The organism is Fictibacillus nanhaiensis (assembly GCF_036213205.1).
Lineage (GTDB): Bacteria > Bacillota > Bacilli > Bacillales > Fictibacillaceae > Fictibacillus > Fictibacillus nanhaiensis_E.
Map to the genome: position 1 here is coordinate 1 of NZ_JARMFC010000019.1, position 57,671 is coordinate 57,671.

The window sequence follows — 57,671 nt, forward strand, 5'->3', positions numbered from 1 at the left end:
TCTCAGGATTTATGATCGATGCCGAGAATTTATGATCGGTTCCGAGAATTTATGATCGATGCCGAGGATTTATGATCGATGCCGAGGATTTATGATCGATTCTCAGGATTTATGATCGGTTCCGAGAATTTATGATCGATTCTCAGGATTTATGATCGATGCCGAGAATTTATGATCGATTCGGAGGATTTATGATCGACTCCAGAGAAATTTCTCATCACCTTAAGGGTCACTTTTTATTCGATACTCTCACCTACTTCTGAAACACCATCAAAGAACACCATCAAAGACGTAATCATCCATCCTGTGGTACACTTTGTTTGGTTTTGATTACCATAAAAAGGATGGTACATATTTATGATTAAAGCAAATCGCTATTTTCATTTTTTATGGAGCGGACAGACGCTCGGAAATTTAGGAGATATTCTATATATTATTTGTCTCATTACACTTGTTTATAATGAAACAGGATCTGTCTTACATATGGCTTTTATTCCATTTGCGAAGACGATGTCGTTGCTCGTTTCAGGTTTTATTGCACCTCTATTCATCGAAAAGTACAACCGAATGAGTTTGTTGATCAATACGCTGCTACTTAAAACAGGATTGTTATTTTGTTTATGTCTATTGAGTTTATATGGAATACATAAAGCCATTACTTTTACACTTTTATATGTGTTAATAGTGGTTATCTCTCTGCTCGAAGGTCTCGGAAATCCTGCACGAAGATCAATGGTACCTGACCTCGTAGAAAGTTCTGAGCTTGTTAAAGCAAACAGTTTTATTAGTATTGCAAACCAGACCTCTATGCTCCTATCCTGGCCGCTCGGAAGTGTGCTTTTAGTAGTATGGGGTGAACAAAACATGCTATGGGTTACTTTCTTCATATTTGTAGCTGCAACTTTACTTACAACACAATTAAAGGTTAACGAAAAAGAAAACGTTCAATCACATGAATCAAAGTGGCACGCAATGAAAGAAGGATGGCAACTGATTTTTCAATCGAAAAAGCTTACCACTTTAACGGTTATGGATGTGCTTGAAACCTTCGGTCATGGGGTGTGGATTGCCGCGATTCTTTATGTTTATGTTGAAACGGCGATTGGAAAAGGAGAAGCATGGTGGGGTTACATCAATGCGTCTTTCTTTGCAGGAATGATGGTAGCGGGTCTCGTAGTATATCGGTTTTCTAAAAAAATGGAATCACAGCTGGGATTTGTCATTATGGCATCTACTGTTTGTTTGATGTTACTTAACGTTTGGTTCGGTTTGACATCATCAGCGTGGATTGCCTTATTTGTGTCATTCGTGTTTGGGTTTCCGCAAATGGCGAGAGATGTTTCGCAAAATACGTTAATTCAAGAATCCTATCGAGATAAACAGCTAGCAAAAGTTTACGCATCTCATGGAACCCTCGTGTATGGGACATTTGGAATAGCAACATTACTACTTGGTTGGTTTGCAGAAGAATTTGGAGTCCGGGAGACATATGTGTTAGTAAGTTTTCTGTTCCTCCTTTCCTTCTTGATTGCATTCCTAAATCGGAAAGTCCTACATTCTAACCAGAAAAAAGACACTTTAAAACACAAAGTTATATAAATAACCTATCAATTCTATCTAATAAGTTGGGAAAACTGCTTGTATTTTACTAAAAAGAAAGCACATGTTCTCCTTCAATTTTCCCAATACAAAGCAAGTTGGCATCCTGTTACAATAATTATACACCCTCTTCCCAGCAAGACGGGTAGAAAAGTAACAGGAATGGGTGAATACCATTGAAAAAGAAAGTGCTTGTCTATTTGTATCCACAGTTTAGAGAAGTTGAAGTAATGACGACTTTATCTATAATCGGTAAAAAATATGAAGTGCTGCCTTTCTCGCTGTTGCCAGGAACTGTTACAAGTGAATGTGGTTTACTGATGCAGCCTACGATAAAGATGAAGAATATTAGTCCAATCGATTATGAGATGCTTATTATTCCAGGAGGAAAGCAAGCATTCACACAAGGAAATCCAAGGCTTTTACATCTATTGCAAGTTTTCAACAGAGAGAATATAAAGATTGCAGCTATTGGGAACGGGGCAGTTATTTTAGGACGAGCCGGCATATTAAACGGCAGGTCATATACTGTTTCTCTACGTGAAGATGAATTTGCTAAAACAAACAGCTGGTTAAATGGTACTTACCAGTCTAAACAGATTGTGGAAGATAAAAATTTGTTAACAGCAAAAAGCCATGCTTATATTGATTTTGGTTTAACGATCGGGGACCGTTTGCAATGTTTTGACGGCCTTGAAGAATATAATTTTTATAAAGGTACTAGTTCCTTTTAACGGAACGATTAATTTTTGCTCCCCCTTATCGCTTTCTGGCTATTAGCCAGAAAGCGTTTTTTAATGGAAAAAATCACTAAAATAAATCATGATAATAATTAAAAGTTTAGTGCTTGACAAAAGTAAGTAATAGAATTATGATGTAAAAGAATCGACTTACTAAAGAGAAGTTAATCACTAAATACAACAGATATAAAAGGAGAGAAAAAAATGAAAGTACTTTACATTAACTCTAACCCAAAACCAATGGATCAATCGTTTGGACTTCGTTTAGGACGTCACTTTTTAAATGAACTTTCTAACCAAAATGTAAATGTTGAGATCGAAACGGTAAATCTTTATGAAGAGAACATTCCGTTCATCGATGCAGATGTTCTAGATGCTTGGGGGAAATTAGCTGCTGGCTTAGAGCTTTCTCCATCACAAGTCGAAAAAACAAGCCGAATGGGAGAAATTTTAGAACAGTTCCTTTCAGCAGACATGTATGTATTCAACACACCAATGTGGAACTTGAGCTATCCTCCAATGCTTAAGGCGTATATCGATAATGTAGTAATGGCAGGTAAGACGTTTAAATATACGGAAAACGGACCAGCTGGATTATTAGGTGGAAAGACTGCTGTGCACGTTCAATCTCGTGGCGGTGTGTATTCTGAAGGTCCTGCTCAAGCTTTTGAGTTTACGAACGGATATCTTCAAGGCGTGATGGCATTCATCGGAATTACTGATTATCATCATGTATTTACAGAAGGGATGGCAGCAGCACCAGATCGTGCAGAAGAAATTTTGGCTGATGCAAGAGAAAGAGCTACAGAATTAGCTAAGGAATTAGTCTTAGCGAAACGCAATGCATAACTTTTGACTTCAACTGATAACCCACTATAATTGGTGGAATAGTAACGAGGTGTCAACGAAACGTGGCACCTCGTTATTTGTAGAGAACTTTAGAGAAATGTGGGATAAGGAGTGGAGAAAATGAACGAAACATTTAAAGTTATGGAAGAACGATCTTCTGTACGTTTGTATGAAAAAGATAAAGAAATCCCGAACGAAACACTTTACCAAATCCTTGAGATGGCAGGAAAAGCACCATCAGCATGGAATCTTCAGCACTGGCGATTTATTGTAGTAACGTCTCAAGAACAAAAAGAAAAACTTTTCCCAATTGCTTATAATCAAAAGCATGTGTTGGATGCATCTGCTGTAGTTGTAGTCTTAGGAGATACAGAAGCAGATAAAGTAGCTGCGGAAGTATTTGAAAAAGCTCCAGAAGAAGCAAGAAATATGTTATTGAAAAATATAAACTCAGCCTATTCACAAGGTCGTGCGATTGGTGAGAGAGAAGCACTCAAAAATGCATCACTTGGTGCGATGCAGCTCATGCTTGCAGCTAAAGCAGTTGGAGTTGATTCATGTCCGATGACAGGGTTTGACCATGCTGCGATTGTGCCTGCACTCGGAATCCCAGAACGATTTATTCCAGTTATGATGATTACATTAGGATATGCCGACGGTCCTGCAAAACCTACAGAGCGCTTTGATGTCAATCGAATAGTAATGCATGATAAGTTTGAAGAAAAATAAATATAAATTTAAGCAGTTGTGCCTACTATCGGCATAGCTGCTTTTTTCATAGCATTAACTCGATTAGTGCTAAATTATTTAATGGGAAAATGTGCTATCATACAAGTAAAATCAGTTTTGATAAGGAGTTTGTATGAACACATTAACCATTTCAATCCTAATAACCCTCGTTATCATTATCTTCGTCGTTATTATTTTTGCAGCCGCCATTACGAAAGGGTATTCCTATAAACATACAATCGACCAGTTAGAAGACAATCCATATCTGAAAAGTGAAACGAAAGAAAAAGAAACAAAAGAGGGTAAAGAGCGTTCATAAGAAAGGATGTACAAGGATGAAGTTTGTCATTGAACCTAAACCACCGTTTGATTTTCAAAAGATGATGCAGCGACTCACAGTTACAGGAAAAACTCATGTATTAAAACTCAATGAAGAATTTACATCATACGAAAAAATAATCAAAATTGAAGAGGTTTCTTGCTATGTAAATGTAACATCGAGTGGAACCGTTAAAAGCCCCTCTCTTAACTGTAAGGCTATTCCTTTAAATGGTCACGTTTCTGAAGAAGTTGTGAAGAAAAAAATTCAGCAACTGTTTTCAACAGAAGTCGATCTTTCACCTCTTTATGAACACTTCTCTAAACATAAGGAATTGGTTCATGTGCTACAACGCTTTGAAGGATTAAAACTTCTTACAGACACTGATCTGTTTGAATCCATTGTAAAAATTATTATTGGCCAGCAAGTGAATTTAACCTTTGCTGGAACCTTGACCGAACGACTTATTGAGCTTGCTGGTGAAAAAGTGGAGGTAGAAGGAAGTATATTTCAAGTCTTTCCAGCTCCAAATTCTGTTTCGAACCTCAAATATGAGGACCTTCGCGAGCTTCAATTCAGTCAGAGAAAAGCCGAATATATCATTGATCTGGCAAAGCTTATTTCAGAAGGTACTCTTGATTTAGAAAGCTTATGGGAGATGTCAGATGAAGAAGTGCTGCAAACTCTGTTGCCTATAAGAGGAATAGGAAAATGGACGATTGAATGTCTTTTAATATTTGGAATGGGAAGAACGGATGTACTGCCTGCTGCAGATATTGGTTTAAGAAATGCTATCTGTGGAGTTTGGAAGTTAGCTGAGCAACCATCAGAAGAAGAGGTGAGGGTGCTTGCTATGGACTGGACACCATGGCGTACATATATCACATATTATCTATGGGAGAGTTTGAACCAGACTCCTGCTGTTGTTGATCATACTTAATAAAAAGGTGAGGGCATTCAAGCCCCACCTTTTTGATTTATAATTCTTTCCCTAAAAACTCCGCAATCGCCTTCATGCCATATATACCTGCTTCTGCTTCAGCATCACGATTGTAGTTCGTATTTGTGTTTACATCATAAGTAAATACGTTTCCACTCTTATCCGTAATGATCTCGATGCCGGCAAACGCAATACCATTTGCGTCTAAGAACGCCTCATAATTTTCTTGTAGAGGAAGTACAAAGTCTTTAAGAATCTTAAACTTTGGTGTTGGATTCTCTGGTTGATCTGTGATCGGACAGAACTGATCACCAATCTGGCAAGCATCAGCAGGACAAAGTTCGAATCCATCAGAAGTATCTACTTGAACGGCATATAAAAACTTGCCGCCAATAAATTCGCATCGGACGATAAATGGTTCTGGTGCTTCGATATAATCTTGCAAAAGTGTGATTCCGTCAATGGATTCATCAAAATTCTCCGATTGTACATAGGTTTCAAGAGCAGCCTGTGTTTGGAACAATTGAACGCCAAGGCCTTTCCCCGCACGATTGTGCTTTGTGATGAAAGGACCGTTAAATCGTGTTGCAGCAAGTAACAGCTCATCTTTTCCGTACGCAGCAATCGTCCGTGGAACAGGGATATTAAAAGCTTTTAGTGCACTATATTGGTTCACTTTACTGATCTCGAGCTGAAGCGCTCTAGAGTCGTTAAACACTTTACGACCATAGCTCTCAAGCCAGGATAGTACCGCGGATGTATATTCAGGTGCATATCTATGCCCTCTCGTATGAGAAGATGCGCTCATTCGGTTATAAAATATACCTTGTGGGGGAGCTTCTGTCAGATCAATGTGACCTTTTGCCATATGCCAATCTTCATAAAGGAGACCAAGCTCATCAAAGCGTTGAAATAACGGGGCAGTCCATTCGCTATTTTCATGGATAACATATATTTTCATTGTCATAATATCCTCCTAATATGCCAGAAATCCGACTATTTATATATTATTAGTCTATATTAGATGAGGTTGTATGAACAGAAAAAAGAAGCCACTTATCTTGGCTTCTTAAAGTGCTCTGATTTTTCGAATTTTTTTAATACATTTACATAATGATGGTATTCATCATCATGAATGATTTCTTCACCGTAACGTACTTTTTCGTAAGCCTCTAATACGGAATCCGCCTCTTCTCCTGACAAATCTAGTCTCAAAAACCAGTTCGGAGCAGATTCACCAGGTTGCCTTCCGAATCCCTTCTTGTCCATTACTTTTTCAAAGTGCAAAAATCTTTTTCTTGTTCTGTCTTTGGACTGAAGCCATCTTTTTTTGCCCATCAACTGGCGGTTTGCATAAGAATTATCGAGAACTGAGATGTTTCCGTCAAACACTAAGCTGGACTGATTGTTGAATGCATTCCTCTTTTTCCAAAGAAAGAGCATGACGATGATGATAAGAATCGCAATGGTCGTGTATAGAAGCATTGGAGATTCCGCTAGCGTTTCAGGACGCTGCTCTAATACGTCTGTCTTACCGGTATCCCCATTTCCGCTTTTCTCCATTTTAAACAATTGTCTAAGCATTTGAATTAAAGGGGGAAGAAGGGAGATTAACTTCCAGAGTGGAACCGCCAAAATGTAATACAGAATAAAGAACACACCGTCTAATACCCAATAAAGTAGTTGTTTTAAAGGTCCTAAGACAGCGAGAATCACTCCGCTTAACCCAACTAGTGTTAAAGGAACAGTGAAATCCTTCATTACGATACGAATAGAATCATTCTTAAAATAATGCAGAGTCATTTTAACGAGCAGCATAAGCAAGAATTGAATCCACACAGCTCCATACATTACTGTATAGCCATCTTTGAAAAAGAGGGAAAGAAGTAATGTTAACACGGCACTAATACCAAAGATCAATTCAAGATCTGTCTTCAATGGATCGCTCCAATTTTCTGCGCTTCTCCACATAAGTACGATTGCTATAACTATAGATAATAGGAGAGAAGAAGTCATATACCAAAACAACAGTGTTGATAAAATTACAACAGTAAAGAGTGTGATCTTACTTAAGTTAGGTTTATAAAGGTATAAGCCTCCGCTAATCGCGATAATTGGAATGAGATTTGAAGTGAACCATACGAATTCAAGCCAAGTTGAACCTCCTGAAAAGATGGTCAGTATTATAAAAACAAGCATGGCGTCAAAGCTTAAGTTCATTCCATAAAGAGTAAATTGCTGATTTTTCTTTAACATGATGCGACCTCCGCTGAAAGGTATGGCATCAGAATGGCAAGTTCTTCATCATGTTCGACATAAAAGGTTCTTCCCCCTGATCTAGACCATTTCTTTATTAAAATTTGAGAATTCGGATCGGTGGGTATATGACCTAAAAAGATGACAAACGGACTCGTACCAACAAAATTACGATCCATCTTATTCCACATCAACTGAGGTTTTACGATGACATTTGAACGATCAATCCTTGCCAAACCTTCAAGGATGCTGCTTAAGTGAACCGCTCCGCTACCGGTTGGTACATGATACATTCCCATCGGGCCAGGGACTTTAAAGTTAATGTATACTTCAAACGGTATTCCTTTTTCAGCAGCAAATTGACACATGTAAGCCAAATAGCTGATCTCGTTTTCCATATCCTCAGAAGATTTCATCTCTTGATGGTCAGGGAGGATCGTATAAACAAAAGTCCAGTGATACACAACTGTCTTTTCAAATACTTTCGTTTGAAGTGATCCTGAGCGTGCTGTGGCTTTCCAATGTATTTTATGAAAAGAATCACCAGGCGCGTATTCTCGGTTTCCTGCAGGAAGAGAAACATTTTCAAACAAAGCGAAAGGTCTCACTGCTTCACCACTACCTTGAGAAAACAGATGCTCAATCCGTTGAACAGGAAGCGGTCTTGGGTAAACAACAATTTCCGTTGGAAAGATACCCAAATAAGCCAATGCTTGACCACTTAAGGAAAGAGGGTCTTGAACCTGCAGCGTCAGATTAGAAATTCTGGTTGTTCCTCTTCGTGTAGCAGTAAAAGGTATTGTTTGTGTAAAAGAGGTTTGACGATAGAGCCCAAAATGACGTTTTACTTCAATTCTTCCTTTTGCAGTGTTGTTCGACTCAACATCTCCTGTGACAGATATCGGTGCTCGGTGTGTGAAGATGAGTTCTCCTCTATAAGAAGGCCATTTTCCCTTATGAAGAAGTTTTACATAAAACTGATCACTATCGCCAGGAAACAAACGATGAACTTGTTTAGTAGTATCAAGTACAATATCATTTATTGCTGACCTAGATTGCAGCAACAGCGTTCCATATAAAAAAATGATGGCCAGCCCTATTAAAAATAAAAATGAAATATTACGATAAAAACCAATCAAAAGGATTAGTGGGCTGAATACAACTAAGATTCGAAAGATGGATTTAATCCATACCTCGCTGTTCCATTGCATATTATCTACCCGCCTCAGACTCTACAGGGACTATGGTAACATCAAGGATCTCTTTTAACACTTGCTCTTTCGTTTTTCTCATCGTTCCTTCCATCGTCAAAACTAGTCGGTGAGTTAATACATATGGTGCTACAAATTGAACATCGTCTGGAGTAACGAACGTTCTGCCCTGCACGTAAGCAGCGCCTTGAGCAGCTTTCATGAAAGCAAGGGTACCACGAGGAGACACGCCGTTCTCAATAAACTCATGACTGCGCGTAGCGTGTACAATGGACAGTAAATAATTTTCAACACTATCACTAACATGAATGTGCTTTACTTCTTCTTGCATGACTAATATATCTTCTAAAGAGAATACAGGCTCTAAAGAGTCTTGAGGATTCTTTTTACGATACATGTGAAGCATTTCTTTCTCTTGATCGTAATTTGGAAACCCAGACGGCAGTTTCATAAAAAAACGGTCAAGCTGTGCCTCAGGAAGCGGGAATGTTCCGTGAGATTCAATAGGATTCTGTGTTGCCAGAACTAAGAACGGAGACGGAAGGGGAAGGGTTTCACCATCAATCGTAACCTGCCTTTCTTCCATCACTTCTAATAGACTGGATTGAGCTCGAGGTGTCGCACGGTTAATTTCATCCGCCAATAAGATGTTAGTCATAACCGGACCAGGGCGCAGCTCAAACTCTTGATGTTTCGGGTGAAAGAATTGTATGCCCGTAATATCAGCAGGAAGGATATCTGGTGTGAACTGTATTCTCTTAAATTCTCCTCCTATCAAGCGAGCGAGGCTTTTAGCAAGCACGGTTTTTCCTGTCCCAGGAACATCTTCTAATAATAAGTGACCTCTATTAACTATTGAAATCATCGTTAATTCAACAAGTTCTTCTTTTCCTGTCAATACTTCCGCTATTGCATTTTTAATGATCGACATCTGATCCTTCATGTTCATCTATGTACATCCTCTCAAAAATGTTAATTTAACTTTATCATTATTATAATATTTAGAAAATAAAAAATGTAATATTTTTGAAATTAATATAAACATAAAAAAACTCACAGCATATTTTTATGCTGTGAGCAAAGAAAAGATGAGGTACAGTGACCTCATCTCATTTTAGTTTAAAATTGTAATATTAACGCTTTTTCTGCCCCAATTAACAGCATCTGAATAGTTCTTCAAAAAGATATCGATCTCTTTACCGTTAATACCGCTGCCTGTATCATCAGCTACAGCATAACCATACCCAGGAACATAAACAACAGATCCGATAGGAATAACATTTGGATCAACAGCGATTACTTTTGCATAAGGAATTTCTTTTAAATTTGTGCCATTGAATGTTGTACCGCTACAGCCTTCACAGCTTGCTGTATAGGCAGTCGCAGCAACAGTCATACTCTTTTTTGTAACATTATTTTGAATGCTGTTAAACGTTTGAGGTCCTGCAATACCGTCTACTAATAAGCTTTTAGCTCGTTGATAATCGGTTACAGCTTGTTTTGTAACGGGACCGTAATAGCCTGTTGTTACAGCAAAATCATAAAATCCTAACGCTTTTAATTTTCCTTGAAGTTCATACACGTCATTGTCCCAAGTACCCGGTCGGAGAGTGTGATCCCCCATTGCTGCAAATCCACTAACGGGAGCAGAAACGAGCAATCCGAATGCTAGAGCCCCTGTAATTACCCATTTTTTTATCATGATAACTCCTCCTAATATGTATAATTGGTTAAATACGCCTCGGTTGCCAATTATACTAATCGAATGTGACAAACTCGTTAGGAGAAGGTAACAAAGAGATTACATTACTATTTTCATATAATAATAGGTAATTTTGGAATTTAATAGATAATACTTATGTACGTTTCGTTTAAGTCTAAAATCATAATCTCTTAAACGACAAATTCCCCAGGAAATAGACAAATAATTACGAGTTATCGCTAGTTTCACTTATGAAATCATCTAGGCGATTTAACAACTGATCTAATTCCTGACTGCAGATCACCGTTTCTTTTGCAGTTAATCCATATGTTTTTCCAAGACATAGCAACACTTCACGTTTTTCCTCAATTAATTGCAATAACATGTTCTATTCACAACTTTCATGAGAGATTTTATCTTCACTTAATATGCAATAAATTTACAAAAAGAAAAAGGGTTTCGGCTAAAATAGTGATAATGTTACATAAAACTACAAAAAGAATATGGAAATGTCGAATGACTTCTTTTAATCATGGGTCTGAATTAAAAGTGATTAGGGAATATATGAGAATGATTGAGTTAGAAAGAGGTGTTTACATGCATCATTCTTTTAATATAGCACTAGTCTTATTAGCAGTAGCTGTTGGTGTAACGGCGGTGGCTAAGAAAATGAATAAGCCATACCCAATCGCGTTAGTTATTATAGGAGGAATAATAGGGCTTGTACCAGTACCGGAACTTGATCCGCTAAAGGGAGTAATAGAAGAAGGCTTTACTTTTCAATTTATTATTATTTCTTTGCTGCTTCCTATTTTATTAGGAGAAGCAAGTATTAAACTTCCCTATCGTCATCTTCGTGAACAGGCAAAACCGATTATGGCGCTTGCGGTGGGTGGGACATTTATTACGTTTCTTGTTGTAGGTTTGGGATCCTACTATTTGCTTGGTTTTGGACTTCAAACCGCTTTTGTTTTTGCTGCTTTAATGAGTGCTACAGACCCTGTTTCAGTATTAAGCATATTTAAAACTCTCGGGGTGAATAGAAAACTTGCTACCATAATTGAAGGAGAGAGTTTATTTAACGATGGATTAGCAGTTATACTCTTTATGATTGCTTCAATCTATTTACCTACTTATATCGACATGGGGAGCGGAGGTTTTTTTTCAGCGCTCATTATGCTCTTAAAGGTATCTATTGGCGGTGTGCTCGTAGGTGTAGGACTTGGATATATCTTTTCAAAGTTAACGAGCTGGTATGACGATTATCCGCTTGAAATCTTATTTTCAATCTTGTTGTTTTATGGGAGTTTTTCAATCGCGGAGAGTATTCATGTTTCAGGAGTAATAGCCGTAGTTGTGGCGGGTTTAATTTTTGGAAACTATGGCGCAAAAATTGGAATGAGTCCTACTACCAAAATCAACATCCACTCATTCTGGGATGTTTTAGCTTTGTTTGCAAATTCAATCGTATTTTTACTCGTAGGACTAGAAATTGCTTATATTAATATAAACGATAAATGGGGATTGATTTTAAGCAGTGTAATTATCGTGCTTTTAGCAAGAACTATCTCGATATACAGTACTTTGTTTAGGATGAAAGGAATTCCTGCAAAGTGGAAGCATGTGCTTAATTGGGGTGGGCTAAAAGGATCCTTGTCTATTGCACTAGCATTAAGTTTACCTAATGATTTTCCAGGAAGAGAGAATGTTATTATACTAGCTTTTAGCGTAGTGTTCTTTTCTTTAATTGTTCAAGGGTTGACGATATCACCTTTAATCAGTAGGTTGAAGGTAAAGGGACAGGACAAAGAAAAAACAGAATATGAAGAAATCATTGCGGCTGTAAATCGATATGAGTATGCAATAGAACGTTTAGTAAAGTTGAAACGAGAAGCAATAATCTCACCTGTTGTTTTCGAAAGGATACAGTCACTATATTTACATAGCAGTGAAGTAGCAAAAAAAAGGTTAGATCATTTATATGAACAACACCCAGAGTGGAGGAAATCTCAAGAGTATAAGGCAACAATAGAAGCTTTATATGCTGAGCATGATGCTGTAGAGAGTTTAATTCGAAAGGATATGATCTCAAACAAAGTCGCCAGAGAGGAAATTGAACGGATACTTGATAAGCTTGAAAAACAAAGATCCCTTTATAATGAACATAATTAAAATGGCCGGTCATCACGGCCATTTTTTTATATTTCTTGTTTTATTCTAGCGTACTGATTTAACAGTTGATCTAGCTGTTGACTAATTGAAACGAGTATAGGGTTTGTAAGATCATAGTTAAGTTGATTAGAAACAAAATATAATTCTTCTCGTAATTTATAGATTTTTTCTTGAATGGTGATTTGTTTCATCAGTAGAGCTCCCTTTCAATGAACATGTAAAAAAAGTACTTTAATGTATTATCGGTAAAAAATGGAATAACTTAAGTTTTAAGAAGTGTTTCTTTGGTCAATTTCAACGGTTTCCTTTAAAATAGATATGATATACATGAATGAGTATAGATGTATTTTGCTATAATTGGTAATAAAAAGAAAGGGGGGAGACGGAATGAAACCAACTGAAGAACAAAAAGATAAAGATCTAACTCAATTCCACTATGAAACGCCTGAACAAAAAGTACAAAACACACATTCTGTGCAACTATGGCGAGAGTATTTTTCAGAACGGTTCGAAACATTCGAGAGACGAAAATTGCAAACCGTCTCCTTTCGAGATCTCGTGGATGGAAAAGATACGAGTTATACGTTTGTTCATATCTATCGCGATTATTATCCTGCGCTCTTAAATGCAGGACAATTTTTTGACGAAGATATTGCGTTATTATACAAATATCACGTACAAATCGAAACGCTGATTCGATTGTTTGCGTTTGAAGGTCAATATGGCGTAGCTACATATATGCAGTCAAACTTTGATGCTACCGTTGAGAAACTATGTGATCAGATGTATATAACATTAAAGCAGATCAACAGTAAAAAGTTATTGAATGAGAATAAAAAACTTTTGGAAGAGAGTTTAAGAAACTTTCAGAGCCTTTATGAAATCCCTCCTAAGTGGGGACATCTTCTTTTTTATTTATTTCAGGTCAGCTGGTCGTTACTTTATGTTGAGCAAGCATGGGTTAGCAAGTATGAAAAGCAACTTTTAGAAGAAAAAGAGAGTGGCAAAACATCTCAAATGCTTGAACTAGCTCTTGTTCATTTTGCTTTTGCTAGTGGAAATGAAGAACTAGCTTTTAAACGGTTAACTCAGTGTGAAAAAAAAGTAGATATGGTTCATTATCTTGTTTGGATGAAGTTATTAGTAGACAAGCAAGAATGGAATCGTCTCTTGTTGTGGCTGCTTGATCTAAAGCCATATTTTCTAGAAGGTGTTGGAACGTACTATTACCATTCTGAATCTCGTGAGTTTTTTCATGAATACTTGAGCTATTTTTGGAAGTACGCTCAACATACAGGCGACGAGGATCAGTATGAAGAGATGCTGATTGAGTTCTTGCCAATTACGTTCTATGAATACGGAGAATATTTGATGGTGATCGGTGAGCACGAGAGGTGGGTAGAACTGCAAGTTATTATGGGCTACTCACCGGAATTGATTCAAAGAAAGGATTTAAAAGAGGTCGTATCCTTTCAAAAGGAATCAGTACTGCCTATCTATCACCAAGCGATTGATAGGCTTATAAATGAGAGGACTAGGAAATCTTATCAATCCGCTATCAAACATTTGAAAACACTTCGATCCTTATATTTTGATCTTGGTGAAGAAGAACGTTTTTCACAATATATCAATCAAGTTGCTACTGTTTATGGGCGGCTTAGGGCCTTTCAGGAAGAGCTAAGGAAAGGAAAGTTTATTTCATGATCGATACAAGCAATCTTTTGTTACACGCGAAATGGCTTCATGGCAACATGGTTTTATGGGCCACTAAACATTCGAAAAGAGTGCATGTAAACGACTGGAAACCTCTTTTATTTACATGGCATAAGCCTTCATTCTATGGGACGATGCTAGATGTTGATGATGATCAGAATGTATATTTAAATGCCGGAGAAGCTTTTGATCTTTTTAATCGATATCCCGACTTTTTTATAACGAAAAGCAATTGGGAAGATGATTCTTGGACTTTTGTAAAAGAGGCTAATGATGTCTTTCATTTGATGCAAAAAGAAAAGGTTACTCCTGACTATGAAGCATGGAAGACAGGATCATGGGCATGGAGAACGGATGGAGAGAGGATTGAATCAGCTTGGGTAACGGAAGCTCTTTCAACATTGCCACACGACAGCAACACATACATGCCTTTAAACTTTAACAGAGAACGTATGAAGCGTATATCTCGACAGATTATATCCGCCTTGAATCATTTAAGTGAAGAGGAATGGCTGATTAAGATTGGCTGGAGAAAAGATCCTAAGCCTTTTGATATTATATTTGAACTGTCTGAACCTGCAAATGATGGTGAAGCTAATGAAGATGTATGGAAATTAGACGCCATTCTTCAAGAAAAAGATGATGGAATAGCTGTACCGTATCTCGGAAAGAGCACACTTCTCCCTGAAGAATGGAAGCCTTACAAAGAGAGGTTAGAATCTGATATAGAGCTTGTGTCAAAATTAATCTCATGGTTAAAACCAAATGCGAGAAAAGAAATACGAAATGAATTAACAGAGAAAGAGGCTTGGGATTTTTTAACACTAAAAAGCGATCTTTTAAGACAGATTGGATTTACTGTAGTCCTTCCAGTATGGTGGCAAACTGTTCAAGAACTTCAACCAAAAGTTAAGGCCAAAATCAAAACAAAATCACAGCAAGCTGGTGGAGCACCATCGTTCTTAGGTTTAAATGCAATCATGCAATTTGATTGGCGAATGTCAACGGGTGATGAAGAGCTTACGGAAGAAGAATTTCGGAAGCTTGTTGATGGAAGCAGGAGGCTCGTGCGAAGAAACGGTCAATGGTACAGAGTAGATCCTGAGTGGATGAAACAAGTACGGCATCTTATTAAGAACGTAGATCGTACAGGAATTCAGTTAAAAGATGTTCTAGAACAGCATCTTTTAAATATGGAGACCAACCCTGCTGAAGAGGGTCTTGAAGGAATAGAGTCAGATGGACCAATGCTCGACATAGAGTGGGATGAACCATTGAACGCATGGATGGATCAACTTACGGAGATTAAGACACTGCCAATTGAACATAAAGCAGAAAACCTGATCGGAACGTTAAGAGATTATCAGAAGACAGGAAGTTCATGGATGTATTTTCTCCGAGAATTCGGTCTTGGTGGTTGTTTAGCTGATGATATGGGGTTAGGAAAAACAGTTCAAACAATTGACTACTTTTTAAAAGTAAAAGAAAAAGAAAAGCAAGAAGGAACTTTTTTACTTGTATGTCCTACTTCTGTAATCGGGAACTGGCAAAAAGAGCTTCAAAACTTTTCACCCACTTTATCCGTTGGTCTTCATTACGGAGGGAACCGAAAAAAAGGAGATCACTTTGCTGAGTGGTACAAAAAATTTGATGTTGTTATTACTTCCTACACGACTTGCCAGCTTGATTTTAGTGAGATGAGTGAAACGTATTGGGAAGCAATCGTGCTTGATGAGGCACAGAACATTAAGAACAGCTACACAAAACAATCAAGAAGTATTCGTAGACTTAACGGACGCCACAAGATCGCGCTAACAGGAACTCCTGTAGAAAATAGACTTCTTGAACTTTGGGCTATTTTCGATTTTTTGAACCCGGGCTATTTAGGAAGCGAACCATCGTTTCAGAAAAAATTTGTAGTGCCAGTGGAAAAAGATAATGATACGTTGCGTTTACAGCAATTAAAACAACTTGTTCAACCATTTTTGCTTCGTCGTACTAAAATGGATCCTGCTGTTCAGCTCAATTTGCCTGAGAAACAAGAGATAAAAGAATATTGTCCGTTATCAAAAGAACAGGCTTCTTTATATGAAAGACTTGTTCAAGATACATTTGAGCAGTTAGAAAAAGTAACTGGGATGCAAAGGCGTGGATTATTACTTGCGATGCTAGGGAAACTAAAGCAAATATGCGATCACCCTGCACTATATACGAAGAACGATAAGCTAGGAAAACTTGAGGATCAATCAGTAAAGTTTGCTAAAACGATTGAACTGATCGATGCGATTCTTGAAAAGGATGAAAAGTGTCTGATCTTTACTCAGTTTATTTTTATGGGTGAATTAATAAAGAAGTATGTGGAGAAAAAATTCGGACGAACGGTACTGTTTTTGCATGGCAGTCTAAGCAAGCAAAAACGTGACCAAATGATAGATAGTTTTCAAGATGGAGAGCACCCTATCTTTATCTTATCTTTAAAAGCAGGCGGAACAGGACTTAACTTAACCGAAGCAAATCATGTTATTCATTACGATCGATGGTGGAATCCAGCTGTTGAAAATCAAGCGACAGATCGTGCCCACCGTATCGGACAGAAAAAATTTGTGACGGTGCATAAGATGATCACGCTTGGTACATTAGAAGAGAAGATTGATATGATGCTTGAGAGCAAAAAAGAACTGTCAGAAAAAGTAATTCAGAGTGAGAATTGGATTACCGAGTTATCAACAGACGAATTAAAAGATCTATTTACGCTGAGAAAAGAGTGGGTAGAATCGTAAGTAAAGCACAGCCGAATAGCTGTGCTTTTTTTAGTGGGCTGTACATGATGATTGAGTTGTTCAATGTTACGAAACAGCTTATGAGCAAGTTGTTTTTTGTTGTTTTCGATTTCTATTGGATAGCAGCGTCTTTTTCACGGATTTTTTGATAAACTTATATTATTATCCAAAAATTAGGGGGGTAACGATGCGAATAGAGTCGTTACTAGCTTGGGGCATCTCAGTCATTTTTCTTGTATTATTGATACTCATTTATACGAAGAAAGCAGACCGCGAAGAATCAAAGATCGGGTGGAAACTGATTGGCTACTTTTTATTAGGTACGTTTACGTTTCGTATTGAATCTTGGGTACTACCAGTGGGACTTGCGATCTTCCTGCTCTTTTTCCTTCCTAAGATCATCGTAAATAAAGATGCTAAAAAGTGGGCTGCTTCTCTAGGAGTGTTATCTTTTGCATCAAGCTTAATTATGAACTACTCAGTAGCTGCTTATTATGAAGAAGTGTTCCGAGTTAATGCTCTAACAAATGCATACGAAATGAAATTAAATAAAGAGTATGAGAAGGTAAAGAAAGCGCTGCATGCAGAAGGAGAGCTTACTATCAATAACCTGTCGCTCATTTTTAATAAGAAAGGAAAGATTCAGCAGTTTAACTATGAAGCTTCTTATTATAGAGACGGTCGAGATATGAATGCATGGGTCACTTTACACGATGGCAAATATCAAATTAGCACTCAAATTCAGGATGCGAAACTCCAGATGGTAAATCGACAAAACTATATCTCTTCACCTCACATTTATTTTAAAGCGCTCGATCTGCATGGATTAAAACATATGGTTCCAAAAGGTGATTCCTATTATTTGAGCTTCACAAACTTTGAACAAGTACAGTTTGATAGTGTGGACAGCTCTTTGTGGAACATAGAGAATTCAGGTATTAAAAAAATTACTGATCTTGTAGTACGTGAGGACGATTCTGAAATGGAAGACGATATGGATATACCTACCTACCAAATTAGCATTCATACGATGAATACTTATGAGACAAACCAAGAACGTTACTTCATCATTTCCCCCGAACTTTTTAACTAAATAGAGGAGGTCGTATACGTGTATTTACCGTCATTTTCACTTAAAGGCAAAACAGCACTCGTAACTGGTGCTGGAAGAGGGATCGGACAGGCAATCGCGATTGGATATGCTGAAGCCGGAGCAGATGTAGTGATTGTATCAAGAACACAGTCTGATTTGGAAAAGACAGCACAGTTGATCGAAAGTGCAGGAACAAAAGCTTATATTTTTGAAGCAGATGTTACGAATAAGGAACAAGTTATTGGAATTTTTGAAACGCTAGACGAAGAGGGGGTAAGCGTAAACATTCTTGTGAACAATGCAGGAATGAATATCCGATCAAAAGCATTAGATGTCTCTGATGAGGAATGGGATATCATCATGCATACGAATCTTCGTTCAGCTTTTTGGTTCTCACAGCAAGCAGGTGAACGTATGAAGCAAGCTGGCGGAGGTAAGATAATTACTATTTCTTCTGTTGCAGGACATGTCGCTCTTCGAACAGGTGTTGTCTATGCCTCTACAAAAGCTGCTATAATACAGATGACGAAGAACTTAGCACTTGAGTGGGGGCAGTACGGAATTAATGTGAACAGCATAGGCCCATGGTATTTTAAGACACCATTAACAGAGAAACTACTAGCTGACGAGGAGTATCTACAAGATATACTTTCTGTTACTCCGCAAAAGAGAGTAGGAGAATTACCAGACCTTGTGGGACCTGCTGTTTTTTTAGCAAGTGAAGCAGCTGATTACGTGAACGGCCAAACACTATTTGTTGATGGTGGAATGACTATTCAAGGTTTCTGATTAGAAAACGAATTATTAAACTATATAAATATTTTTCGGAATTTTGTATCTTTCTGTATGAAACCTATCTTTTTAGTTAATAATGTTGCTACACAAGCAGTTCATTTAATGTTTGAAAGGAGCAACACATAATGAAAAAGATGGATTTAGTAGATGCAGTTCGAAATGCAACGAGTATGAACAAAAAGGAATCAGCGCTTGCCGTTGATGCAGTGTTAGATGCGATTACAGATGCTTTGAAAAACGGTGAGAGCGTACAGCTTATCGGTTTCGGAACATTTGAAACAAGAAACCGTAACGCAAGAAAAGGACGCAATCCTCTTACTGGCGAAGAAATCATGATTCAAGCAAGCAATGTGCCAGCTTTCAAGCCAGGTAAATCGCTAAAAGAAGCGGTAAAAGCCGTTTAATCGTCAGTAAATACAAAAGACGCTTTCCTCGAGGAAAGCGTCTTTTTGTCATATTAAGGCGAAAAATACACGAATTTGACGTGCGAAACTACAAAAAAAATAAAGGAAAATAGCCCCTTTTATTTAATTTATAGACGTTAAGAAAGTTTAGTAAAAAAGGGTGGATAAAATGAAAGTATTGAGCCAGGACGAATTACCTGCAGTTGCCACTTTAAAAGAAATGATTGATGTCCTGCCTGAATTTGTTTGTTTAAGGTATCCGGATGGAACTTGGGCAGAAGCAAACCGGTTTGCCCTCAATATTTATGGAATCAACCACGATGAATATAAAGGAAAAAGTCTTGAGGAACTAGAAACAAGACTTTCATATGAAGCGATTGAAAGGTGTAGTCTTTCCGATAAGAGAGCATGGGAAACAAGAAAGCCAATAAAAACAGCTGAAAAGATACTCATGAAGAGCGGTCGAAAAGTGATGCTCGAGCTCATTAAGCAACCAACCTTTACGAGTGATGGAAAACCTCAAGTGTTAGTCATAACGGGGCGAGATATAACACCCCATAAGCAAAAGGAAGAAGAGTTGAGTGTGGCTCTCGATTTATTAGAGTCCGTTTTAAAAGGAACGACAGATGCCATTCTCATTATCAATACAAGACAAGAAGTTATTAAGGTAAATGATGCATTCATTCAGATGTTTGGTTGGGCTGAAGAGGATTTCTCAGAGGATAATGACGACTATCCTGTTATTACACCTGAACATCTGCAAGGTGAGTCAAAGGAGATTATTGATCTCTTAAAACAGGGACAATCGGTTCCGCTTCATGAAACACAGCGTATCCACAAAGACGGAACCGTTTTTGACGTATCTGCATCTTTTTCAAACATATGTGACATGGATGGGAAGATAATGGGATTCGTAATTGTATATCGAGATATTACTTCTCAGAAAAAAGTAGAGCGTGCTCTACGTGAAAGTGAGGCGAAATATCGTTTGATCGCAGAACATTCTACAGATCTGATCACTGTGATTGATCCATCCGGTATCATTCAATATGTATCACCTTCACATTTACCTGTTCTTGGCTACGAAGACGGTGAGATTAAAGGCGCTATCCTTGAAATGGTCCATCCAGAAGATATACAGAGCCTGTCTGATCAGTTCATGAGAGCTCTTGTAAAAAAAGAACCGTTCCAGACAGAATTCAGACTGCTTCATAAGAAGGGTGATTGGATATTACTCGAGGCACGTGGCGTACCGGTTATGACAAAGGACGGACATGTTGAGAGCCTAGTTACCTTTGCAAGGGACGTAACAAAAGCTAAGCAGACAGAAGAACTTATGTTGAAATCGGAGAAGCTGTCTGTTTTAGGTGAGCTTGCTGCAGGGGTGGCGCATGAAATTCGTAATCCGCTAACCTCATTAAAAGGGTTTACGAAGCTTTTATCAGATGCAGACGATGTGATCCGATTAGAATATCTTAGAATTATGGAGTCAGAGCTGAATCGAATCAACGATATTGTCGGTGAGCTTATGCTTGTTGCTAAACCTCAGGCAGTTAGCTTTGAACATACGAACATTCAAGAACTGATCTATAGTGTTGTAAGATTGCTAGAAACGCAAGCGATCATGAAAAACATACAGATCTGGGTAAATATCTCGGATAACATTCCGCTTGTATATGGTGTGGAAAATCAGCTTAAACAGCTTTTTATCAATCTATTAAAGAATGCGATTGAAAGTATGGATAAGGACGGAGAGATTCATATTAAGATTGGAACTCGCAACGATTCTGTTTTGCTCGAGTTAAAAGATCAAGGCTGTGGTATTCCGGATGAACGTTTGAAAACTCTTGGAGAACCCTTTTATACAACAAAGGAAAAAGGGACGGGTTTAGGATTGATGGTTTGCTTTAAGATTATTGAAGAGCATGGTGGAGCTATACAATTTTCTTCTGTTGAGAACGAAGGAACGAAGGTGGAGATCGAACTTCCTACTGCACCTGCTTCAACCAAATAAGGTTTAAAGTTTGTAAAATCCGACCACACTGTTCATAAGGGAGTGTGGGAAAGATGAATAAATATCGTATCTTTTTTGTATACCGAGTGAAAGATTTAAATTATATTCATGTGCATGGGATGAACATGGAAAATAAGAAGTTGTTCACAGTTCTTATCTCGTCTCCAAACGATGAGATGAACCTGGCCAATCATTACAGTGAGCTTCCTAATGAACTGTTGTCATTGTTAGAGGCGGAGAGTACACGAATTAATTCTGGGCTCTATGACCTTGCTCATTGGGAACCTTATACGTATAGCTGATACTCCTTTCAATTTTGTTGAAAGGAGTTTTTTTGTGTAAAATGTTCCTAAAAGGATAAAAGGAGAATTTCTTATCATGACGCAAGACGAAATTGTGGATTTATTAACAGGTAAGATTAAACTCGTTCGAACGGAACTTGGATATACTCAAGACAAGATGGCAGATATATTAGGTATATCAAAGAAAACGCTAGTGCAGATCGAAAAGGAAAGAATCAAAGCGAGTTGGACAGTAATCGTTGCGATGTGTGCACTTTTTCGGAATTCTGACATTCTTAACAATGCCCTTGGTGGAAATCCTCTGGATGTTATGGAACTAGTCGTCCATGAGTATGTAGCAAGATCAAAGGAGAAAACATGGGGTGGACATGTGTGGTGGAAAGAAATAGATTCACATAAAAGCTACCGGCTCCAACAGAATGTAATCAGTCATCATTTCCGAATTCTCGATCAAAACGATTATCGTGTATTTAGTTCATTTGAAGAAAAAGAAGCACGAAATAGATTGAAAGAGATATAGTAAAATAATTGTTTCATAAAATATTTAATGTGCTGTTACATTAAATTTACGTTGTGCTGTTACTTTCAAGATGCAAGTTAATTTGAAGGGAGAATAGTACATGAATTGGAAGACGAAGCTAACAGCGCTTATTATATCTGGTGCTTTGACGATACCTGCTGGACAAGCTCATGCCTTTTTAGCGGGTATTGACAAACAAGATGGAGGTATTGGGAACACTGAAAACTATTTGGATAGTATACCAAATCTAGCACTAGATCCAAAAATAGATAATATTATTTATCCACTTATGGCAACACCCGCAATTAAAAAGAACGGTTCTGATCTAACAATTAAGGTGGATACAAAAGGGAAAGAACCTGCTGGATGGGAAGTTTCTTTAAATCCAACAGATGCAGCGAATGTAGATGGAACATTTACTCTTCCTGTGAAAAATGTGCAAAAAGGATCTTCGTATTGGAGTGATAGCTCTTCTATTTATAATGTTACTGTACAAATTCCAAGTGAGATTCCAGAAGAGTTATTTGATCTGCAAGTTACTTATACCGGTGATGGAACCCGTATTACAGATGATGAACCAAACTCGGTTAAGGTAGTAAAAGAGTTCAACAAAGAATTTAAGTTTATGCATCTAACGGATATTCATGTTGGCTCTCCACGAAATATAGCAGACCCAGCTAATATTACAGAAGCAGGATTATGGCATCCAGATCAAACGAAACGGTGGCTATATTTGCAAAAAACGATCAAACAAGTCAATCTGTTAAATCCGGATTTTGTGGTGATGACTGGTGACTTAATGTATGGTCAAATGAATCCAAAAGAATATATCTATGAATATGAAGAAACATACCGCATGCTGAAGCAATTTAATGTTCCTGTGTATATCGTCCCAGGGAACCATGATTATTATGCACAAGATGCTACCCTAACGGATGGTGCAAAGTATTGGGAACAATATTTCGGTCCTCAATATTTCTCGTTTGATTACGGACCATATGCTCACATGATTGGATACAACTCTTTTGATTGGCACAAGTTTGACAGGCAAGGACATGGATCCGTATCCGTTCCTACTTGGGGTGGGCAAATACGTGATGAACAAATGGAGTGGATTAAAAAAGATTTAGCTGATAATAAGGCAAGTGCACAACCTGAACAAGTAAGGGGATTATTTTCTCATCATAATCCTTTATGGCGTGATCGCGACATATGGCCATCAACAGATCCGCATGTAAACGAGTATTGGAAAGAATACGATGCGAAACATGATCCGCAGCATTTAACAACACTCATAAAAGGTGAGGCACTCGGTATTAAATATGATCAGCAATGGCACGGTGAAGGTTCTCATGAACTAATTGATGTTATGCAGCAGAATAACGTGGATATATCATTGCATGGACATACGCACGTCGATAATATTACAGAGCAAGACGGTATTTTGTATTCTACAACTGCATCTATTGAACTATCAGCTAAGCCATGGGTAGGTTATCGTTTATTTGAAAAGAATTTAGCTGATAATAAGTTCAAATCTTACGTATACGAAGGGCCAGACAGATCCATGCCAGTTTATCAAAATGGTAATACATCAGCTGGTGTTGTTTCATTTGAAAATAAATTTCAGCTGCCAAACGATGGATCGCAAGTTAACCAAACAGCGACAGTTACAAATCGCTTAAATAAACCTCTCACTGTAAATATCCCATTCTATATGAAACAAGGCACTTATACACCTTCTGCCGGAAATGTAGTTGAAACTCAGTTATACGGTTCGAAACAATTTGTAGAGGTGCAAGTAACCATTCCACCAAATACGGTAGAGAACGTGGAATTAATAAGATAAGAAAAAGCAACGCTTGAGCAGAAATTGCTCAAGTGTTTTTTTGTATAAGGTTCAATAATTTACAAGATTAATATAAGCCTAAAACAATTGAATTTCTTAACCGATAAAAGAGTAAGAACTTATGACTATTGTTTAATGAAGAAATACCTAGAAAAGGAGTAAGTAAGATGTCCCTTGGCACTCAAACTTTAAAGATTGTTGTAATTACGGCTGGTGTTGAACAATATGGGCTGCCGATCGAACATGTGGCTTCGATTGAACGTGTTCTTGAGATCACACCAATACCTGAAATGTCTTCAGATGTTTTAGGAATCATTCATTTAAGAGAGAATATTGTTCCAATTATTGATTTTGGACAGCTGATCGGCAAAGGAAAGACCGAGATCACAGATCAGACTAGAATTGTCATTTTACAGAATGAAGAAAACTTCTTAGGGCTTTTAACGGAAGCCGCAACGGATGTTATTGATATTGAAGCAAATTCCATACAATCACCAGGAAGTTTTCGTTCAAAAGAGGACTCGTTAATAAAAGGAGTCTCTAAGCAGGATGATCACCTAATCATCGTGCTAAATTGTCCGGTTATTTTTAGCAACAGAAATTTATAAGAGGTGACATATGAAACTGACGTTGAGAAAAAAACTAGTAGGTTCTTTTTTAACGATTGCCGTTCTGTTTGCTGCAACTTGTGGAGTTTTCTTTTACTTTTTAAAAGACATGCAACATACATACAGTGAACTGTTAGACAGAAGAACGGTCATCTATAACAATGCAAAAGAGATTGAACTTCAAGCGACCGTGCAAAACAATAGTGTTAGGGAATACTTGCTCGAACAATCGACCGAAAGCAAACAAAAGTTGACTGACGCGAACGAAAGAATTAATACACTCGTAAATGAAACGATGAAACTGGTTAAAGTTAAAGCAGATAAAGATCGACTTGAGAAAATTTATTACTTGAACAATGATTACAAAAATGAATCAGACCGCGTTTTGCAAAATTCAATGAGCAACATGGAAGCTGCAAATGAATATGCGAAAAGCACTTTATTTCCACTAGGCAGAGACATGCGAGCTGTTACAGAAGAGATGGGAAAGAGGCAAGCAAACCTAATGGCTGAGGGTAGAGTAGTTGTTCAGGACGAAGAGAAGTTCGTTGTATCTTTAGTCACGATTTTAGGGATCGTTATTGTAGTGGCTGCACTTGCAATCGGTTACACGATTTCACTTATGATCTCTAGACCTGTTGTGAAAATGTCCAAAATGCTAAATGACATCGCAGACGGTGATCTGACGATGGATCCGATCTCTGTAAAAAATAAAGATGAGATTGGAATGCTCGCAGATGGGATCAACCATATGGGGACGAATCTTGCTACCCTAATTAGGCAAGTTAGAGCCACTGCAGAACAAGTGGCAGCGTCTTCTGAAGAATTAACTGCTTCAGCTGAGCAAACGAGTATGGCAACAGAACAGATCGCAACAACGATAGGAGAAGTAGCGGGCGGATCTCAAGAACAAGTGCGTACGGTAGATGATATCGTAGAAGCCATGAACCAGCTTTCTGCCGGCATTCAACAGATCGCAGTTAGTATGCAGAATATGTCTGAAGCATCAGCTCGTTCTATGCAAGTAGCAAATGGTGGCAATGATACGATTCAAAAAACGATCGGCCAGATGGATGCGATTCATACTTCTATGGACAGCACTTCACAAGTTGTGAAGGATCTTGGTGAGCAGTCTCAAGAAATTACGAATATTGTTGATGTGATCACGGATATTGCAGGTCAGACAAACTTGCTAGCACTGAATGCAGCAATCGAGGCAGCCCGTGCAGGGGAACAAGGGAGAGGTTTTGCTGTAGTTGCTGATGAAGTTCGAAAGTTGGCAGAGCAATCTTCAGCATCTGCATCCCAGATCGGTCAACTGATCACTAGCATTCAGGAACTAACCGAAAAAGCCGTTGAGGCTATGAATAACGGTGCGATAGAAGTGAATGATGGTAGAGAACTCGTCTATCAATCGGGTGAAGCCTTTAAAAGTTTGTACGAAACTGTTGCAGAGGTTTCTGGCCAAGTGAGGGATATCTCAGCCGCAACAGAGCAGATGACAGCAAGTACTGAACATGTTGTTGGTTCGATCGATGTGATCTCATCGATGGCAGAAACAGCTGCTTCGTCCACTCAAGAAGTTTCTGCTTCTGCAGAAGAACAGTTAGCAAGCATGGAGGAGATCTCATCTTCATCAAACGCACTTTCACAGCTAGCAGAAGAGATGAATGAAGCAATTAATAAATTTAAAGTGTAGAAATGAATAGAAGTTTAGTGAAGCCTCCCATTTGAATGGGAGGCTTTTGAAGAATTTAAATATAAGTGTGAGCATAAAACTTATGGACCGAGCATAAAACCCGGGGACCGAGCATTAAAACCCGTGGACCGAGCATAAAACCCGTGGACCGAGCATAAAACCCGTGGACCGAGCATAAAACCCGTGGACCGAGCATTAAACCCCGGGACCGAGCATAAAACTCGTGGACCGAGCATAAAACCTGTGGACCGAGCATAAAACTCGCAACCGCACCGAAAGAAAATCTTGAAACAAATAATAAACATCATGAGCTACAAAAAAGCTTGTCTTTAAAGGATATTCCCTTAAAAAGACAAGCTTTATTCTTTATTCCTTATTCTTGTTTATAAAACCGGTCGCCTGTTTCAGGATTATAATAGACGCGTTCCCTTTTTCCTGAAGTAGGATCGATTGAAATCTCATCTGTTCAAATATAGCCTGAAGGTACTTTTGTTCCACTTTTTTTATAACGCTTATCAAAATAAATCCAAGAGATGATGCCTAAGACAATTAAAAAGAGGATAGACAGAACCTGCCAGCCGATAAGGATGTTTATCATGTTCATTGTTTTTCAATGACGACAACAGTTCCATAAGCAACGATCTCGCTCATGTTATTGCCCATCTCCCCAGAATCAAAACGCATCATGATGATAGCATTGCCACCCATCTCCGTAGCATTCTTAACCATCCGATCAACGGCTTGTTTACGGGCATCTTCAAGCATGCTCGTATACTCTTTGATCTCACCACCCATGATTCCTCGCAGTCCTGCCATGATGTCACCGCCGATTCCACGAGCACGGACTACCACTCCAAAAGCAGAACCCTTAACTTCCTTCACTTCATAGCCTTTTATGTTCTCTGTTGTAACGACTATCATGATAAAGCGCCTCCTCTTAGGTTTACTCTCACTACGAATCATACAAGCCTACCGTTTTATTCTATAATATGATCTTACCTGGGTTTAAAATGTCGTTTGGATCTAATTGTTTTTTTATAGCTAACATGATCGGAAGAGTATCAGCATGTTCCTTAGCCAAATATTTTGCTTTTCCGATTCCAATACCGTGCTCTCCTGTACATGTGCCGCCTTTTTGCAGAGCATAGTCCACGATACTAGCGTTCACCGTATCTGCTTTTTCGCGCTCTTCTAGAATTGAGTTATCATACATCAAAATGGCATGGAAATTTCCATCCCCGACATGACCGAGTACTGCACCAGGTACACCAATCTCATCCATCGTTTTTCTCGCATGTACGATAGCTCCAGACAATTCAGAGAGTGGAAGACAAACATCTGTAAACATCATTGATCTGCCAGGATAGCCGTGTTTAAACGCATAAGCTAAATGGTGTCTTGCTTCCCAAAGCTTTGCACGTGCTTTAGAATCACGTTCCTCCACCCATTCCAGACCTCCAAAGCTCTCTAGCAACTCTTTTGTCATTGACGCTTCATATGTAACGCTTGCTGGATTTCCTTGAAACTCTAAAAATAAGGTAGGAGCTTCTCTATACGATGTATCACTATTGTGGTTTACTTGGACGATAGAACGTTCATCGACCAGCTCCATCCTTGCGATACCAGTGCCAGAGCCAAGAACGGCACCTGCTGCTTCCACAGCCGTTTGAACAGATGGAAATGTGCATCTCGCTGCAAGGACTGACTCAGGAATTCCATAGACTTTTAAGGTAATCTCGGTAAAAATCCCAAGAGTACCTTCTGAGCCTACAAACATGGAGGTCAAGTGATAGCCGGCTGACGATTTTGCAGCCATTCCGCCGGTTTGAATAATTTGTCCATCAGCTAGTACAACTTGAAGGTTTCTTACTTGGTCGCGCATGATTCCATATTTTACGCTTGTTGTCCCACTTGCATTCGTAGCTGCCATTCCACCGATCGTAGCATCTGCTCCGGGATCGACTGGAAAGAACAATCCGAATTTCTTTAACGCTAGGTTTAGCTGAGTACGTGTAACGCCGGGCTGTACTTTTACTAAAAAATCATCTGGACGAATCTCTAGAACTTCATTCATCTCTTGGAAATTTAGTGAGATTCCGCCTTTTACCGGGATACAATGACCTTCAAGACTAGAACCAGCTCCGTAAGGCACAACAGGAATTTTGTTTTCATTTGCGAATTTTAATATAGAAGAAATTTCATCTGATGAAATAGGGTATACAACTACATCAGGAGAAACAGGGTGGTGATAAGATTCATCATGGCTATGCTGCCAGAGAATCGTTTCATTTTGTGTGGCACGTTTTTCAGAAGTTATTTTCTGCATCTCAAGCAAAAGATCTGACTTTGTCATTTCCATAGAAACACACTCCTTATCCGTATGATTTCATTTCTATTTTACATGAAGTAAGCTAAAAATCCTTTTTAAACATGAAATTCCGTATATATGCCCAAACTAACAAGTGAGGTGAAGAACGATGATAAAATGTAGGATAAATAAATGGCATGTTATACTGATTCTATTATGTATTTCGATAGTCGTGACAGGCTGTGGGAACAATGACAGCCAAAACCAATCCGAGGGGAGAGAGCAACCGGTGATAGGTGATGGTAAGAAAGACAATGAGAGCTATCAGAGTCCTAATGATGGAAAAGAAGAGAGATCGGGACAAGATGGTCAGAACGGTATCGTTGCAGGAAATATTGAAAGCACAATCAATGTTCAAGAACAGCAGAACGCAAAAGGTATTCTATTTCGGTATGAGTTGAAAAATCAAACAGAAAAAGAGAAGGTATTTCAATTTTCATCCAGTCAAAAATTTGATTATGTAATAAAAGATAAGAGTGGTAAAGTAGTGTACCAGTACTCGAAAAATCATATGTTCATGCAGGTTCTTACTTCATTAAAATTGAAACAAGCAGATGTTTTTAAGCAAGACATTTTGGTAAACAATCTAGAGCCAGGGTCTTATACACTTGAGGTTTGGTTAACGCCGACCGGAGAAACAGAAGATTACAGACAAAAAATCACTTTTAATTGGAACTGATTTGGGGAAGAGATGAGTTAAGAGCTCATCTCTTTTTGTTATTTTTAACAGTCAAACAAAATACTTGAAAGTCAAAAAAGGTCAAAGTATAATGTGATTAAAGGTGAAAGGTCAAATAAAGTCAAAGTCAAACATTGAGCAATCTGGCTGAGATTAATTGACCAAAAAAGTTGCGAAACGAAAAGTATACCGTTATAATCGCAAATAATTTATACAAATTTTCTAAAAATCTAAATAGGGGGTTACAATTATGCGTTGTGAACAATGTGAAGTTAATCCTGCTACGATCCAAATGAGTATTTCTATGAATAAAGAAAAGAAACAATTTGTGCTCTGCTCGGATTGTTACCATAAAGTAAAACAAGAAATGACTACTGGGGGAGGAATGAATATGAACTTTTCTTCTTTCGATGATATATTCCAACAGATGATGAATGGTCAAGCGTTTTCAGATCAGTCTAACAATCATCAGCATCAACAAACTCAAAAAGGCAACCGAGGCGGTGGCTTCTTAGACAAATTTGGCCGTAACTTAACAGATGCGGCAAAGGCAGGTATCATAGATCCCGTAATCGGACGTGATCAAGAGGTACGTCGTGTCATTGAAATATTGAACCGCCGTACAAAGAATAACCCGGTATTAATAGGTGAGCCAGGTGTGGGTAAAACAGCAATCGCTGAAGGGTTAGCTACTAAGATTGTTGAAGGCAATGTTCCTGCAAAGCTTCTGAACAAAGAAGTCTACTTGTTAGATGTTGCTTCACTCGTTGCAGATACTGGTGTAAGAGGTCAGTTTGAAGAAAGAATGAAGCAACTTATCGCTGAACTTCAAAAACGCAAGAACGTGATTCTATTTGTAGATGAAGTGCATCAAATCGTAGGAGCAGGTTCTGCTGAAGGATCAATGGATGCAGGTAACATACTGAAACCAGCACTCGCTCGTGGAGAACTTCAAATGGTTGGTGCTACAACACTCAAAGAATATCGCCAAATTGAAAAAGATGCAGCGTTAGAACGCCGCTTCCAGCCTGTGATCGTTAATGAACCAACACCTGATGAAGCATTTGAGATTCTGAAAGGACTTGCATCACGTTATGAAGATTATCATCAAGTAAAATTTACAGAAGAAGCGTTAAAAGCTTGTGTCACTTTATCACACCGTTATATTCAAGACCGCTTCTTGCCAGATAAAGCGATTGACCTTATGGATGAAGCTGGTTCTAAGAGCAACCTGCAGCACATTACGATAGAAAAATCATCTATTGAAGAGCGTTTAGAGGAGATCGTGAAAGAAAAAGAAAAAGCTGCTGCTGATGAAAACTATGAGCTCGCAGCTAAGCTTCGACAAGAAGAATTAGTACTTGATGAAAAACTTAAAACACAAGAAGAGGATAAAAAGGCAGCGATTGTGCAAGTAGAAGATATTCAACATATCGTTGAACAAAAAACGGGTATTCCAGTTCGTAAACTTCAAAGTGATGAACAGTCTAAGATGAAAGAGCTCGCTACAAAACTTGCTGCCCAAGTAATCGGACAAGATGAAGCGGTAGAAAAGGTAGCAAAAGCTATCCGCAGAAGCCGTGCAGGGTTAAAAGCCAAAAAGCGTCCCATCGGTTCCTTCTTATTTGTAGGACCAACGGGTGTAGGTAAAACAGAATTAACGAAAACATTAGCTAAAGAAATCTTTGGCGATGAAGACAGCATGATTCGTCTTGACATGAGTGAATATATGGAAAAGCATGCCGTGTCTAAATTGATTGGTTCACCTCCAGGATATGTTGGACATGAAGAGGCTGGACAACTAACAGAGCAGATACGCCGTAAGCCATATAGTATCTTGTTGCTCGATGAGATTGAAAAAGCTCATCCAGACGTACAGCACATGTTTCTTCAAATCATGGAAGACGGCAGATTGACTGACAGCCAAGGGCGTACGGTAAGCTTTAAGGATACTGTGATCATCATGACAAGTAATGCAGGTTCAGCTGTAAAACAGACAAAGAAACTAGGTTTTAACACAGAAGAGGTTGAAAAAGAGACACAGATTTTAGATTCATTAGGCGGTTACTTCAAACCAGAGTTTCTTAACCGTTTTGATAGTATCGTTCAATTCCAGTCTTTAAAAGAAGAACACCTTGTAAAGATTGTTGATTTGATGTTGCTTGATCTTTCTGTTCAACTTCAAGAACAAAACATCTCGATCTCAGTAACTTCTGCTGCAAAACAGAAGCTTGCGAAATTAGGATATCATCCAGCTTTCGGAGCAAGACCACTTCGTCGTATCATTCAAGAGCACATCGAAGATAAAATTGCAGACGTTCTTTTAGATGACGAGAACGTCGAGAAGCTAACAGTAAATGTTGCAGAAGGACAGATAGTTGTGAAGAAAGCATAAGACTAGCTACGATTGTATAAAGAAGAGAAGAAAGAATAGTTAAAACTAAAAAACCTTGCTAGGAGAGTATCTCCAGCAAGGTTTTTGTTTTACTATTTATAACAGGGGAATTTTAGCATTTAGATAAATTTATCCGAAAAAATAAGCCATGCATCTGCACGGCAGAATGAATAAGAAACAAAACTCTCTGTCTTTATGAATCATCTTTGGAGCGGATAATGGTAAGAACAAGCATTGAAAAACCAATCATAAGTGACATCGCTTCAAATACTGTCATCCCCATCCCTCCTTGCAAATTAGGAGTAAGACTCGTACAGAAACTAGAGAAGGAAAAGTATTGTATGTTTACCATTTTATCCCGATTATGAAAATGAAACAAGAATCGGAAAGACTATTTCTAATAACTATATTTAGTTCATTAGGATTATTTTACCAATATCATTTAATGTTAGAAAGCGAATTCTTTTTCTATTTTAACTGGAGTGGATCAAAAGACCTATAAATTATTCAATTTTAAAATCGAATTAAATAACAGGTGTAGCAAGGAACATCGCGAAAAGAAATATAAATAAGCTAAATACGAAGAGTAAGCATTTTCTTTTCATTTTTTTCATCCCCCTTGTGTATATCAATGTATAAAAAAATGACATTGTTCATGACTATTATTCAAGGAAAATTTTAAGGAGGATTAAATGTTGGACACGTCTTATGTTTGGTATGTCAGTTATGGATCAAATTTAATGGAACATCGTTTTTTATGTTATATTCTTGGCGATCAGCCAGAAGGTTCTACTCAAAGGGAAAGAGGTTGCAGAAATCCAGCCATGCCGCTGAAGAACGGCAAAGCAGTTCTACCATATCCCTTATATTTCGCGAGAGAGCGAACGAAATGGGGGGAAGGTGGTGTTGCCTTTATCGGACATGAAAGAAATGAAGCTTACGAGACGTATGGGAGAAAGTATTTGGTCACTGTTGAGCAGTTTTTAGATGTAACAGCTCAAGAAAATAGCTGTGATGAGATAGAGGCTGATCTGGAGGAAGTGATCAAAAAAGGATATATCCACTTTGGGCAAGGCTGGTATAGCCGAATGGTCTACTTAGGGGAGAATCAAGGATATCCGATGGTTACATTCACTTGCAACCTTGATATGCATGAACAGGTTTTGAATCCACCGCCAGCAACTTATCTCATTACAATTGCTAAGGGACTTAATCAGATAGGTCTATCTTGCGGTGAAGCAGTAAAATATTTTACTCAAACTCCTGGGATTGCAGGTAATATGAAGGATAGTGAGATTGAAAGTATCATTAAACCGTATTTTTAGCATGACAAAAGCAAGATAACTTGTCCAACCACCGGTTTATTTACCGATTAAAGGGTTGAACATAGGCCAAGGGGTATACGTCTAATGGAACTTACGTGATCTGAAAATTGGTGAGATAATAAAGTCCCCTATACATATAGAGGTGCTTCCTTCAGTGAAGCACCTCTTTTTTTATGGTTAGTAAATTTCCGTCCAGATCGGTTACTTTCCGCCAGGCATTCCACCTTTACAAGATGAATGCTGCAATCTTTCCCTTCACTAATCCCGGTTAGAAGAATAACAGGCTTTAGGCATGCACTGTCACTCAGATTAATGCATTGTAAACAAATAGATTGTATTTACTTATGCATTCATTTTTATTTGTTTAATAGAGATGATTCCAGCAGGACAGTTAAATTGTTCGGCGATTAGTTTTTTTACTTGTTCGTGGAGATTGGCTTTACTGGGATAGATATTAACAATCACGATGTTTCCTTCTGTAATCTTCGCATCACCATGACTAAGTTGAAAATCCACTACAATTTTAGCCATCTTAATTCTCCTTATCGTTTATGTCATAAACTGCTTGTTGAGGTATTCGACATTTTGTTAAAAATCCTGTCTATATATAAAGAAATTAGGCGAAAAGTATTGAGGTAATTCAATTCTTTTACTTTTCTCAGTTTTTTACAGGGAAATCCGTCACATTATAGAATGTAATTAGGAAGATTGTAGTGGCAGGGGGTTTATAGGTGGAGAGTACACTGCAGAAAAAAAAGTCCGTTAAACGACTATCATGGAAAAAAAGTTTAGTTATCATTGGAATTGCTATCGTTGTAATTCTAGCAGCGGCAGCAGGTACTGCTTATTTTTTGCTTCAAAAAAGTAAGCCTGTAGTTAATGGGACAATTCCTCTAAACGGACTTCATGCAACAGTAGATGTTTACAGAGATAATGATGGTGTTCCCCATATTGAAGCAGATTCAATGAAAGACTTATTCATGGCTCAAGGCTTTGTAACCGCTCAAGACAGAATGTTTCAAATGGATTTGAGCAGAAGACAGGCATCAGGAATGCTCAGTGAGGTTATCGGGGAAAAGACACTTACCCGTGATAAATTTTTTAGAACACTTGGTTTGAGAAGAGCAGCAGAAGCTTCTTATGATGAGTACTCGCCCGAAATGAAACAATATCTCTCATGGTATGCAGATGGTGTGAACGCTTATTTGAACAAGGCAAAGAAAAATAACACATTGCCTATTGAATTTTTGCTTGTTGGATATGAGCCGGAGGAATGGACGCCCGTTGATTCGCTTGTAATTGGTAAATATATGGCTTTTGATCTTGGTGGGCATTGGGAAGGACAAGCATTTCGATACTATTTAATGGAAACGTTTACAGATGAAAAAGCTCTTGATTTATTCCCGGGTTATCCGAAAAATGCGCCGACAATAGTAGATGATCTGAAAACAGAAGGCATTGATTTTGAGAAAAGTTTCGCAGAGGCGATTATTCCAAACTATCATAATGGAAGTAATAACTGGGTAGTTGCGGGCAAAAAAACAGAATCAGGTAAGCCGCTTCTGGCCAACGATCCACACCTTTCACTGGGTACACCGTCAATATGGTATCAGGCCCATCTAAAGGCTCCTGATTATGAAGTTTCTGGTGTTATATTTGCAGGAATACCAGGAATCATTGTGGGCCATAACAAGACGATTGCTTGGGGTGTTACGAATGTTGGTCCAGATGTTCAAGAGCTATACGTAGAAAAAAGAAACCCGAAGAATTCTTATGAATTTCAATACATGGCAAACTGGGAAAAAGCTGATGTAGTTAAAGAAAGAATAAAAGTAAAGGACAAAGTGGATGTAGATCACGAAGTTGTGATCACAAGACATGGACCGGTTATCTCAGAGTTTGCACATCACGATAAACCAGGTACAGCTCTTTCATTAAAGTGGACAGCTCTTCAACCTTCCAAAGAGCTCGAAGCTGTAATTATGATGAATCGTTCAAAAAACTGGAATCAGTTCGAAAAAGCACTAAAATCGTTTCATACACCGGCGCAGAATTTTGTTTTTGCGAGTACAGACGGAACGATTGCTTATAAAGCAAACGGATTGATCCCCATTCGTAAACAGGAGTATACGTCACTTCCTGTTCCTGGATGGACAGATCAATATGAATGGGAAGGATACATCCCGTGGGATAAGCTGCCAACAAGCGTTAATCCTGAAAAAGGATATATTGCTACTGCCAACAATAAGGTTACTGCTGATTCGTATCCTTTTCATATTTCGGATACATTTGCACAACCATATAGACAGCAACGGATCGTAGAAGTTCTTGAAGGGAAGGAAAAGCTTACGGTAAGTGATATGCAATCTCTGCAGTTTGATCAAAAAAACAAGCAAGCAGAAGAAATGCTGCCTATTTTACTACAACAGGTTATGAAGAAGCCATTGAACGATAAGGAACAAGATGTTTTAGCACTTCTGAAAAATTGGAACAGAACGGACAGCAAGGAAAGTGCAGCTCCATTAATCTTCCATATCTGGATGAGCCATTTTAGTGATGAGTTGTTCAAGGATGAGATCAGTGAAGAGATGCTGAAAATGTTTGATGGCAGAGAACAAGTGGTGGATGAACTCATAAGGAGAGCGAACTCTGGGAATCCTGGCCCATGGATCAAAGAGAATGGCGGGTTAGAAAAAGTTACTCAACGATCTTTTGAATTGATGATGACCTATTTAACAGAAAAATTTGGTGAAGATCCAACAAAGTGGGAATGGGGAGATTTTCATACACTAACATTTGAACACCCTCTTGCTGCGATCAAACCTTTAAATCTTTTATTTAACCCTGATAAACAAAGTATGGGTGGAAGTAGAGTTACAGTGGGTGTAGCCGGATGGGATCGTGAAACTGGAAGCATCACGCACGGTGGAGCTTGGCGCTCAGTAATTGATATGTCTGATACGTCAAGGTCTTATCACGTGGTGGGACCAGGTCAATCTGGTCATGTTCTGAGTCCCTGGTACAGTGATCAAGTAGAAGATTGGGCCACTGGAAAGTATCACGAAACAGTACTTCATAAGAATGACTGGCCAAAGAATCAACATCTCGTTCTGCAGCCGATTGTAGAAAAATAAATAACGATAGACTCTTGTCTCTGTCAAAATAACAGGTTGGACATATGGTGTAGAGAAGGCAAAAACAAGCTGGGAGGTTTACCCCTTTGTCATACCAAACGTATCACCTGTGCCGTCGATATATAGGCAGATCGGTATATATTGATTGTCATTGTGGCACACGATATCATGGTGTTCTTAAACACGTAGATGAGAGTAAAGCGTATATTCTACCGTATAGTTCAGATGGTCAGGACGAAAGCAGCAATCGCGTTTTCTTTGCACCGGCACTTGTAGGACTAACACTTGGAGCAATCGCAGGTCTAGCACTAGCGCCACGACCGTATCCAATCTATCCTGTCTATCCGCCATACCCATATCCGCCATATCCGTATTAAGTTTTATAAGACTGATTCCATAGTGCACAGTTTCGTGTAAAAGGGGTCAGTCTTTTATTTTAATCTTATAGAATGTTTTAAAGAGTCGCTTAAAACAATACGCCTTATAATCAACTTCTTTCTATGAGCAACAACGTTTACGAAAACAGTCTTCTAAAATAAAGCTTTTTAAAAAAATGAGCAGGAAATGAAGAAGAAGAGAGGGAATTTAACGAATACAAAATATTAAAAATGAATATAAATCTAGCACAAGATCACGAATTTTTTACGAGGGGGTATTGATATGAAGCTCGCGTTTTTGTTTCACCCAGTAAAAGATTTACAAGAGTCACAGCAATATTATGAAGGTCTAGGCATGACTGAAGCCTGGCGTGAAGGTAATCAAGTACTCGGAATGTCGATGAAAGATTGTGAAGTGCAGCTGATGATAGAAGAAGATGAGCATGATTTAGGACCAGGCGGTGTGTTTTTAGTAGATAGTGTAGATGACTTTTATCATGAACATGAAGGAAAGCTAGATTTTGTTAAATTACCTTGTACAATTCCTCCAGGTAGGTATGCCATCTACCGAGATGCAACAGGAAATCCAATTCGAATTATTGATTCTACGAATAAAGACTAGATATGTTGGAAGAAAAGACACCATTCAACTTTTGAATGGTGTTTTAAAATGCCTGTTAGTTATTTGCTAGTGATAATATTCATCGTTTTCGTTTAATGCAGGATCATGCAGATCGCCTACGAAATTTAATAAACTGTCACCTTCAAAGTAAAAAGGCTCGGTATCTTCCAGCCAACTTCTATATTCCTGGAAATCTTGATTAAAGTCTCCTGAAAAGAAGCGATGTGCTACTTCGTTTGATAATGTATCTATGATTACGATTCCTCTATAACTTTGACGATCCGGTTCATCGTAATCGCATGCAATATAATAAGCCATCATTTTACTCCTTTTTAAGTCTTTACACATAATGTTGCAATTTAGTTCTTTTTTCATACCATTATTTTTAAGTTTCTTCATAAATTAGATGCATAAGCCATAAAACTCTAACATGGGATTAAAATGCTCTTTACATTTCGCTAGTAAAATAAAAAATGAAGAGGACTGAAAGAGGGTCGAACAATGAAAACTTACTTTATGGTACAAGAGAAAATCCGACCAACTTGGATTCATGAGATGGTGGTCAAAGCGAATGAGTTTGAACAATGCCAGATTTTTTTTGAGTGCAATACATTAAGAATCAATGCTAAAAGCCACCTTAGTATGAGTCTTTTAAATGGCATGCAAGGGGTCTGTTGCGTTTCTGCAACTGGAGAAGATAGCAGGGGTGCAGTTGATGCATTACGTAATCTTGGAACAGGTTCATTATCATAAAATATAGGAGACAATAAAGAAAGCAGTCATCCGACTGCTTTCTTTATTTACTCTTTTTAGGTTGAACAGCGGAACGATTTTCATGAAACTTTTTTTGAATATAGACATCTCCAACTACCGATCGAGCTTGTTCAGCTTCTTTGTGCTCTTCGCGCGCTTTTTGCTCAAGCATCTCAATTTCTCTTTTATTGTGTTGTGTCAATTTTCTTGTCCACCTTTCTGCTGTTCCCACATTTCGTGTTATTCCCGCAAAAGAGATGAACAGGGCCCTATTCCTCTAAAAAGGAGTAATCATAAAAAAGATATGATGATACTTTCATTTATATGTGCTTTTTTTGTAAAATAGCTTGCATTTTAGGTGCAGAGGTCTAATATGTAGGAGTGTATAAGTACGAAAGAGAAAGGGTTTTTGTTTTGCAGCGAATCATGTGGTTAACGATCGGAGCTTTCTTGCAAGGACTAGCTATGGCAGCATTCCTTTTTCCTCACAATATCCCTTCTGGTGGTGTGGCGGGTATTGCAATATTGAATGATTATTTTTTTGATGTATCTCTTGGTTTAACGTTATGGTGTATAAATTTTGGATTATTGCTGCTGGCGATAAAGAAGCTTGGAAAACAAACGGCATTGTGGACCATCTATAGTGTAGCTGTCACATCCATCGTTGTGGATTGGCTGACTCCTCATTTTGTAAATCCTTTAAACGGTACACTAGTAGATGTTGTATATGGAGGTATTATCTTCGGAACAGGAGTGGGTATACTCTTTCGATTTGGAGCATCTTCAGGTGGTATGGATATCGTAGCGCTAATTCTTTCCAAATGGACGGGTAAGAAACCAGGTACCATTCTTTTTAGTATCAATAGTTGCGTGTTATTAGGTACATCATTAACACTAGGCATGCAGATCATATTATTTGCATTAATCTGTCAGTGGATAAGCACAAGACTTATTGATTTTGTAAGAACATATTCACTTAAGAAAACAGCAAAACCATTTATGTGAACAAAAGAGGTGCGGATACCAGATCCGCACCTCTTTTTCCTGCATATAAATTTAGCAATCTTTGCCTTTATATGCCCACGAACAGCCAACAATAATGAGAAGGACAAATAGAACTACTATGATCGCAAAACTCTTGCCATAACCTCCGCCACCACAATAACCATATCCGCCACCATACATTGGTGCGTTTGCAAGTGAAGCATTTACCGGTGAATTTGCATACATTCTAAAAACTCCTCCTTAAAAGTGTACTTTCGACTTCGATACAGTATATGTAAACTCCGGAAAGCGTGTATGGACAAATGATTAGATTTTAAGGAAATAGGCTAATGTAATAATTGAAACAAAAATGTGATGTTACGTTTGCATTTGAATGGGGTAAATGTAAGCAAGGAGGCGTTATTCATGCAAACTACAACTCAAACTCAAATGAAAACTACGAGTAAATTATTGAAAACACAATCTTGGGCCTTGATTGGACTTGGTACAGGAGCGTTAGTATGGCTCTCCTTCAAACCAAACCGCATTAAAACGAAAATGAAATTTAAAGATATGAAACGCAGAGTTCGTCCACATCACATTGATCGAACTCAACTACCTATCAATAAAGCAGGTCATCCTGATCCAATGGATGTTGATGACAACAAGATGGTAGAAGAAGGAGCAATGTACTCTGTAAACTATTATAATGACAAAAAAGGTTAAAAGGATGGGAAGTCGCCCATCCTTTTTTTCTTTTACTTTCTTTTCTAAAAGATGTTGCTTTGAACTCCTTGTCACCTTTGAAAATTGATTGGAATGGAAAATGCGTGCCTACCACATGAGATACTCCTTGCAAGGCATGCGACGAGGAAGCTTACTACGAAGCATCACTTGTAGACGCAGGAGCAAGGAACTTCTTAAGACGGACAGTCCGAAAAGTGAAAGTGGCTCGTTCAGCCCCGACAAGCAAAAGGTGAATGGGCTAGCAAGGCGCACTTTGCCTTGTGGACCATTTAACTTTTGACCTCGAGGGGCTAGCCACTGTAACTAGACAGCTGAGACACTTAAGAGTGAAACGTACGAATATGGCTCAGCGTCTGCCCCGTGGAAAGCGAGCAGCCTGGAAAGGAAATCAACACTTCCAAAAGCAACAAAGCTTACGAAAACAGCCATCTTTTATAAGGGAAATGAATTCATAGAAAAGAGACTAACAAAAAGCTTCTTTTGCAAGTGGAAATGCTAGTGTTATGCGTAAGAAAGTAGGCGAATGCGGCTGAATCTTGGATCATATTGAAGGAAATATTGGGTATTTCTGACGATAGGTCATGTAAAAAATTGTCCGCTTTTGTAAGATTACTTCTTCTTTTGGTGAATCTATTTTCAAGGATAAAAAAAGAGGTCATAATAAGCCAAGAGGTAATTAAAAATGACACAAGAGGAGCGGATTTTCGTGGAGAAAAAAGAATGGAATAACTCTCTTCTCATGGAATGTATAAAAGAAAAAAAAGAGAAGCTGGTAGAAGTTGCGGATCGCAATGGCTTAACCAGCAATGAAACGGTTAAGTGTAGTCAAGAGCTAGATGTTTTGCTGAATGTGTATCAAAGGCAATTTTCTTTTTAATTATCGTTTATTGAAGATGAGTTCATCTGTTAGTTGATCAATACGAAGTAGAATCGCTTTTTTTGTTACTAAAGGATAATTACAGTGAAACTCTGACAAAAGTTCACGTATCTCCTGAATCAGGGTAATTTCTTGTTCAGGCATAGATTTAGATGATTCGCTTTTCGTCTTAAATTGAATCAGATTGTCCTTCACACCAACACCCCATTTTCATATTGTGTTGGATACTACTTCCATAGAAGGATTTAAATACCTTCTAAAAGTCGAAATGTTTCCTTTATACAGCAGAATGTGACAATATCTTTTTAGGAACAAAATTTGGCTTTAAAATGGGAGGCTATTAAGCAGATGACAACGATTAAATCATTGCAAGATACGACGGTCTTGAACAACGGAGTAGAGATGCCGTGGTTTGGACTTGGTGTATTTAAAGTTGAAGAAGGACAAGAAGTTATTGATTCTGTTAAATGGGCAATTGAAGCGGGATATAAAAGTATTGATACAGCTGCTATCTACAAAAATGAAGAAGGTGTTGGACAAGCTATAAAAGAAGCGGGTATTGCTCGCGAAGAATTGTTCATCACGACAAAAGTATGGAATAAAGATCAAGGCTATGAGTCAACACTTGCAGCGTTTGAAGAGAGCATGAACAAACTTGGACTAGAATATCTGGATTTATACCTTGTTCACTGGCCGGTAAAAGGCAAGTATAAAGAAACGTGGCGTGCACTCGAAAAGCTTTACAAGGACGGAAAAGTAAAAGCGATTGGTGTATCGAACTTCCAAGTGCATCACTTAGAAGATATCTTGGCAGATTGTGAGGTCAAACCGATGGTGAACCAGGTAGAATACCATCCGCGTTTGGCACAAAAAGAGTTACTCTTATTCTGTAAAGATAACAACATCCAGCTCGAAGCATGGAGCCCGCTTATGCAAGGTGAGCTGCTAGAAGAGCCGTCATTGGTCGAACTAGCAGAGAAACACGGAAAATCTGTAGCTCAGATCATCCTTCGTTGGGATGTTCAAAATGGAGTAGTAACGATTCCGAAATCCGTTAAACAACACCGCATCGTCGAAAATGCAGATATCTTTGATTTTGAATTATCTCTAGAAGATATGGCAAAGATTGATGCGTTAAATGAAGATCGTCGCATCGGTCCAGACCCAGACAACTTCGACTTCTAAGAAGGGGTCTGACCCCAAACAAATACAACAATTCACATTTTGTCCACGTGGAATCTACAGATTCTACGTGGATTTTTATTACAGTTATTCTGAAGCAACTCCTCTTGCGTGTTGTTTCATAGAAGTATTAAGGGGTATAGGCTTATGTGAACTCTTGTACGTACATAATGAAAAAGAGTCTATAGATTTCATCCATAATTACATACATTTCAATCAATTCAATATAGTTACTTGACAAAAGTAAGTAATGAATCATATACTTAACTTACAAAAAATAAGTTACATGATATTGAAAGGATGTTTTGAACATGATGATGCACACTGATGGGATTCACCATATAACTGCGATTGTTGGTAATCCTCAAGAAAATGTAGATTTTTATGCTGGTGTTCTTGGCCTTAGACTTGTTAAAAAAACTGTAAACTTTGATGACCCAGGAACGTACCACCTTTACTTCGGAGATGAAGGAGGAAGTCCAGGAACGATCATGACGTTTTTTCCGTGGCCGGATGCTTATAGAGGAAGAGTAGGCTCAGGTCAGGTTGGAACTACATCCTTTGTTGTACCAGAAGGTTCTTTACCTTTTTGGGAAGAAAGGCTTGTGAAGTTCGCGATAGAGTATAAAAAGACAATCCGGTTTCAAGAAGAATATCTAGAATTTCTCGATCCTCATGGATTGCGGCTAGAAATTGTTGCAAGACAAAAAGGCAAGAATAGCGAATGGTCATTTGGTGAAGTCACTCCTCAACATGCCATCAAAGGGTTTGGTGGAGCTGTACATCTGTCAGCAGCTCCACAGGAGACTGAGCGAGCTCTTACAGAAGTGATGGGGTTAGAAAAAGTGGGGCAAGACGGAGATTACATCCGATTTCATGCAAAAAGTGATATTGGAAATGTGATTGATATCAAAATATCACCTGAAGCAAGAGGGGTGAGTGGAGTAGGAACAGTTCACCACATCGCTTGGCGTGCATCATCTTATGAAGAGCATGAACAATGGCAGCAACATGTGAAACAAAAAGAGTTTCAAGTAACAGAAATCATTGATCGACAATATTTTAACGCTATTTATTTCCGTGAAGAAGGCGGTATACTCTTTGAAATCGCAACTGACCCACCAGGGTTTACCCGCGATGAGCCAGAAGAAGAGTTAGGAAAGGCATTATTGCTTCCACCGTGGCTTGAGCCTCATCGAGAACAGATTGAGAATCATCTACAACCCGCTGAAGCAAGAGTTTTAAAGGAGGATAACTGATGATCCATCTATTCAAAAAAGGAACAGATTTAAACAAACCTGTACTTCTGCTATTACACGGTACAGGAGGTAATGAGAAGGACTTACTTTCGTTAGCAGAAATGATTTCACCAGAATCATCTGTATTGAGTGTAAGAGGGAATGTTTCTGAAAACGGCATGCCGAGATTTTTTCGTCGTTTAGCAGAGGGTGTTTTTGATGAAGAAGATCTGATCTTTCGCACAAAAGAACTTTATGACTTTATTGAAGAAGCAGCAAACAAGTATGATTTTAACCGCGATCAAGTAGTAGCAGTCGGCTATTCGAACGGTGCTAACATTGCAGGAAGTTTAATTTTTCACTTTGAAAAAGCATTAAAAGGAGCAATCCTTCACCATCCGATGGTCCCTAGACGAGGAATTGAGCTTCCAAAGCTAGATGGACTTCCTGTATTTATCGGTGCAGGAAAAAATGATCCAATCTGTCCGCCTAAAGAAACGGAAGAGTTGGAACAATTGTTGAACAACGCGGGCGCAAAAGTACATCTGAAATGGGATAACATGGGGCATCAGCTATCAAGAGCTGAGGTAGAAGAAGCGTCTGATTGGTTCAGACAAAACTTACTTTAAGTCATTTTTGTTAAAATTAAGTCAAAATATAGTGCAATTAGATTATACAGGTAGTCTATTGTCACGATTTAAGCCTAAAAACTGCTTACAAGATCTTTGATGCATACGAAAAGAACTTTAAAAAGATTAAAGGAGGTGAAGGCTCATGAAGTCCATCGATCCTCAAGAATTATCCGTAAAAGAGAACTATAAGTTTCTAACCGGAAGTATTATTCCTAGACCGATTGCGTTCGTTACAACCCTTTCATCAAAAGGTGTACTCAACGCTGCTCCATTCAGCTATTTTAATGCGTTAACTTCCAATCCTCCTTTGATCGCGATCTCTATTGGGAGGAAGGATGGAATACAGAAGGATACGTCACGAAATGCAGAAGAGCTAGTTGAATTCGTAGTTCATATTCCAGACGAAACGTATATTAAAGCTGTTAATCAAACCGCAGCTAACCTTGAGCCAGATCAGAGTGAAGTTGAACTTGCGAAACTAACGAAAGTTAAATCGGAAAAAGTGGGTGTTCCCGGTATCGCTGAATCGAAAATACGTATGGAATGTGTTGTTGAACAGATTATTCCTCTAGGTGGCACACCAGATAAACCATCTACTGACCTGTTAATTGGAAGAGTAGTTCATTATCATATCTCAGATGAACTTTACCATGAAGGCAGAATAGATGCTGATAAACTTAAGCCTGTTGGCAGATTAGCAGGAACAAATTATGTAAAGCTTGGAGAAACTTTTTCGTTAGAACGACCAGAATAGCATTTAACCTTCCTCGTATTGAGGGAGGTTTTTTTGTTTGCTGTCGGAAGTTTTGTCAAAAAACGACATCTTCTAATAATCAAAGTTAAGATGTTGTTAGAAACCATCTTACTCCAAGTAATAGATTATTACCTTAATAGGTACATATATCGCTTTTTCCGACAAATGACCTGCATCTAAGAAAGGAAATATGTCTCACTGATGAATTGGTGAATCTTCTTATGTCACTGTCATTGAAAAAAACAAAGAAAAAATTGGAATTAATATAGTTTCTTTTTAACATAGATAAAGGGACTGAGTCCTCATTTTTCACTTACTTTATTTTATATTACAAAAATAAGTAGATATGTACCGTGCCATAAGTTTTGTAATCTATGAAAAATAATCGAAACGAAAAAAATGACTAAACAAAAGTCACGAGTTAGGAAAATAACAGTCATACAAAGGATTTATTTTCCAATTAGTAGTACTTTCTGCGACAGAATATTACATAATCTTACAGAACCCTTCCGTTAACCTTTATATAACAACAAAGAATTACTATATTTTCATAAAAAGATACAGGAGGTGTGACAGAAATCTTGCTAGGTTAGATCAACCAAAAACAAATAGATCAGGGAGGGAAAAGTTACATGAGTAAAAAACGAAGAAAAGTACGTTGGCTTTCCGTATTTTTAGCTTTTTTAATGATTGTTCCAATGATGTTCCCATCTCAAGCGAATGCTGCTACTACAAAGGGTAAGGCTTCTACTTCAGCGAAAGAGGCAGCGTTAGAAGGCAAGACTAGTAAGGTAGCAAAGAAACTAAACGAGCAATTCAGCAAGAAGGATAAAGTTACATTCCTCATTAAGTTTAAAGAACAAGTAGATACAGCTGCAGTAGCGAAAAAAGCTGCTAAAGAAGCTAAATCTCAAAAACTTTCTTCTAATCAAACAAAATTAATGAAACGTTCTACGATCGTTTCCACACTTCGCGCAAATGCGCTAGAAACTCAACAGCACACAAAAAAATACTTAGAAAAACAAGAAAAAGCAGGTAAAGCTGAAAAAATCCAATCTTTTTATGTTGTTAACGGTATGGCCGTAACGGCGACAAAAGAAGTAATGGAAGAGATCGCAGCTTTCCCAGAAGTTGAAAAAGTACTTCCGAACGAAACAAGACAGCTTATTCAACCCGTAAGTTCTGTAAAACTTCCAGAAAAACAACTTCCAAATTCATCACTACAAGTTCAACCGAAAAATGATACCTCTTCTATTGAATGGAACATCGAGCGCGTAGGTGCTCCTGAAGTTTGGGGAATGGGTATTGATGGCGCTGGAACAGTTGTTGCCAATATTGACACAGGTGTTCAATGGAATCACCCAGCATTAAAAGAAAAGTATCGTGGGTTTGATCCTCAGAATCCAGATGCAGCAGATCATCAATTTAGCTGGTTCGACCCTGTTGGTGGACAAGCTGCTCCATATGATGATGATGGACACGGTACGCATACGATGGGAACTATGGTAGGTGCTGAACCAAACGGAGGCAATCAGATCGGTGTTGCACCAGGAGCAAAATGGATCGCAGTAAAAGCGTTTTCTGCTTCAGGTGGAACGGATGTTGATCTTCTTGAAGCCGGTGAGTGGATTTTAGCACCAAAAGATGCAGAAGGTAATCCGCATCCTGAAAAAGCGCCTGATGTTGTAAACAATTCATGGGGTGGCGGAGCAGGACTTGATGAATGGTACAGAGAGATGGTACAAGCTTGGCGTTCAGCTGAGATTTTTCCAGAATTCTCTGCTGGTAACACGACGATTTTTAACCCAGGTGGCCCGGGATCAGTTGCAACTCCTGCAAACTATCCAGAATCCTTTGCAACAGGTGCAACGGATATCAATAACACTTTAGCAAGCTTCTCGCTGCAAGGACCTTCTCCATATGACGAAACAAAGCCTGAAATCTCAGCGCCAGGAGTAAACATCCGTTCATCGGTTCCTGGAAGTGCGTATGAAGGTGGTTGGAATGGTACGTCAATGGCCGGACCCCACGTTTCAGCAGTAGTTGCTTTATTGAAGCAAGCTGATTCGAGTCTGACTGTTGAAGAACTTGAAGAGATTTTATTGAATTCAGCAACTCCTCTAACAGATGCTACTTTCCCTGAATCTCCGAACAATGGATATGGACATGGACTTGTGAATGCATTTACAGCCGTATCCTCAGTAGTCACTGGATTAGGCAGAATTGAGGGAACTGTAACGAAAGAAGGAGAGGACAGTGAAGCTCCTTCCATCACACACGAAGGACCAACAGAATCTTACAAAGAGATGCCATTAAATCTTGATGCTGAAGTGTCAGATAACATTAGTGTTACTTCAGTTACACTAAGCTATCAAAACGAAGACGGAACCTGGTCAGATGTGACAGCTGAACGTACAAGTGGAGATTATCAATCCGGTACGTACAGCGCTTCTATTCCGGGATCAGCATTAATGGGTGATTCCATTGTCTACAAATGGACAGCCATTGATTTTGGAGGCAGTTCCGTTTCAACTGATAACTATACAATAGCACTGCTACCTGGAATCTCTTCAGGTTACAGTGAGGATTTTGAAGGAAACCCTACAGGCTGGACATCTTTCGGAGCAAATAACAGTTGGGAGCATGGTGTACCAACAAGCGGGCCGGGTGCAGCATTCTCTGGTGAAAAGGTATATGCTTCAAGTCTAGCTGGAAACTATGCGAACAGTGCAAACATGACACTTGTTATGCCTCCTGTTGATCTTCCTGAAGGTAACACTTATCTTCAGTTCAAACAGTGGCACGATCTAGAACGTAACTATGATTATGGACACGTATTCGTTTCAACAGATATGGAAAACTGGACACAAAAGCTTCGTGTAAACTCTACTTCTGGTGGTTGGATTGACGGAGAAGTAGACTTAAGTGAATATGCAGGACAACGCATTTACGTGGCATTCAATGTAACTTCTGACGGTTCAGTAGTTAAAGCAGGCTGGTACCTAGATGATGTGAAGTTGCATGACCAACCAATCACACCAACGAAAAAAGCAAAACTTGGCGGATCACCAGCGGTTGAAAAAGCACCTATGTCACAAGCAAAACCAAAAGTAGATCCTTCAAAAATCAAGCCGATGAAACCTTCATCTGAAAAAGAACCTTCAAAAGATGGTAATGGTGCTCCACTAGCTCTTCCTATGCGTGCAGAAGTGAGTGTTCTTGAAACAGGACGTTCTGTTTATACGAATCCTCAAGATGGTTCTTATAGCTTAACGCATGCGGCAGGAACTTACACTGTACAAGCAGAGGCGTATGGCTTCCGTTCGCAAACACAATCAGTCACTCTTGAAGCAGACGGAACGGCACGTGCAAACTTTACACTAGAAGAAATTCCAAGAGGAACTGTCTCTGGTACGGTTACGAATGAAGTGACAGGAGAACCAATCTCAGGAGCTACCGTGATGCTCATGGAAGATGCGGCAATTTCACCTGTTCAAACGAATGAAGATGGTACGTATGAGATTTCTGCATATGAAGGCGAATACACGCTTAAAGTACTTGCACCTTCTTATTATGGAGAAGAAGTTTCTGTTACCGTTTCTGGTGGAGAAACAACAGATCAAGATATCGCGTTGAAACCTTTCATCGGTTACCCAGGTGAGATTGGGTATGACGACGGTACAGCTGAAAATGCTCGTGCATGGAACGCAGCAGGAAATGCTTGGGCAGTTAAAATGTCTTTAACAGATGGTAATGAAAAAGCAGCAGTAACTGGTGGACTATTCCGATTCTGGGATACTGAATGGCCAGTGCCAGGTGGAACAGCATTCCAAGTAGCTGTATACGATGCAAGTGGACCAGATGGGACACCAGGTAAAAAGCTCGCTGGACCTTTTGATGCTACAGCATTACGTAACGGAGAATGGACACATGTTGACTTAAGTCAGCACGGCATCATGGTAGAAGGAGACTTCTATATGGTGTACATCCAAAACTTTGCGAACCCTAACACACCAGGTCTTGCAACGGATGAAGATGGAGAATGGTCAGGACGAAGCTTCCAGAGTTTGAGTGGGGCGTGGTCTCAATCTCCAGAAGAAGAAGGTAATTATATGATCAGAGCGACTGTAAACTATGAAGTAACTGCACCATCTATTACTTCTCCAGTCGATGGATCTTTTACAAATGAAGAAAAAGTAACAGTTACAGGTAATGCTGCTCCAACCACAACGGTTGAAATCTATAGAGATGGTGAAGAAGTAGCTACTGCTGAAACGACAGACGAAGGTACGTTCTCTGCTGAAGTTACGCTAGAAGAGGGCGCTAACACCTTAACGGCCAAAGCCTTTACTGAGAGCGGTTCAACAGATGAATCGGCTCCGGTAACTGTGACGCTCGATCAAACAAAGCCAAAAGTGAGTATCACATCACCGGCAGATGGTATGAAGACAAACCGTGAATCTGTAACGGTAAAAGGTACAGTTGATGAAACCAACCTTGACTGGGTAAAGGTTAACGGACAAAAAGCGCAAGTTGACGAAGATGGCAACTACAGTCACCGCATGCTTCTAAATGAAGGAGAAAATGTAATCAAAGTGGTTGCACTTGATAAAGCAGGAAATCGTCACTCGAAGACTGTAACGGTTTATGCGAAGTTCGAAGCTCCAGTGGTTGAGAACTTAAAACCAGACACAGACAAAGAGCTGAAGAGCGGGGAGTCTGTGAAGATCGAATTTGATAGTGCTCCAGGATTGGATGCTGTATTCGTAATCCATATGCCTTTGACAAATGCTGGTGGGGTGGCGAACGCAACTGAACTTCCAATGCGTGAAACGTCTGAAGGCCATTACGAAGGTTACTACACAGCAACTACTAATGTAAAAGCACCTGGTGCTGTAGTTGAAGTGATTGCTTCAGATGATTACGGGAACAAAACAAGTGAACGAGCATCAGGCAAGCTTTACATCAACGCAAAAAAATAAAAAAATTTAACTTTATTTTACCGGCCTCCTCTCTTGTGAGGGGCCGGTTTTTATGTATTTTTAGTACCAAGTCATATAATAAGTTCACAATTCGACAAATATAGGTGGATGCTAAATGTAAAATGTGTGATAAGATAGGGAAGATGTGAAGTTAAAGGAGACTGATTTAATGAGCGAACATTCGAAGTACGACATTCGTGAATGGAAGAAAAAATTAGCACCATTTGAGCGCCCGCGTGTATCTGCAAGTGTATGGCAGTTAGTTAATTCAGTAGGACCATTCTTGATTTTATGGGTATTGGCTTATTTGAGTTTAAATATATCATTTTGGTTGACATTGCTCTGTGCAGTGCCGGCAGCTGGCTTTTTAGTTCGAACATTCATCATTTTTCATGATTGCACACACTATTCTTTTTTCAAAAGCAGAAAAGCCAATCAGATCGTTGGAATTTTTACAGGTCTGTTTACGTTCTGTTCGTATGAACAATGGAAGAATAGCCATGCAACTCACCACGCGACAAACGGAAACCTTGAAAAGCGTGGGGTTGGTGATGTATGGACGATGACGCTTCAAGAGTATGCAGAAGCATCTTGGTTTAAACGTTTACAATACAGAACATACCGAAATCCGATCGTACTCTTCTTGATTGGACCATTATATATTTTCTTGATTGATTATCGATTTAACGCGAAGAACGCTTCTAAGAAGGAAAAAGTGCATGTTTGGCTAACGAATATTGCTCTAGTAACAATCGTATTAGCAGTTGGTTTTACGATTGGTTGGAAAGCTTTCTTATTGGTTGAACTCCCAATCTTCTACATTGCGACTTTCTCTGGAGTTTGGTTGTTTTATGTTCAGCATCAGTTTGAAGATGGTTATTTTGAAAATAACGAAAAATGGAACTATGTGGAAGCTGCTCTTAAAGGAAGTTCGTTCTATAAACTGCCAAAAGTATTACAGTGGTTTACAGGGAACATCGGTTTTCACCATGTACACCACTTGAACTCGCGTGTGCCGAACTATCACTTGGAAAAAGCTCATAAAAGTGATCCAAGACTTCAAGATGTACCAACACTTACTCTGCTTACTAGCTTAAAATCATTAACCTTTAAGCTTTGGTGTGAGCAGTCTAAAAAGTTTATCGGAAATCGCGATATTCGTAATTTTATAAGAAAAAATAGAGCAGCATAAAAACACTAAAATAGCCACTCCTCGTTACGTTAATTAAAACGTGCGAGGAGTGGCTTTTTACATACTGCAAATTTGATTTTTGCGGTTTCATCTTAATTAAATTACTTCATTAATGGTTGATTGGAGCGGAAATCAAATACTTTCAATAGCAACCTACAGAAGAATTTATAGGCACATTACGTACACTTACTTTCATAGTATACATACATGATAACTCCACAGGAAAGAAGGAGATCTGAGATGAAGTTGAATGTTCAATATATACATCTAACTAAAATAAAGCCAGATTACACGATTAGATTAACGGATCATGTGAAGATGCTTAAAAATAGGATGTGGGATTCTATGCACATGCTTGTAGTTAAGCAAGATAAGAAAAATGGATTCAAAATTATTTGTGGAAATGACCGTTATGAATATTTAACAAAACACACAAAAAATAAATACGCGCTATGTTTGATTGATGAACAACCTAGGAAAAAAGAGACAAAAAATTGGCTGCAGAGCTTAAGTAAAGAGAGGGAAGAACAAGATAAGAAATTGTTCAAAAAGGTGAGTCCAGCTGCGCTTTCAATCATTAAGTGCTTTCTTAAAGAGAATCCGCGTTTTCATGAACTGTCTCTTAGTAAACGATTAAAAGTCCTATTGCTGGCTGTTCGTTACAAAAAAACGGTAATAGGATCTATGAAAACAAAAGTAGATAACTTGATGGAGTAACATAAAAAAACAAGCACCTCATTTTAGTCTGAGGTGCTTGAATTAGTTCATTTCCCATAAATCACTAAGTTTAGTAGTAGGATCAACCTTTTTTACCGCATATAAAATCTTTCGTATACATATCATTCTTGGATTTTTATTTGGATTATAGGCGAGCTCTTCTATCGTTTGTCTTTCGATACCAGACGTTCGAGTCAGCCATTCAGTATCTTTATTATGCTGTTCGAGCCACATACCTAATTTACTGCGTTTATGCTCCACTCTGTACATATTCAATGATACCCCCAAACAAATTATTTCCACATTTTATCTCTATATTTAAGGGGTACCCGGATATAATGGCAGTTAAACCTAAATACTTGCAAGTAGATGAGTCTTTTTTACTAAAAAGATGCTTTTATCTACATAATTTGCCAAAAACAACACGAATTATAGTAGATAATTAGGTGGAAATACTCATTAAAGGTTATTGCGTTATTTCTATAACATTATTTTAATTTTCAGAAGAATGTCTTATAGTGAAAACAAGGTGGTGTTTATTTATGGAGGATGTCAGAGATCTGTTGCAGAATTTGAGTAGAAAATATGAAACGTTGCAAAAGAACAGCTGTCGCTTGGTAGAAGAAAATCTAACATTAACACATAGTCATATCCTTTATGAAATCAGCAAACACTCACAGCCTTCCATGCAACAAATCGCTTATAACGTCGGTGTAGATATTACGACATTCAGCAGGCAAGTGCAGTCCTTAATAAAAATAGGTCTTGTTGAAAAAAGAGTGAATCCAAATGACAAAAGAATTTCTTTCCTTCTATTAACAGAAAAAGGTGTCCGTACATTATCTCACTTGAATAGTATTTTAAGTACACGTCTAAATCAAAATATCGAAGGACTCTCTGAATTTGAAAGAAACACGATCATGCAAGCTCTGAAAATATTAACGAACGCACTAAACAGCCAAAAATAAGAAAGAGTATCTGCTGAAAATCAGATACTCTTGTTTAATGAAGGATTATATGATGGCGATATCTTTATCTATTTTAATGTTTGTCTTTCCTTGCTGAAAGAAGAAAATGGACAAGCAGCTGTTGAAGATGCTGATCTTGTATGTTTTTCTTTGTGAAATGACGTTTCACAAGATGACGGATGATCACTTCACTCATTTTCTTTTCCTCCCTTCTAGGTTTTCTCCATAATTCTCTCTCAATCGATAAATATCCTCTTTATTGTCGAAACAATAGTACAGCTTTCCTAGGAATAAATAGGACAAAGAGAAAACAGGACATTTGAAGGGGGAAGAATATTTCTTTTAATAGTTACTCGTATTTCTTTTTTGCTAGAAACAATGCCACAGCATGTTTTTTGGAGATTACACCCGAATCTTGCTCCAAAATTGCTTTTGAAATTTCTTGGTAGAGCGGTTCTTTTTGTTCAGGAGGCAATAGTTGATGACCAGAATGTGTATCTAATAGCCCTATATATTCTTTGGCTGTATAGGTTTGGTTCCATGTATAAGTATGTGTGCACAATTCTTGAAAAGCTCCTGACTGCAGTGTCAGTTTATTCCGCTCTTCAATAAATTCAGCTAGTGTAGGCGCACTGCTGTCTTCCAAGTGGGGAGCAAAGAATTCATACGCATCTCGAATGGACTGGTATACGGGTTCATAAGAAGGAATGTGAACAAACCAAAAGAGTGCAAGAACTCCATTGTTTTTTAAAAGAGAAGCAGCTTTTTGATACCCTGCCTCATGAGGGATAAAGTGAAAAGCTGTTCCAGAATATACAAGGTCAAACTGAGCCTTTTCTGGATGATTCCAGTTTTCAAAACTAGAGTGGATCACTTGAAGAGTTGGATACGATGAAAACTTTTTTCTAGTCAGCTCAGCTAAGTTTTGTCCATATTCAACACATGTGACATTTGAGATGCCTTGTTTTACAAACCCCTCTGTAGCTTTACCTGTTCCACTTCCTACCTCCAAGAGATTTTGTTTTGCGTCCAGGTTTGCATATCGAATAATATCTGAAAAAAGCTTTGTTGGATAAGTCGGTCTGTATTTTTCATATGAATCGGCAACAAAGTTAAACGATTGTTTAAGCGAAGTCATCAAATCAGCTCCCAATATTTTAAGGAAAATCATAACAAAATAAAAACTGTTTGAATAGAGGAGAAGAATAAAAGGGGAAGAGGTGCACCTTCGGAAACACCTCATCGTTTTACATTTTAAAGGCAGTAGTAGTAAAAAGTAGTTCTATTGGCTCGTCACTTTTTAAGAGGGTTTGAACTAAATCTGATTTTTTATTTCTCTCTGAAGATGATGTGTAAATATAATCATACATACCTAAGCTTTGTATAAGCTTTTTTACCTTTTTGAAATAGGCTTTTTGTAGTTTCTTTTCTGAAGAATCAGGAAAGTTTTTTTTCATCGAGCTTTTTAAGAATTCAGGATGAAGAGATAGATAAAGAGGTGGCTTGTACCGTTTTAAATATTTTCGCATAGAGGGTATGAGTAGATATTCTCCGCCTTCAATATCCATTTTGATGAGTGACACATCGGTAATCTTATAATCAGTGAGCAAGTCTTTAAGATTGATCACTGAAACGGATTGAAAATCATCTGACAATGATCGAACTAGACTTGAACTAGAATCACCAAACCGTGTTCTTTTATATAAGTTCATCGTTCCTGTCTTATAGGATAAGGCTTTGTTGATAGGTGTAATTTTTTCATTGAGCTCTGGATTTAACTTAATATTTGTTTTTAATGTTTCATAAGCTACCGAATCTGGTTCAATGCCAAACGAATGTTTCGCTTGACTTGCTGCATATAGTATAGTTGGTCCGATCCAAGAGCCGATATCTAAATAATTTTGATCAGGATGTAAGAAATGATCTAAGACTTCAAATGTAAAGTCCTCCCAATGATTGGGAAACACAGTATCCCAAAAGGATGCAAACTGTTTATCTTCAGACACATTAAAGGATACATTATTTTTTGTAACGTTCTTCAAATCATCCACCAACTTCCATATGAAAAAGCTGTCACAAGCTGTTTAGAGCTTGGCCAACTATATACCATTATATGTATATACAGTGCGTAAGGAACTTGATTTACTCATAATCTATTAAAATACTAAAAAATGTTTGTTTAACCACTGTGAATTCAATTAACATGTTCTAAAAATCTTGTCCATTCACATAACATGATGTAATACATGAAACAGGGGGGATGAAATGAGAAGTTATTTGAGGTGGTCTAAAATACCTTATCCGGGTGAGAGCAATCCCCCGACTCCCGTAACTCCTGAAGCAGGTAATTGGCCGATGTTTTTCATAGCTCGAGATGGTAACACGTTTTTAGACCCTTTTCGAAATCAAATAACATGGAGGATCAAGGATCCAAATTCAATTAATTGGGCAAATGAACTCCTAATTGTGCAACAGGTGATGCAGCAGATAACGCCTGAACAGATACGCATTGCACAAATGTGGGCTGCAGGAGAAGTGAATAAACAGATTATTCCAATCGTATTTCAAATGATGGAAACATATGGACTGGCTTCAACAAAAGCTGCCAGGTTTTTGGCGTTCTATCAAGCTGCTATCAATGATGCTTTCGTAATAACGTGGCATTTTAAATATTTATGGGATGTAGCACGCCCGTGTCAATATGACCCAAACTTAAGGACGGTATTAATGACACCGAGGTTTCCAGGATATCCTTCCGCACATGCCGTAATGGCAGGGGTTTCCGAACCAATTCTGAGCTATTATTTTCCTCAAGAAAGAAATCGCATCCACATGCTCATGGAAGAGTGTGCGATGTCAAGATTATATGCAGGTGTTCATTTTAAAGTAGATAATGATGAAGGATTGTCACTTGGAAGGCAGCTCGGTGATATTGTCGTGAATTTGATACGTTCACAAAATGCATAATGATAGAAGAAAAACCGGACGTATTTGATGTCCGGTTTTTTCTCAATATCCTCGATATACATATTCTTCTTTTGGTTTTTCGATTTCTTTCCAATCCTTCACTTTTACATATGGAATGTCGGCTTTAAAAGGTTGATAATATTGGGTTTCTATACTGCCTTCAATCTCAATCCATTTGTCATTAGGAAATTTTGTACCTTTAGGAAATTCCACCATCATGCCAAAGACGCCAGAATCGGCGATACAGTGGATGATTCCAAAGCGTAGAAGGAAAAGTTCGTTTGATTTAGCAGCTTTATCTTCTGCATTGTAAGTAAACCCTTTGAACTGAACATCTTTACCGAGAAAAATACCAGGTTTATAATAGATACTCTCCATGCCTTTGAGATAGTTCTTATCGTTCAGCACAACCTGATTTCCTTTAGTAAAGGGCTTCAGTTCTTTATCCATGATTGAATTATAGCTTTCTTTTCCGTAATAAACACTCGTATCAGGCTTTAGAAACTGATGCTCACCGAAATCTCCTTCGTTCTCAAGACCTTTAAAGTGGAACCCTTTCGTTTTCACTGTTTCAGAATCAAGTGAAGCGATAGGAAAGAATAACCCGGAAATGATCGGGAATATGAGTATGCTGTTTACAGTCACATTCTTTAATCGTGAAGGTTTCTTATGATGATCATGACCACAATCAGGGGTGCATGAATCATCGTGTGCATGTTCACCATCTTCACTCTTTCCGTATATATAGAACTGGACGAGCGTAAGAAAGCCAAGAATGAATATGGCAGAGAACGAGATATACGAATACTTCATGTTAATGTATTTGCTAATATCACCTGTAGCATGCAGATGCATGAACAAAAAGGTAAATCCGATTAAAATCAGGATTCGAATCATAGATGTGCACCGCCTTTAAAGAAATAGAGATCCGAGTAGAACAAGGATCGTAATATATACAACAAGACTAACCACGAGTTTTTTCTTAAATGCAGCTAGCATCATTAGGACGTTCTTCACATCAAGCATCGGACCATAGACAAGGAACGCAACGATTGAACCGATTGTAAATGTACTTTGAAACGAAGACGCGATAAAAGCATCAGCTTCAGAACAAAGAGAGAGTATAAAGGCTAAACCCATCATTACAAGTGACGAGGATACTTCACCTTGACCAATATCAAGAAGCGTTGATGTTTTTACGTATGTTTGCATACTCGCAGCAATCAAAGCACCAATCACTAAGTATTTTCCGACAGAGAAGAATTCTTCTACTGCATGCACAAACGTACCTTTCAGTTTGTTATAAAAAGAAATCTTTGGTATTGAAACGGTTGCTGCCGTTTCGTTGTTAAACGGTGAGCGGGAAACAGCACCTATTTCATTCTTAAGCACTTTTACATTTTTAAATTGAACGGCAAGAATGAACCCTAATAAGACGGCAACGATCATAGCAAGTCCGCCTCTGTAAATCATGACTTCCCATCTGTTTCCAAACGCAACATACGTCGAGAATAATACGACTGGGTTAATGATTGGACCTGTAAGCATAAAAGGTATGGCCGCAAAAACAGGAACACCTTTTTCAATCAGCTTTCTTGTAATCGGCACGATTCCACACTCGCACGCCGGAAAGATTGCACCTAAAACTGCTCCAAACAAAACAGCACCTATCTTATTCTTTGGCATGATGCGTGCCACCATCTCCTCGGTGACAAACATCTGTATGACACCAGCAATGAGCACACCGATCAGAACGAACGGAAGTGCTTCAATGAGGATGCTTATAAATACGGTATTCATCTGCAAAAATGATTTGTCGAGCATCCAATAATTCCTCCAAATCTATAAACTACCTACAATAATAAAATATAAACTTTATGAAGTAAATTTTTATTAGGCAATACACACACTATAACGCAAGATCCACAGGAAAATAAATGGCAAATGAAGAATTAGAAGATAATGGGAAATGGGGTCTGACCCCAAACAATTTATTTCCCAAAAAGGAGTAAGGAAATGAATCATTTTGACCTGCGTCCCAAGCGTCGTTCTAATTTTCGAATCTCGTTAGGAAAAAAGTATTATATGTTTAGAAGATATATAGAATGGTTAACCGATGAAAAAACTTATGCCAAAACAAGGGATAGCGATCAACTTCCTTTTGTTCATTTTTCGCACCAGACGATTCTTCTTCGGAAATTAAAAGATGTAGACATGTGGTATCAGCATAACAAAGTTAAAAATCTCCGGATTGCAATCAAAGAATTAAATGGAATGGTAATTCAGCCAGGCGAAACTTTCTCGTATTGGAAAAGCATTGGGACGACAACGCGCTCGAAAGGGTACGTCGATGGTATGGTTTTGTTTTACGGAAAATTCAAGAAGGGAACAGGTGGTGGGCTTTGTCAGCTGTCAAACTTAATCTATTGGATGACGTTGCATACTCCGCTTTCTGTAACAGAGCGACATCGTCACAGCTATGAT

59 protein-coding genes and 2 pseudogenes (1 of these 61 running past the window's edge) are annotated in these 57,671 nt (G+C 38.4%); 38 read left to right on the forward strand and 23 right to left on the reverse strand.

Going from position 1 to position 57,671, the window contains the following annotated elements; translation table 11 throughout:
- The first annotated feature begins 357 nt into the window (after window positions 1-357).
- The 6 genes from P4V41_RS16750 (at window position 358) to P4V41_RS16775 (ending at window position 5,176) form a co-directional block, all read left to right on the forward strand.
- Entirely contained in the window at window positions 358-1,599 is a 1,242-nt protein-coding gene (locus tag P4V41_RS16750; protein ID WP_328086298.1) for an MFS transporter, read from the forward strand.
- A 176-nt stretch (window positions 1,600-1,775) separates the two neighbouring features.
- Window positions 1,776-2,333, forward strand: a complete 558-nt coding sequence (locus tag P4V41_RS16755; RefSeq protein ID WP_066391610.1) for a DJ-1/PfpI family protein — start codon at window positions 1,776-1,778, stop codon at window positions 2,331-2,333.
- Between the two features lie 210 nt (window positions 2,334-2,543).
- The gene (locus P4V41_RS16760; RefSeq protein ID WP_328086300.1) at window positions 2,544-3,188 is read left to right on the forward strand and encodes an FMN-dependent NADH-azoreductase; all 645 of its coding nucleotides are present in this window, start codon (window positions 2,544-2,546) and stop codon (window positions 3,186-3,188) included.
- A gap of 120 nt (window positions 3,189-3,308) precedes the next feature.
- Window positions 3,309-3,917 carry a nitroreductase family protein gene (locus P4V41_RS16765; RefSeq protein ID WP_328086301.1) on the forward strand — a complete coding sequence of 203 codons (609 nt, stop codon included), beginning with the start codon at window positions 3,309-3,311 and terminating at the stop codon, window positions 3,915-3,917.
- A 133-nt stretch (window positions 3,918-4,050) separates the two neighbouring features.
- Window positions 4,051-4,236: a YtzI protein gene (ytzI, locus tag P4V41_RS16770; RefSeq protein WP_328086302.1), complete on the forward strand. Its 186-nt coding sequence runs from the start codon at window positions 4,051-4,053 to the stop codon at window positions 4,234-4,236.
- A gap of 16 nt (window positions 4,237-4,252) precedes the next feature.
- A complete protein-coding gene (locus P4V41_RS16775; protein ID WP_328086303.1) occupies window positions 4,253-5,176 on the forward strand; it encodes a DNA-3-methyladenine glycosylase in 924 nt (307 codons plus the stop codon).
- Between the two features lie 37 nt (window positions 5,177-5,213).
- Here the strand turns inward: P4V41_RS16775 and P4V41_RS16780 are convergent, their stop codons facing one another.
- From P4V41_RS16780 to P4V41_RS16810, 7 genes and pseudogenes are all read right to left on the reverse strand, one after another.
- Window positions 5,214-6,143: an alpha-L-glutamate ligase gene (locus P4V41_RS16780; protein WP_328086304.1), complete on the reverse strand. Its 930-nt coding sequence runs from the start codon at window positions 6,141-6,143 to the stop codon at window positions 5,214-5,216.
- 89 nt (window positions 6,144-6,232) lie between these two features.
- A complete protein-coding gene (locus P4V41_RS16785; RefSeq protein WP_328086306.1) occupies window positions 6,233-7,432 on the reverse strand; it encodes a hypothetical protein in 1,200 nt (399 codons plus the stop codon).
- Entirely contained in the window at window positions 7,426-8,643 is a 1,218-nt protein-coding gene (locus tag P4V41_RS16790) for a DUF58 domain-containing protein (RefSeq protein WP_328086307.1), read from the reverse strand. The genes P4V41_RS16785 and P4V41_RS16790 overlap by 7 nt, the downstream gene beginning before the upstream one ends.
- Before the next feature lies 1 nt (window position 8,644).
- Window positions 8,645-9,592, reverse strand: a complete 948-nt coding sequence (locus P4V41_RS16795; RefSeq protein ID WP_328086309.1) for a MoxR family ATPase — start codon at window positions 9,590-9,592, stop codon at window positions 8,645-8,647.
- Window positions 9,593-9,757: 165 nt separating this feature from the next.
- Window positions 9,758-10,054: pseudogene (locus tag P4V41_RS16800) on the reverse strand (3D domain-containing protein); the annotation flags it as partial.
- Window positions 10,055-10,078: 24 nt separating this feature from the next.
- Window positions 10,079-10,345, reverse strand: a pseudogene (locus P4V41_RS16805) (peptidoglycan-binding domain-containing protein); the annotation flags it as partial.
- A 226-nt stretch (window positions 10,346-10,571) separates the two neighbouring features.
- Window positions 10,572-10,730: an aspartyl-phosphate phosphatase Spo0E family protein gene (locus P4V41_RS16810; RefSeq protein WP_328086310.1), complete on the reverse strand. Its 159-nt coding sequence runs from the start codon at window positions 10,728-10,730 to the stop codon at window positions 10,572-10,574.
- Between the two features lie 185 nt (window positions 10,731-10,915).
- On the opposite strand from P4V41_RS16810, the gene P4V41_RS16815 reads away from it, so the two are divergent.
- Window positions 10,916-12,517: a cation:proton antiporter gene (locus P4V41_RS16815; protein WP_328086311.1), complete on the forward strand. Its 1,602-nt coding sequence runs from the start codon at window positions 10,916-10,918 to the stop codon at window positions 12,515-12,517.
- Between the two features lie 26 nt (window positions 12,518-12,543).
- On the opposite strand, the gene P4V41_RS16820 is transcribed toward P4V41_RS16815, so the two are convergent.
- Window positions 12,544-12,708, reverse strand: coding sequence for an aspartyl-phosphate phosphatase Spo0E family protein (locus tag P4V41_RS16820; protein ID WP_328086312.1), 165 nt, complete (start codon window positions 12,706-12,708; stop codon window positions 12,544-12,546).
- Window positions 12,709-12,904: 196 nt separating this feature from the next.
- Between P4V41_RS16820 and P4V41_RS16825 the strand changes: the two genes are divergently transcribed.
- The 11 genes from P4V41_RS16825 to P4V41_RS16875 all read left to right on the forward strand — a co-directional run bounded on the left by P4V41_RS16825 (window position 12,905) and on the right by P4V41_RS16875 (window position 26,294).
- Entirely contained in the window at window positions 12,905-14,221 is a 1,317-nt protein-coding gene (locus P4V41_RS16825; protein WP_328086313.1) for a hypothetical protein, read from the forward strand.
- The gene (locus P4V41_RS16830) at window positions 14,218-17,010 is read left to right on the forward strand and encodes a DEAD/DEAH box helicase (RefSeq protein WP_328086314.1); all 2,793 of its coding nucleotides are present in this window, start codon (window positions 14,218-14,220) and stop codon (window positions 17,008-17,010) included. The genes P4V41_RS16825 and P4V41_RS16830 overlap by 4 nt, the downstream gene beginning before the upstream one ends.
- 187 nt (window positions 17,011-17,197) lie before the next feature.
- Window positions 17,198-18,103 (forward strand): hypothetical protein, encoded by a 906-nt coding sequence (locus P4V41_RS16835; protein WP_328086315.1) that lies wholly within the window; start codon window positions 17,198-17,200, stop codon window positions 18,101-18,103.
- 18 nt (window positions 18,104-18,121) lie between these two features.
- Window positions 18,122-18,892: a glucose 1-dehydrogenase gene (locus P4V41_RS16840; RefSeq protein WP_328086316.1), complete on the forward strand. Its 771-nt coding sequence runs from the start codon at window positions 18,122-18,124 to the stop codon at window positions 18,890-18,892.
- A 131-nt stretch (window positions 18,893-19,023) separates the two neighbouring features.
- On the forward strand, window positions 19,024-19,302 hold the full coding sequence (locus P4V41_RS16845; protein ID WP_066236049.1) for an HU family DNA-binding protein: 279 nt from the start codon (window positions 19,024-19,026) through the stop codon (window positions 19,300-19,302).
- A 169-nt stretch (window positions 19,303-19,471) separates the two neighbouring features.
- Window positions 19,472-21,316, forward strand: coding sequence for a PAS domain S-box protein (locus P4V41_RS16850; RefSeq protein ID WP_328086318.1), 1,845 nt, complete (start codon window positions 19,472-19,474; stop codon window positions 21,314-21,316).
- Between the two features lie 53 nt (window positions 21,317-21,369).
- Entirely contained in the window at window positions 21,370-21,618 is a 249-nt protein-coding gene (locus P4V41_RS16855; protein ID WP_328086319.1) for a hypothetical protein, read from the forward strand.
- A 76-nt stretch (window positions 21,619-21,694) separates the two neighbouring features.
- Window positions 21,695-22,138, forward strand: a complete 444-nt coding sequence (locus P4V41_RS16860) for a helix-turn-helix transcriptional regulator (protein ID WP_328086320.1) — start codon at window positions 21,695-21,697, stop codon at window positions 22,136-22,138.
- Window positions 22,139-22,238: 100 nt separating this feature from the next.
- Complete coding sequence (locus P4V41_RS16865; protein WP_328086322.1) at window positions 22,239-23,987, forward strand: metallophosphoesterase; 1,749 nt, start codon at window positions 22,239-22,241, stop codon at window positions 23,985-23,987.
- 167 nt (window positions 23,988-24,154) lie between these two features.
- On the forward strand, window positions 24,155-24,595 hold the full coding sequence (locus P4V41_RS16870; protein WP_328086323.1) for a chemotaxis protein CheW: 441 nt from the start codon (window positions 24,155-24,157) through the stop codon (window positions 24,593-24,595).
- Between the two features lie 10 nt (window positions 24,596-24,605).
- Window positions 24,606-26,294: a methyl-accepting chemotaxis protein gene (locus P4V41_RS16875; RefSeq protein WP_328086324.1), complete on the forward strand. Its 1,689-nt coding sequence runs from the start codon at window positions 24,606-24,608 to the stop codon at window positions 26,292-26,294.
- Between the two features lie 466 nt (window positions 26,295-26,760).
- Here the strand turns inward: P4V41_RS16875 and P4V41_RS21675 are convergent, their stop codons facing one another.
- The 3 genes from P4V41_RS21675 to P4V41_RS16885 all read right to left on the reverse strand — a co-directional run bounded on the left by P4V41_RS21675 (window position 26,761) and on the right by P4V41_RS16885 (window position 28,653).
- Window positions 26,761-26,898 (reverse strand): hypothetical protein, encoded by a 138-nt coding sequence (locus P4V41_RS21675; protein WP_419181329.1) that lies wholly within the window; start codon window positions 26,896-26,898, stop codon window positions 26,761-26,763.
- Entirely contained in the window at window positions 26,895-27,215 is a 321-nt protein-coding gene (locus P4V41_RS16880; protein ID WP_137790415.1) for a YbjQ family protein, read from the reverse strand. The genes P4V41_RS21675 and P4V41_RS16880 overlap by 4 nt, the downstream gene beginning before the upstream one ends.
- A 61-nt stretch (window positions 27,216-27,276) precedes the next feature.
- Entirely contained in the window at window positions 27,277-28,653 is a 1,377-nt protein-coding gene (locus P4V41_RS16885) for an FAD-binding oxidoreductase (protein WP_328086325.1), read from the reverse strand.
- A gap of 238 nt (window positions 28,654-28,891) precedes the next feature.
- Between P4V41_RS16885 and P4V41_RS16890 the strand changes: the two genes are divergently transcribed.
- Window positions 28,892-29,341, forward strand: coding sequence for a BsuPI-related putative proteinase inhibitor (locus P4V41_RS16890; protein ID WP_328086326.1), 450 nt, complete (start codon window positions 28,892-28,894; stop codon window positions 29,339-29,341).
- A gap of 250 nt (window positions 29,342-29,591) precedes the next feature.
- Window positions 29,592-31,736: an ATP-dependent Clp protease ATP-binding subunit gene (locus tag P4V41_RS16895; RefSeq protein WP_328086327.1), complete on the forward strand. Its 2,145-nt coding sequence runs from the start codon at window positions 29,592-29,594 to the stop codon at window positions 31,734-31,736.
- A gap of 193 nt (window positions 31,737-31,929) precedes the next feature.
- On the opposite strand, the gene P4V41_RS16900 is transcribed toward P4V41_RS16895, so the two are convergent.
- Window positions 31,930-32,019, reverse strand: coding sequence for a putative holin-like toxin (locus P4V41_RS16900; RefSeq protein ID WP_222122228.1), 90 nt, complete (start codon window positions 32,017-32,019; stop codon window positions 31,930-31,932).
- A gap of 412 nt (window positions 32,020-32,431) precedes the next feature.
- On the opposite strand from P4V41_RS16900, the gene P4V41_RS16905 reads away from it, so the two are divergent.
- Window positions 32,432-33,061, forward strand: a complete 630-nt coding sequence (locus tag P4V41_RS16905; protein ID WP_328086328.1) for a hypothetical protein — start codon at window positions 32,432-32,434, stop codon at window positions 33,059-33,061.
- Window positions 33,062-33,403: 342 nt separating this feature from the next.
- Here the strand turns inward: P4V41_RS16905 and P4V41_RS16910 are convergent, their stop codons facing one another.
- Complete coding sequence (locus P4V41_RS16910; RefSeq protein WP_328086330.1) at window positions 33,404-33,592, reverse strand: hypothetical protein; 189 nt, start codon at window positions 33,590-33,592, stop codon at window positions 33,404-33,406.
- Window positions 33,593-33,792: 200 nt separating this feature from the next.
- On the opposite strand from P4V41_RS16910, the gene P4V41_RS16915 reads away from it, so the two are divergent.
- The 3 genes from P4V41_RS16915 to P4V41_RS16925 all read left to right on the forward strand — a co-directional run bounded on the left by P4V41_RS16915 (window position 33,793) and on the right by P4V41_RS16925 (window position 37,194).
- The gene (locus P4V41_RS16915) at window positions 33,793-36,195 is read left to right on the forward strand and encodes a penicillin acylase family protein (RefSeq protein ID WP_328086331.1); all 2,403 of its coding nucleotides are present in this window, start codon (window positions 33,793-33,795) and stop codon (window positions 36,193-36,195) included.
- Between the two features lie 86 nt (window positions 36,196-36,281).
- On the forward strand, window positions 36,282-36,572 hold the full coding sequence (locus tag P4V41_RS16920; RefSeq protein ID WP_328086333.1) for a hypothetical protein: 291 nt from the start codon (window positions 36,282-36,284) through the stop codon (window positions 36,570-36,572).
- Window positions 36,573-36,855: 283 nt separating this feature from the next.
- Complete coding sequence (locus P4V41_RS16925; protein ID WP_328086335.1) at window positions 36,856-37,194, forward strand: VOC family protein; 339 nt, start codon at window positions 36,856-36,858, stop codon at window positions 37,192-37,194.
- Between the two features lie 66 nt (window positions 37,195-37,260).
- Here P4V41_RS16925 and P4V41_RS16930 read toward each other — a convergent pair whose 3' ends face one another.
- The gene (locus tag P4V41_RS16930; protein ID WP_328086337.1) at window positions 37,261-37,512 is read right to left on the reverse strand and encodes a hypothetical protein; all 252 of its coding nucleotides are present in this window, start codon (window positions 37,510-37,512) and stop codon (window positions 37,261-37,263) included.
- A gap of 183 nt (window positions 37,513-37,695) precedes the next feature.
- Here P4V41_RS16930 and P4V41_RS16935 point away from each other — a divergent pair, with 183 nt between their 5' ends.
- Complete coding sequence (locus tag P4V41_RS16935) at window positions 37,696-37,947, forward strand: HPr family phosphocarrier protein (protein ID WP_328086338.1); 252 nt, start codon at window positions 37,696-37,698, stop codon at window positions 37,945-37,947.
- A 43-nt stretch (window positions 37,948-37,990) separates the two neighbouring features.
- Here the strand turns inward: P4V41_RS16935 and P4V41_RS16940 are convergent, their stop codons facing one another.
- Entirely contained in the window at window positions 37,991-38,149 is a 159-nt protein-coding gene (locus tag P4V41_RS16940) for a hypothetical protein (RefSeq protein ID WP_328086340.1), read from the reverse strand.
- 212 nt (window positions 38,150-38,361) lie between these two features.
- Here P4V41_RS16940 and P4V41_RS16945 point away from each other — a divergent pair, with 212 nt between their 5' ends.
- Window positions 38,362-38,952 (forward strand): YitT family protein, encoded by a 591-nt coding sequence (locus tag P4V41_RS16945; protein WP_328086341.1) that lies wholly within the window; start codon window positions 38,362-38,364, stop codon window positions 38,950-38,952.
- 51 nt (window positions 38,953-39,003) lie between these two features.
- Here P4V41_RS16945 and P4V41_RS16950 read toward each other — a convergent pair whose 3' ends face one another.
- Complete coding sequence (locus P4V41_RS16950) at window positions 39,004-39,177, reverse strand: YjcZ family sporulation protein (RefSeq protein WP_289496746.1); 174 nt, start codon at window positions 39,175-39,177, stop codon at window positions 39,004-39,006.
- Between the two features lie 180 nt (window positions 39,178-39,357).
- Here P4V41_RS16950 and P4V41_RS16955 point away from each other — a divergent pair, with 180 nt between their 5' ends.
- Together P4V41_RS16955 and P4V41_RS16960 are read left to right on the forward strand one after the other, a co-directional pair.
- The gene (locus tag P4V41_RS16955; RefSeq protein ID WP_328086342.1) at window positions 39,358-39,657 is read left to right on the forward strand and encodes a hypothetical protein; all 300 of its coding nucleotides are present in this window, start codon (window positions 39,358-39,360) and stop codon (window positions 39,655-39,657) included.
- A gap of 727 nt (window positions 39,658-40,384) precedes the next feature.
- Window positions 40,385-40,555, forward strand: a complete 171-nt coding sequence (locus P4V41_RS16960) for an aspartyl-phosphate phosphatase Spo0E family protein (protein ID WP_370568694.1) — start codon at window positions 40,385-40,387, stop codon at window positions 40,553-40,555.
- Here P4V41_RS16960 and P4V41_RS16965 read toward each other — a convergent pair whose 3' ends face one another.
- Window positions 40,556-40,750: a hypothetical protein gene (locus tag P4V41_RS16965; protein WP_066391687.1), complete on the reverse strand. Its 195-nt coding sequence runs from the start codon at window positions 40,748-40,750 to the stop codon at window positions 40,556-40,558.
- Between the two features lie 153 nt (window positions 40,751-40,903).
- Between P4V41_RS16965 and P4V41_RS16970 the strand changes: the two genes are divergently transcribed.
- From P4V41_RS16970 to P4V41_RS17000, 7 genes are all read left to right on the forward strand, one after another.
- Window positions 40,904-41,740 (forward strand): aldo/keto reductase, encoded by an 837-nt coding sequence (locus tag P4V41_RS16970; protein ID WP_328086345.1) that lies wholly within the window; start codon window positions 40,904-40,906, stop codon window positions 41,738-41,740.
- A 308-nt stretch (window positions 41,741-42,048) separates the two neighbouring features.
- On the forward strand, window positions 42,049-42,996 hold the full coding sequence (locus P4V41_RS16975) for a ring-cleaving dioxygenase (RefSeq protein WP_419181330.1): 948 nt from the start codon (window positions 42,049-42,051) through the stop codon (window positions 42,994-42,996).
- Window positions 42,993-43,604: an alpha/beta hydrolase gene (locus P4V41_RS16980; RefSeq protein ID WP_328086393.1), complete on the forward strand. Its 612-nt coding sequence runs from the start codon at window positions 42,993-42,995 to the stop codon at window positions 43,602-43,604. The genes P4V41_RS16975 and P4V41_RS16980 overlap by 4 nt, the downstream gene beginning before the upstream one ends.
- 145 nt (window positions 43,605-43,749) lie before the next feature.
- Entirely contained in the window at window positions 43,750-44,361 is a 612-nt protein-coding gene (locus tag P4V41_RS16985) for a flavin reductase family protein (RefSeq protein ID WP_328086346.1), read from the forward strand.
- A gap of 632 nt (window positions 44,362-44,993) precedes the next feature.
- Complete coding sequence (locus P4V41_RS16990) at window positions 44,994-49,343, forward strand: S8 family serine peptidase (RefSeq protein ID WP_328086347.1); 4,350 nt, start codon at window positions 44,994-44,996, stop codon at window positions 49,341-49,343.
- Window positions 49,344-49,512: 169 nt separating this feature from the next.
- The gene (locus P4V41_RS16995; RefSeq protein WP_328086349.1) at window positions 49,513-50,535 is read left to right on the forward strand and encodes a fatty acid desaturase; all 1,023 of its coding nucleotides are present in this window, start codon (window positions 49,513-49,515) and stop codon (window positions 50,533-50,535) included.
- Between the two features lie 240 nt (window positions 50,536-50,775).
- Window positions 50,776-51,252 carry a hypothetical protein gene (locus P4V41_RS17000; RefSeq protein ID WP_328086350.1) on the forward strand — a complete coding sequence of 159 codons (477 nt, stop codon included), beginning with the start codon at window positions 50,776-50,778 and terminating at the stop codon, window positions 51,250-51,252.
- Between the two features lie 42 nt (window positions 51,253-51,294).
- Here the strand turns inward: P4V41_RS17000 and P4V41_RS17005 are convergent, their stop codons facing one another.
- Window positions 51,295-51,528, reverse strand: a complete 234-nt coding sequence (locus tag P4V41_RS17005) for an XRE family transcriptional regulator (RefSeq protein WP_328086352.1) — start codon at window positions 51,526-51,528, stop codon at window positions 51,295-51,297.
- 266 nt (window positions 51,529-51,794) lie between these two features.
- Between P4V41_RS17005 and P4V41_RS17010 the strand changes: the two genes are divergently transcribed.
- Window positions 51,795-52,220: a MarR family winged helix-turn-helix transcriptional regulator gene (locus tag P4V41_RS17010; protein ID WP_328086353.1), complete on the forward strand. Its 426-nt coding sequence runs from the start codon at window positions 51,795-51,797 to the stop codon at window positions 52,218-52,220.
- Window positions 52,221-52,293: 73 nt separating this feature from the next.
- Here the strand turns inward: P4V41_RS17010 and P4V41_RS17015 are convergent, their stop codons facing one another.
- From P4V41_RS17015 to P4V41_RS17025, 3 genes are all read right to left on the reverse strand, one after another.
- The gene (locus P4V41_RS17015; protein WP_255520062.1) at window positions 52,294-52,416 is read right to left on the reverse strand and encodes a hypothetical protein; all 123 of its coding nucleotides are present in this window, start codon (window positions 52,414-52,416) and stop codon (window positions 52,294-52,296) included.
- A gap of 153 nt (window positions 52,417-52,569) precedes the next feature.
- The gene (locus P4V41_RS17020; protein ID WP_328086354.1) at window positions 52,570-53,358 is read right to left on the reverse strand and encodes a class I SAM-dependent methyltransferase; all 789 of its coding nucleotides are present in this window, start codon (window positions 53,356-53,358) and stop codon (window positions 52,570-52,572) included.
- A 109-nt stretch (window positions 53,359-53,467) separates the two neighbouring features.
- The gene (locus P4V41_RS17025; protein ID WP_328086356.1) at window positions 53,468-54,262 is read right to left on the reverse strand and encodes an FkbM family methyltransferase; all 795 of its coding nucleotides are present in this window, start codon (window positions 54,260-54,262) and stop codon (window positions 53,468-53,470) included.
- A gap of 223 nt (window positions 54,263-54,485) precedes the next feature.
- Between P4V41_RS17025 and P4V41_RS17030 the strand changes: the two genes are divergently transcribed.
- Window positions 54,486-55,187: a vanadium-dependent haloperoxidase gene (locus P4V41_RS17030; protein ID WP_328086358.1), complete on the forward strand. Its 702-nt coding sequence runs from the start codon at window positions 54,486-54,488 to the stop codon at window positions 55,185-55,187.
- A 42-nt stretch (window positions 55,188-55,229) separates the two neighbouring features.
- Here the strand turns inward: P4V41_RS17030 and P4V41_RS17035 are convergent, their stop codons facing one another.
- Window positions 55,230-56,084 carry a TIGR03943 family putative permease subunit gene (locus P4V41_RS17035; protein ID WP_328086359.1) on the reverse strand — a complete coding sequence of 285 codons (855 nt, stop codon included), beginning with the start codon at window positions 56,082-56,084 and terminating at the stop codon, window positions 55,230-55,232.
- Window positions 56,085-56,099: 15 nt separating this feature from the next.
- Window positions 56,100-57,011, reverse strand: a complete 912-nt coding sequence (locus tag P4V41_RS17040) for a permease (protein ID WP_328086361.1) — start codon at window positions 57,009-57,011, stop codon at window positions 56,100-56,102.
- A gap of 192 nt (window positions 57,012-57,203) precedes the next feature.
- Here P4V41_RS17040 and P4V41_RS17045 point away from each other — a divergent pair, with 192 nt between their 5' ends.
- Window positions 57,204-57,671 carry the 5' portion of a VanW family protein gene (locus P4V41_RS17045; protein WP_328086362.1) on the forward strand. It continues 360 nt past the right edge of the window, so the window shows 468 of its 828 coding nt (coding positions 1-468); it begins with the start codon at window positions 57,204-57,206; its stop codon lies off the right edge, out of view.

Excerpts from the sequence above, each read along its gene's own strand:
- P4V41_RS16750 (WP_328086298.1), top strand. The coding sequence starts at position 358 with ATGATTAAAGCAAATCGCTATTTTCATTTTTTATGGAGCGGACAGACG.
- P4V41_RS16760 (WP_328086300.1), top strand. The coding sequence starts at position 2,544 with ATGAAAGTACTTTACATTAACTCTAACCCAAAACCAATGGATCAATCG.
- P4V41_RS16765 (WP_328086301.1), top strand. The coding sequence starts at position 3,309 with ATGAACGAAACATTTAAAGTTATGGAAGAACGATCTTCTGTACGTTTG.
- ytzI (WP_328086302.1), top strand. The coding sequence starts at position 4,051 with ATGAACACATTAACCATTTCAATCCTAATAACCCTCGTTATCATTATC.
- P4V41_RS16775 (WP_328086303.1), top strand. The coding sequence starts at position 4,253 with ATGAAGTTTGTCATTGAACCTAAACCACCGTTTGATTTTCAAAAGATG.
- P4V41_RS16780 (WP_328086304.1), bottom strand. The coding sequence starts at position 6,143 with ATGACAATGAAAATATATGTTATCCATGAAAATAGCGAATGGACTGCC.
- P4V41_RS16785 (WP_328086306.1), bottom strand. The coding sequence starts at position 7,432 with ATGTTAAAGAAAAATCAGCAATTTACTCTTTATGGAATGAACTTAAGC.
- P4V41_RS16790 (WP_328086307.1), bottom strand. The coding sequence starts at position 8,643 with ATGCAATGGAACAGCGAGGTATGGATTAAATCCATCTTTCGAATCTTA.
- P4V41_RS16795 (WP_328086309.1), bottom strand. The coding sequence starts at position 9,592 with ATGAACATGAAGGATCAGATGTCGATCATTAAAAATGCAATAGCGGAA.
- P4V41_RS16810 (WP_328086310.1), bottom strand. The coding sequence starts at position 10,730 with ATGTTATTGCAATTAATTGAGGAAAAACGTGAAGTGTTGCTATGTCTT.
- P4V41_RS16815 (WP_328086311.1), top strand. The coding sequence starts at position 10,916 with ATGATTGAGTTAGAAAGAGGTGTTTACATGCATCATTCTTTTAATATA.
- P4V41_RS16820 (WP_328086312.1), bottom strand. The coding sequence starts at position 12,708 with ATGAAACAAATCACCATTCAAGAAAAAATCTATAAATTACGAGAAGAA.
- P4V41_RS16825 (WP_328086313.1), top strand. The coding sequence starts at position 12,905 with ATGAAACCAACTGAAGAACAAAAAGATAAAGATCTAACTCAATTCCAC.
- P4V41_RS16830 (WP_328086314.1), top strand. The coding sequence starts at position 14,218 with ATGATCGATACAAGCAATCTTTTGTTACACGCGAAATGGCTTCATGGC.
- P4V41_RS16835 (WP_328086315.1), top strand. The coding sequence starts at position 17,198 with ATGCGAATAGAGTCGTTACTAGCTTGGGGCATCTCAGTCATTTTTCTT.
- P4V41_RS16845 (WP_066236049.1), top strand. The coding sequence starts at position 19,024 with ATGAAAAAGATGGATTTAGTAGATGCAGTTCGAAATGCAACGAGTATG.
- P4V41_RS16850 (WP_328086318.1), top strand. The coding sequence starts at position 19,472 with ATGAAAGTATTGAGCCAGGACGAATTACCTGCAGTTGCCACTTTAAAA.
- P4V41_RS16855 (WP_328086319.1), top strand. The coding sequence starts at position 21,370 with ATGAATAAATATCGTATCTTTTTTGTATACCGAGTGAAAGATTTAAAT.
- P4V41_RS16860 (WP_328086320.1), top strand. The coding sequence starts at position 21,695 with ATGACGCAAGACGAAATTGTGGATTTATTAACAGGTAAGATTAAACTC.
- P4V41_RS16865 (WP_328086322.1), top strand. The coding sequence starts at position 22,239 with ATGAATTGGAAGACGAAGCTAACAGCGCTTATTATATCTGGTGCTTTG.
- P4V41_RS16870 (WP_328086323.1), top strand. The coding sequence starts at position 24,155 with ATGTCCCTTGGCACTCAAACTTTAAAGATTGTTGTAATTACGGCTGGT.
- P4V41_RS16875 (WP_328086324.1), top strand. The coding sequence starts at position 24,606 with ATGAAACTGACGTTGAGAAAAAAACTAGTAGGTTCTTTTTTAACGATT.
- P4V41_RS21675 (WP_419181329.1), bottom strand. The coding sequence starts at position 26,898 with ATGAACATGATAAACATCCTTATCGGCTGGCAGGTTCTGTCTATCCTC.
- P4V41_RS16880 (WP_137790415.1), bottom strand. The coding sequence starts at position 27,215 with ATGATAGTCGTTACAACAGAGAACATAAAAGGCTATGAAGTGAAGGAA.
- P4V41_RS16885 (WP_328086325.1), bottom strand. The coding sequence starts at position 28,653 with ATGGAAATGACAAAGTCAGATCTTTTGCTTGAGATGCAGAAAATAACT.
- P4V41_RS16895 (WP_328086327.1), top strand. The coding sequence starts at position 29,592 with ATGCGTTGTGAACAATGTGAAGTTAATCCTGCTACGATCCAAATGAGT.
- P4V41_RS16900 (WP_222122228.1), bottom strand. The coding sequence starts at position 32,019 with ATGGGGATGACAGTATTTGAAGCGATGTCACTTATGATTGGTTTTTCA.
- P4V41_RS16910 (WP_328086330.1), bottom strand. The coding sequence starts at position 33,592 with ATGGCTAAAATTGTAGTGGATTTTCAACTTAGTCATGGTGATGCGAAG.
- P4V41_RS16925 (WP_328086335.1), top strand. The coding sequence starts at position 36,856 with ATGAAGCTCGCGTTTTTGTTTCACCCAGTAAAAGATTTACAAGAGTCA.
- P4V41_RS16930 (WP_328086337.1), bottom strand. The coding sequence starts at position 37,512 with ATGGCTTATTATATTGCATGCGATTACGATGAACCGGATCGTCAAAGT.
- P4V41_RS16935 (WP_328086338.1), top strand. The coding sequence starts at position 37,696 with ATGAAAACTTACTTTATGGTACAAGAGAAAATCCGACCAACTTGGATT.
- P4V41_RS16950 (WP_289496746.1), bottom strand. The coding sequence starts at position 39,177 with ATGTATGCAAATTCACCGGTAAATGCTTCACTTGCAAACGCACCAATG.
- P4V41_RS16955 (WP_328086342.1), top strand. The coding sequence starts at position 39,358 with ATGCAAACTACAACTCAAACTCAAATGAAAACTACGAGTAAATTATTG.
- P4V41_RS16970 (WP_328086345.1), top strand. The coding sequence starts at position 40,904 with ATGACAACGATTAAATCATTGCAAGATACGACGGTCTTGAACAACGGA.
- P4V41_RS16975 (WP_419181330.1), top strand. The coding sequence starts at position 42,049 with ATGATGATGCACACTGATGGGATTCACCATATAACTGCGATTGTTGGT.
- P4V41_RS16985 (WP_328086346.1), top strand. The coding sequence starts at position 43,750 with ATGAAGTCCATCGATCCTCAAGAATTATCCGTAAAAGAGAACTATAAG.
- P4V41_RS16990 (WP_328086347.1), top strand. The coding sequence starts at position 44,994 with ATGAGTAAAAAACGAAGAAAAGTACGTTGGCTTTCCGTATTTTTAGCT.
- P4V41_RS16995 (WP_328086349.1), top strand. The coding sequence starts at position 49,513 with ATGAGCGAACATTCGAAGTACGACATTCGTGAATGGAAGAAAAAATTA.
- P4V41_RS17000 (WP_328086350.1), top strand. The coding sequence starts at position 50,776 with ATGAAGTTGAATGTTCAATATATACATCTAACTAAAATAAAGCCAGAT.
- P4V41_RS17010 (WP_328086353.1), top strand. The coding sequence starts at position 51,795 with ATGGAGGATGTCAGAGATCTGTTGCAGAATTTGAGTAGAAAATATGAA.
- P4V41_RS17015 (WP_255520062.1), bottom strand. The coding sequence starts at position 52,416 with ATGAGTGAAGTGATCATCCGTCATCTTGTGAAACGTCATTTCACAAAG.
- P4V41_RS17020 (WP_328086354.1), bottom strand. The coding sequence starts at position 53,358 with ATGACTTCGCTTAAACAATCGTTTAACTTTGTTGCCGATTCATATGAA.
- P4V41_RS17030 (WP_328086358.1), top strand. The coding sequence starts at position 54,486 with ATGAGAAGTTATTTGAGGTGGTCTAAAATACCTTATCCGGGTGAGAGC.
- P4V41_RS17035 (WP_328086359.1), bottom strand. The coding sequence starts at position 56,084 with ATGATTCGAATCCTGATTTTAATCGGATTTACCTTTTTGTTCATGCAT.
- P4V41_RS17040 (WP_328086361.1), bottom strand. The coding sequence starts at position 57,011 with ATGCTCGACAAATCATTTTTGCAGATGAATACCGTATTTATAAGCATC.